The sequence below is a fragment of the Novosphingobium hassiacum genome (assembly GCF_014196055.1).
GTDB lineage: Bacteria > Pseudomonadota > Alphaproteobacteria > Sphingomonadales > Sphingomonadaceae > Novosphingobium > Novosphingobium hassiacum.
Genome location: NZ_JACICY010000001.1, coordinates 1 through 57,671, shown reverse-complemented (window position 1 = coordinate 57,671; position 57,671 = coordinate 1). Strand labels below are relative to the sequence as shown.

Annotated in this window: 45 protein-coding genes and 1 tRNA gene (1 of these 46 running past the window's edge); 33 read left to right on the top strand and 13 right to left on the bottom strand. The window is 63.7% G+C overall.

Going from position 1 to position 57,671, the window contains the following annotated elements:
- Nucleotides 1-760, bottom strand: the 5' portion of a protein-coding gene (locus GGQ88_RS00235) for an AraC family transcriptional regulator (RefSeq protein WP_183611025.1). Its footprint begins 179 nt before the window's first position; 760 of the gene's 939 nt are visible here — the first part of the coding sequence; it begins with the start codon at nt 758-760; its stop codon lies beyond the left edge, outside the window.
- Nucleotides 761-939: 179 nt separating this feature from the next.
- On the opposite strand from GGQ88_RS00235, the gene GGQ88_RS00230 reads away from it, so the two are divergent.
- Both GGQ88_RS00230 and GGQ88_RS00225 read left to right on the top strand, forming a co-directional pair.
- Nucleotides 940-3,489, top strand: coding sequence for a TonB-dependent receptor (locus GGQ88_RS00230; RefSeq protein ID WP_183611024.1), 2,550 nt, complete (start codon nt 940-942; stop codon nt 3,487-3,489).
- An 87-nt stretch (nt 3,490-3,576) separates the two neighbouring features.
- Nucleotides 3,577-4,665: an aromatic ring-hydroxylating dioxygenase subunit alpha gene (locus GGQ88_RS00225; RefSeq protein WP_183611023.1), complete on the top strand. Its 1,089-nt coding sequence runs from the start codon at nt 3,577-3,579 to the stop codon at nt 4,663-4,665.
- A gap of 99 nt (nt 4,666-4,764) precedes the next feature.
- Here the strand turns inward: GGQ88_RS00225 and GGQ88_RS00220 are convergent, their stop codons facing one another.
- Nucleotides 4,765-4,935, bottom strand: coding sequence for a hypothetical protein (locus tag GGQ88_RS00220; protein WP_183611022.1), 171 nt, complete (start codon nt 4,933-4,935; stop codon nt 4,765-4,767).
- Nucleotides 4,936-4,957: 22 nt separating this feature from the next.
- Nucleotides 4,958-5,872 (bottom strand): Rossmann-like and DUF2520 domain-containing protein, encoded by a 915-nt coding sequence (locus tag GGQ88_RS00215; RefSeq protein WP_183611021.1) that lies wholly within the window; start codon nt 5,870-5,872, stop codon nt 4,958-4,960.
- Between the two features lie 141 nt (nt 5,873-6,013).
- Between GGQ88_RS00215 and GGQ88_RS00210 the strand changes: the two genes are divergently transcribed.
- The 3 genes from GGQ88_RS00210 to GGQ88_RS00200 are packed head-to-tail and all read left to right on the top strand — an operon-like array spanning nt 6,014 to nt 8,599.
- Entirely contained in the window at nt 6,014-6,814 is an 801-nt protein-coding gene (locus tag GGQ88_RS00210; RefSeq protein WP_183611020.1) for an enoyl-CoA hydratase/isomerase family protein, read from the top strand.
- A gap of 55 nt (nt 6,815-6,869) precedes the next feature.
- On the top strand, nt 6,870-7,652 hold the full coding sequence (locus GGQ88_RS00205) for an SDR family NAD(P)-dependent oxidoreductase (RefSeq protein WP_183611019.1): 783 nt from the start codon (nt 6,870-6,872) through the stop codon (nt 7,650-7,652).
- The gene (locus GGQ88_RS00200) at nt 7,649-8,599 is read left to right on the top strand and encodes a glycoside hydrolase family protein (protein WP_183611018.1); all 951 of its coding nucleotides are present in this window, start codon (nt 7,649-7,651) and stop codon (nt 8,597-8,599) included. The genes GGQ88_RS00205 and GGQ88_RS00200 overlap by 4 nt, the downstream gene beginning before the upstream one ends.
- Here the strand turns inward: GGQ88_RS00200 and GGQ88_RS00195 are convergent.
- The 4 genes from GGQ88_RS00195 to GGQ88_RS00180 are packed head-to-tail and all read right to left on the bottom strand — an operon-like array spanning nt 8,583 to nt 15,623.
- A complete protein-coding gene (locus tag GGQ88_RS00195; protein WP_183611017.1) occupies nt 8,583-11,897 on the bottom strand; it encodes a glycosyltransferase in 3,315 nt (1,104 codons plus the stop codon). The genes GGQ88_RS00200 and GGQ88_RS00195 overlap by 17 nt on opposite strands.
- Nucleotides 11,894-12,607 carry an AcvB/VirJ family lysyl-phosphatidylglycerol hydrolase gene (locus tag GGQ88_RS00190; RefSeq protein ID WP_183611016.1) on the bottom strand — a complete coding sequence of 238 codons (714 nt, stop codon included), beginning with the start codon at nt 12,605-12,607 and terminating at the stop codon, nt 11,894-11,896. Before GGQ88_RS00190 ends, GGQ88_RS00195 begins: the two co-directional genes overlap by 4 nt.
- Nucleotides 12,604-15,141, bottom strand: a complete 2,538-nt coding sequence (gene mprF, locus GGQ88_RS00185; RefSeq protein WP_183611899.1) for a bifunctional lysylphosphatidylglycerol flippase/synthetase MprF — start codon at nt 15,139-15,141, stop codon at nt 12,604-12,606. Before mprF ends, GGQ88_RS00190 begins: the two co-directional genes overlap by 4 nt.
- A gap of 53 nt (nt 15,142-15,194) precedes the next feature.
- Complete coding sequence (locus GGQ88_RS00180) at nt 15,195-15,623, bottom strand: DUF2147 domain-containing protein (RefSeq protein ID WP_183611015.1); 429 nt, start codon at nt 15,621-15,623, stop codon at nt 15,195-15,197.
- Between the two features lie 151 nt (nt 15,624-15,774).
- Between GGQ88_RS00180 and GGQ88_RS00175 the strand changes: the two genes are divergently transcribed.
- The 3 genes from GGQ88_RS00175 to GGQ88_RS00165 all read left to right on the top strand — a co-directional run bounded on the left by GGQ88_RS00175 (nt 15,775) and on the right by GGQ88_RS00165 (nt 19,871).
- Nucleotides 15,775-16,461 carry a response regulator transcription factor gene (locus GGQ88_RS00175; protein WP_183611898.1) on the top strand — a complete coding sequence of 229 codons (687 nt, stop codon included), beginning with the start codon at nt 15,775-15,777 and terminating at the stop codon, nt 16,459-16,461.
- Nucleotides 16,458-17,801, top strand: coding sequence for a sensor histidine kinase (locus tag GGQ88_RS00170; RefSeq protein ID WP_183611014.1), 1,344 nt, complete (start codon nt 16,458-16,460; stop codon nt 17,799-17,801). Before GGQ88_RS00175 ends, GGQ88_RS00170 begins: the two co-directional genes overlap by 4 nt.
- A 159-nt stretch (nt 17,802-17,960) precedes the next feature.
- Nucleotides 17,961-19,871, top strand: a complete 1,911-nt coding sequence (locus tag GGQ88_RS00165; protein WP_221214440.1) for a phytase — start codon at nt 17,961-17,963, stop codon at nt 19,869-19,871.
- Between the two features lie 112 nt (nt 19,872-19,983).
- Here GGQ88_RS00165 and GGQ88_RS00160 read toward each other — a convergent pair whose 3' ends face one another.
- Nucleotides 19,984-22,152, bottom strand: a complete 2,169-nt coding sequence (locus GGQ88_RS00160) for a family 1 glycosylhydrolase (protein WP_183611012.1) — start codon at nt 22,150-22,152, stop codon at nt 19,984-19,986.
- 260 nt (nt 22,153-22,412) lie between these two features.
- Here GGQ88_RS00160 and glf point away from each other — a divergent pair, with 260 nt between their 5' ends.
- From glf to GGQ88_RS00115, 9 genes are all read left to right on the top strand, one after another.
- A complete protein-coding gene (glf, locus tag GGQ88_RS00155) occupies nt 22,413-24,662 on the top strand; it encodes a UDP-galactopyranose mutase (RefSeq protein ID WP_183611011.1) in 2,250 nt (749 codons plus the stop codon).
- 107 nt (nt 24,663-24,769) lie between these two features.
- Nucleotides 24,770-25,489, top strand: coding sequence for a Crp/Fnr family transcriptional regulator (locus GGQ88_RS00150; RefSeq protein ID WP_183611010.1), 720 nt, complete (start codon nt 24,770-24,772; stop codon nt 25,487-25,489).
- A gap of 171 nt (nt 25,490-25,660) precedes the next feature.
- A complete protein-coding gene (locus tag GGQ88_RS00145; protein ID WP_183611009.1) occupies nt 25,661-26,863 on the top strand; it encodes a CoA transferase in 1,203 nt (400 codons plus the stop codon).
- Nucleotides 26,860-28,074 carry an acetyl-CoA C-acetyltransferase gene (locus tag GGQ88_RS00140; protein ID WP_183611008.1) on the top strand — a complete coding sequence of 405 codons (1,215 nt, stop codon included), beginning with the start codon at nt 26,860-26,862 and terminating at the stop codon, nt 28,072-28,074. Before GGQ88_RS00145 ends, GGQ88_RS00140 begins: the two co-directional genes overlap by 4 nt.
- 4 nt (nt 28,075-28,078) lie before the next feature.
- Nucleotides 28,079-29,236, top strand: a complete 1,158-nt coding sequence (locus tag GGQ88_RS00135; RefSeq protein WP_183611007.1) for an acyl-CoA dehydrogenase family protein — start codon at nt 28,079-28,081, stop codon at nt 29,234-29,236.
- 39 nt (nt 29,237-29,275) lie between these two features.
- The gene (locus tag GGQ88_RS00130) at nt 29,276-29,782 is read left to right on the top strand and encodes a hypothetical protein (protein ID WP_183611006.1); all 507 of its coding nucleotides are present in this window, start codon (nt 29,276-29,278) and stop codon (nt 29,780-29,782) included.
- Nucleotides 29,783-29,894: 112 nt separating this feature from the next.
- The gene (locus tag GGQ88_RS00125; RefSeq protein ID WP_183611897.1) at nt 29,895-31,490 is read left to right on the top strand and encodes an alpha-amylase family glycosyl hydrolase; all 1,596 of its coding nucleotides are present in this window, start codon (nt 29,895-29,897) and stop codon (nt 31,488-31,490) included.
- A complete protein-coding gene (locus tag GGQ88_RS00120) occupies nt 31,490-32,500 on the top strand; it encodes a glycosyltransferase family 4 protein (protein ID WP_183611005.1) in 1,011 nt (336 codons plus the stop codon). Before GGQ88_RS00125 ends, GGQ88_RS00120 begins: the two co-directional genes overlap by 1 nt.
- Nucleotides 32,501-32,600: 100 nt before the next feature.
- Nucleotides 32,601-33,095 (top strand): ferritin-like domain-containing protein, encoded by a 495-nt coding sequence (locus GGQ88_RS00115; protein WP_183611004.1) that lies wholly within the window; start codon nt 32,601-32,603, stop codon nt 33,093-33,095.
- A gap of 53 nt (nt 33,096-33,148) precedes the next feature.
- On the opposite strand, the gene GGQ88_RS00110 is transcribed toward GGQ88_RS00115, so the two are convergent.
- Together GGQ88_RS00110 and GGQ88_RS00105 are read right to left on the bottom strand one after the other, a co-directional pair.
- Entirely contained in the window at nt 33,149-34,066 is a 918-nt protein-coding gene (locus GGQ88_RS00110; RefSeq protein ID WP_183611003.1) for a ketopantoate reductase family protein, read from the bottom strand.
- Nucleotides 34,067-34,126: 60 nt separating this feature from the next.
- On the bottom strand, nt 34,127-35,017 hold the full coding sequence (locus GGQ88_RS00105; RefSeq protein ID WP_183611002.1) for a LysR family transcriptional regulator: 891 nt from the start codon (nt 35,015-35,017) through the stop codon (nt 34,127-34,129).
- A gap of 92 nt (nt 35,018-35,109) precedes the next feature.
- On the opposite strand from GGQ88_RS00105, the gene mdlC reads away from it, so the two are divergent.
- From mdlC to GGQ88_RS00090, 3 genes are read left to right on the top strand one after another with little or no spacing between them, the layout of a single operon-like run.
- A complete protein-coding gene (mdlC, locus tag GGQ88_RS00100; RefSeq protein ID WP_183611001.1) occupies nt 35,110-36,666 on the top strand; it encodes a benzoylformate decarboxylase in 1,557 nt (518 codons plus the stop codon).
- Complete coding sequence (locus tag GGQ88_RS00095; protein ID WP_183611000.1) at nt 36,663-38,006, top strand: SRPBCC family protein; 1,344 nt, start codon at nt 36,663-36,665, stop codon at nt 38,004-38,006. Before mdlC ends, GGQ88_RS00095 begins: the two co-directional genes overlap by 4 nt.
- Entirely contained in the window at nt 38,003-38,503 is a 501-nt protein-coding gene (locus GGQ88_RS00090; RefSeq protein ID WP_183610999.1) for an aromatic-ring-hydroxylating dioxygenase subunit beta, read from the top strand. The genes GGQ88_RS00095 and GGQ88_RS00090 overlap by 4 nt, the downstream gene beginning before the upstream one ends.
- Here the strand turns inward: GGQ88_RS00090 and GGQ88_RS00085 are convergent.
- Complete coding sequence (locus tag GGQ88_RS00085; protein WP_343057036.1) at nt 38,490-39,782, bottom strand: MFS transporter; 1,293 nt, start codon at nt 39,780-39,782, stop codon at nt 38,490-38,492. The two genes, GGQ88_RS00090 and GGQ88_RS00085, sit on opposite strands and share 14 nt — an antisense overlap.
- 112 nt (nt 39,783-39,894) lie before the next feature.
- Between GGQ88_RS00085 and GGQ88_RS00080 the strand changes: the two genes are divergently transcribed.
- From GGQ88_RS00080 to GGQ88_RS00025, 12 genes are all read left to right on the top strand, one after another.
- A complete protein-coding gene (locus tag GGQ88_RS00080) occupies nt 39,895-40,512 on the top strand; it encodes a flavodoxin family protein (RefSeq protein WP_183610998.1) in 618 nt (205 codons plus the stop codon).
- Nucleotides 40,509-41,489 (top strand): L-histidine N(alpha)-methyltransferase, encoded by a 981-nt coding sequence (gene egtD / locus GGQ88_RS00075; RefSeq protein ID WP_246385369.1) that lies wholly within the window; start codon nt 40,509-40,511, stop codon nt 41,487-41,489. Before GGQ88_RS00080 ends, egtD begins: the two co-directional genes overlap by 4 nt.
- On the top strand, nt 41,486-42,679 hold the full coding sequence (egtB, locus tag GGQ88_RS00070; protein ID WP_183610997.1) for an ergothioneine biosynthesis protein EgtB: 1,194 nt from the start codon (nt 41,486-41,488) through the stop codon (nt 42,677-42,679). Before egtD ends, egtB begins: the two co-directional genes overlap by 4 nt.
- Nucleotides 42,604-43,767, top strand: coding sequence for an FAD-dependent oxidoreductase (locus GGQ88_RS00065; protein ID WP_343057086.1), 1,164 nt, complete (start codon nt 42,604-42,606; stop codon nt 43,765-43,767). Before egtB ends, GGQ88_RS00065 begins: the two co-directional genes overlap by 76 nt.
- A gap of 18 nt (nt 43,768-43,785) precedes the next feature.
- The gene (locus tag GGQ88_RS00060; protein ID WP_183610995.1) at nt 43,786-45,063 is read left to right on the top strand and encodes a NupC/NupG family nucleoside CNT transporter; all 1,278 of its coding nucleotides are present in this window, start codon (nt 43,786-43,788) and stop codon (nt 45,061-45,063) included.
- A gap of 3 nt (nt 45,064-45,066) precedes the next feature.
- Nucleotides 45,067-45,672, top strand: coding sequence for a CDP-alcohol phosphatidyltransferase family protein (locus GGQ88_RS00055; RefSeq protein WP_183610994.1), 606 nt, complete (start codon nt 45,067-45,069; stop codon nt 45,670-45,672).
- Between the two features lie 141 nt (nt 45,673-45,813).
- Nucleotides 45,814-47,292: an ATPase domain-containing protein gene (locus GGQ88_RS00050; RefSeq protein ID WP_425490397.1), complete on the top strand. Its 1,479-nt coding sequence runs from the start codon at nt 45,814-45,816 to the stop codon at nt 47,290-47,292.
- A complete protein-coding gene (locus tag GGQ88_RS00045) occupies nt 47,252-50,158 on the top strand; it encodes a PAS domain-containing protein (RefSeq protein WP_343057034.1) in 2,907 nt (968 codons plus the stop codon). Before GGQ88_RS00050 ends, GGQ88_RS00045 begins: the two co-directional genes overlap by 41 nt.
- A gap of 95 nt (nt 50,159-50,253) precedes the next feature.
- Nucleotides 50,254-50,330: transfer RNA gene (locus GGQ88_RS00040), tRNA-Met, on the top strand.
- A gap of 292 nt (nt 50,331-50,622) precedes the next feature.
- Nucleotides 50,623-51,138 carry a tyrosine-type recombinase/integrase gene (locus GGQ88_RS00035; protein ID WP_246385367.1) on the top strand — a complete coding sequence of 172 codons (516 nt, stop codon included), beginning with the start codon at nt 50,623-50,625 and terminating at the stop codon, nt 51,136-51,138.
- 201 nt (nt 51,139-51,339) lie between these two features.
- Entirely contained in the window at nt 51,340-53,391 is a 2,052-nt protein-coding gene (locus tag GGQ88_RS00030; protein WP_246385365.1) for a PA5441 family protein, read from the top strand.
- A complete protein-coding gene (locus tag GGQ88_RS00025) occupies nt 53,388-54,110 on the top strand; it encodes a DUF3142 domain-containing protein (RefSeq protein ID WP_343057033.1) in 723 nt (240 codons plus the stop codon). The genes GGQ88_RS00030 and GGQ88_RS00025 overlap by 4 nt, the downstream gene beginning before the upstream one ends.
- 318 nt (nt 54,111-54,428) lie before the next feature.
- Here the strand turns inward: GGQ88_RS00025 and GGQ88_RS00020 are convergent, their stop codons facing one another.
- The gene (locus GGQ88_RS00020; protein WP_183610991.1) at nt 54,429-55,328 is read right to left on the bottom strand and encodes a helix-turn-helix transcriptional regulator; all 900 of its coding nucleotides are present in this window, start codon (nt 55,326-55,328) and stop codon (nt 54,429-54,431) included.
- A gap of 96 nt (nt 55,329-55,424) precedes the next feature.
- Between GGQ88_RS00020 and GGQ88_RS00015 the strand changes: the two genes are divergently transcribed.
- Nucleotides 55,425-56,234: an SDR family oxidoreductase gene (locus GGQ88_RS00015; protein WP_183610990.1), complete on the top strand. Its 810-nt coding sequence runs from the start codon at nt 55,425-55,427 to the stop codon at nt 56,232-56,234.
- 413 nt (nt 56,235-56,647) lie between these two features.
- Here GGQ88_RS00015 and GGQ88_RS00010 read toward each other — a convergent pair whose 3' ends face one another.
- A complete protein-coding gene (locus GGQ88_RS00010) occupies nt 56,648-57,199 on the bottom strand; it encodes an ANTAR domain-containing protein (RefSeq protein ID WP_183610989.1) in 552 nt (183 codons plus the stop codon).
- Nucleotides 57,200-57,671: the final 472 nt, after the last annotated feature.

Here is a 57,671-nt window from a genome sequence, read left to right as displayed (position 1 = left end):
GTTCATGGCCGAATGTGGTTCCGGCCGATGCGAAGAGTTTGTGCAGATATCGCACCGATATCTTGTTCAGATAAGCAATCTGAGATGCGCCAAGATGTGGCTCATTGTGGCGCTCGAGCATCGACCGGCGAATGGCTCGCAACAAGGCGCCACGCTGACGGCCATCTACCTTGATGGCATGAGGCGACATCGCAAGCGCGAGTAGGTTTCCAAGTTGTTCAGCAAGCATGTCGTCGTCCATGACCGGGCTCGAAGCCTGGTGTGAGCCGACTGCCCGCAAACCCAGGGCCAGTGCTCTCTGCCAATGCGGGTCGCAACTGGTGCCCGCAATCACCGATCCGCCCGGATCTGGCATGAGCCGACGCGCCCATGGACCGGGCATCTGCATGACGATGCAGGCACAGCGCGGCGAGGTCACGAACGAGTAGCTTTCGCGCTCATCAAGAAGGCACCAATCCCCTTGCGACAGGGTGAGCGTCTGCCCGAAACGCCGCACTTCCATCCCGCCTTGATCCACAAGCGAGAGCTGCAGCCGATCGTCCCGCCCATCCGCTCGATGGGTGACCGATTGGTATTCCGCATCGACCAACGCGATCCGCGCAGCACCAAGCGGACGAAGCGCGATGCTGCCCTGAAAGTCGATCTTGCGCCGGACGTCGATCTCCATCGTCGACAGGTATGCCGCCACTTGGTCTGTCCAGAAGCGATGCCTCTGACCCACCGGCGCATTCATCGTGCTGATGTGAAGCACCTCTTTCATGAGCCTCTCCCGAGCCGATACGCAGGCTAGCATGAAACGAGCGCGGCGCGAGCATGCGCGAGTGCACGTTTCACAGGGTACTTTGTGCACTTGGTGCGCTGTTTGCCGATAGTGGACTTCCGTATCTCTGAGCACGCACACCGACACTGGGAAAACCAGGGCGGGAGGGGAGAAGAGTTATGCGTTTTGCGACAGCAGCAAGTGTTTTGGCGCTCGCGATGCCGGCAACGGTCAATGCACAGGAAAGCAGTGAAACTGCAAACGAAGGCGGCATCGCGCAGATTGTCGTGACGGCGCAAAAGCGCGCCGAGAACGTTCAGGACGTGCCGATCGCAATTTCGGCCTTCTCTGCTGATACACTCAGGGAGCGCGCCGTGAGCGACGTGGCGCAGATATCGAATTCGGCACCCAATGTCTCGCTCGACGCGGGCACGCCCTTCTCGGGTTCATCGGCTGTCCTTTCAGCCTTTATCCGCGGCATCGGCGCAAATGACTTCGCGATGAACATCGACCCAGGCGTCGGCATCTACCTTGACGGAGTGTATCTCGCCCGAACCGTCGGTGCCAACCTCGATCTGCCCGACGTCGAGAGGATCGAAGTGCTCAAGGGGCCCCAGGGCACACTCTTCGGCCGCAACACCATTGGCGGCGCGATCAGCGTCGTTACGCGCAAGCCCGGCGACACGCCCGCCTTCGAAGGGGATATTACCACTGGCCGCTACAATCGCCTCGACGCCCGAGGCTATGCTGACCTTCCGCTGTCGGAGACGCTGAAGAGCTCGATCACGTTCTCGATAAAGAACCGCGATGGCTACCAGAAGCGCCTGCCATATCAGTCCGCTACGCCCTTCGTCACGGAAAGACCCGGCTCATTGCCGCAGACCGGGTATGAAACGGCGAGCCGCGAGGGCAGCCAGCATGAATGGACCTTGCGCGGAAAGCTGCTGTGGGAGGCCTCGCCTTCGTTGCGCGTTACGCTGGGCGGCGATTACATGAAGATCGACCAGTCCTCGATGTCGAGTTCGGTTCTTGCGGTGACTACCGGCGTCGGTGGCCCATTTGCCGGCCTGGCGCAGAACAACATTCCCGGCACCGCGCTCGACGTTGTCACCGGATCGTCAGGTTTCTTCTTCGGCGGTCTCTACAACTTCTGTATCGGCGCGACCCCGACGCAGATCGCGGCGCGCAATGCCGGAGCGCTCTGCGGCGTGCGCGGGACACCGGTCAATCCCGCCACGAACCTGTCGGCCCTGGCTGGCGTCAACGTCGACGGGGACCCGAACAACAACCGTTTGCCCTATGACAACCGCTGGGTCTCCACTGACAAGGACGTCAGCTATGCAACAGGCAACAGCTTCTCGAACATGCAGGTCTATGGTTTCACGGGGACGCTGGATTTCGACGTCAGCGACACGATCGCGCTGAAGTCGATCACCGGCTACCGCAACTTGCGCTGGTCATCGGGGCTCGATCTCGACAATTCGCCCGTGGCACTGCTCGAACCCTCGTTCTCGCTTTCGCAAAACCAGTTTAGCCAGGAAGTCCAGCTGATCGGCAACGCTCTGGACGAGAAACTCAATTTCGTCCTTGGTGGATACTACTTCCGCGAAACCGGCAAGATGCGCGACTTCGTGACCTTCGCGGACGGCTTGCTCCAGATTATCGGCCCTAACGACCTCAAGACGAAGAACTATGCGATTTTCGGCCAGGTCGACTGGCGGCTGAGCGATCTTATCGGTGTGACGTTGGGGGGGCGCTACACCCATGAAGACAAGGACTTCACCGGCGGGCAATCGGACGCCAACGGCTTCAACTACAAGCTGTTCAACTGCCCGGTCTATGGAGAGCCCTGCCAGTCGATCCTCGGATTTCCCGTGCCCGGCCAGCCGCTAAGGTACTATGTCGCTGGGGTTCAGAAGAAGAAGTTCAGCAACTTTGCCCCCAAAGTCGGCATACAACTCCACCCGAACGAAGATGTGATGGTCTATGGTTCGTGGTCACGCGGATACAAGACCGGTGGCTGGACGACCCGCCTGTCAAACCCGCTGCCGACCGCGCCGGACTTCGACGAGGAAGAGGCCGAAAGCTTCGAGGCAGGCATCAAGTCGACCCTGCTGGACCGGCGGTTGCAGCTCAATCTTGCTGCGTTCACGACCCGCTACACCGGCATCCAGCTGAACTTCCAGCAAGGGGTAAGCCCAACCGTCCAAAATGCAGGCACGGCCAGGATCAAGGGCTTCGAAGCTGAAGCGATCATCGCCCCGGCTGATGGCCTGACGATCAACGCATCACTCGGCTATACCGATGCCTACTTCACCAGCGTTCTTGCGCAGGCCGTGGTAGCGCCCAATCCTTTCCAAGCCGGAACCATGGCAGGTTCACAACTGCCCAAGGCACCGAAGTGGAAGTTCAACGTCACGCCGCGTTACCGGCTTGATCTCGGTGAGCGGGGCGTAATCGTGCTGCTGGCGGATTACACGCGCACGTCGTCGCTGTGGAACGATACCGAGCGTACCTACCTGCTGCGCCGCCCGGGCCTCGACATCCTCAACGCCAGCATCACTTATCGGTCACCATCGGATAACTGGGAGCTTACCGTGGGCGGGACCAATCTCACCAACACGCGCTACATCGTCACCGGGCAATCCCAGGCGTTCGGGGCGGGCTTGATCTATGGCACCTGGAGCCGCCCGGCCGAATGGTACGCCAGAGTGGGCGTGAAATTCTGACCCGACAAAATGCATGTCGCAGCCTCCCTGTTGCGGCACGCAGGCCCGGATCCGGCACCACTGGGTCCGGGCCATGCGATCAAGAAAATGGCGAGAAAAGACATGCTGATCCGCAACTGCTGGTACGTCGCTGGATGGAGCTACCAGTTCTCGACCGACAAGCCGGTCCAGCGTATGCTGTTGGGCGAACCGGTGGCGATCTGGCGTAGCGGCGATGGCGCGATCGTTGTCATGGAGGATCGCTGCGTACACCGCCTGGCCCCGCTTTCGCTGGGCCGGATCGAAGGCAATCAGATCCGCTGCATGTACCACGGGTTGCGCTTCAATGCGGCTGGACGCTGCACGCAAATACCAGGTCAGGAAATCATTCCAGCGACAGCCTGCGTTCGAACCTATCCGGTCGTTGAGCGCAACGACTGGGTCTGGGTGTGGATGGGCGATCCTGAAAGGGCCGATCCTTCGCGCATCGCGCAATCAAAGGCGCTCGACGATCCGCGCTGGGTCCTCAAGACCGGCGAACTGCACTACCAAGCCAACTACGAACTGATAAACGACAACCTGCTCGATCTAACCCACCTGGCCTATGTCCATGCGACGAGCTTTGGTGCCGGGCCTGCCTGGGCGGAAAGCCGCCCGAAGGTGGAAGCGATCGCCGAAGGGGTGCGTTCCTCGCGCTGGATCATCCGAACACCGCCTGTGCCGCCTCTCGGCAAGGCTGCCGACCACCAGCTTGTCGATATCTGGACCAGTTACGACTTCGTGCTGCCGGGTGTATTCCTGCTGTACACCGGGATATTCCCCGCAGGCACGGCAGAACGGTGCAGAAACGCTGCGCCTCCCGACGACCTGCCCACGCTGTTTGCGAATTTCACCAGCCAAGCGGTAACTCCGACAAGCGCGACGACGACCTCTTACTACTATTCTTGGGGGCCTGCGGCGGAACACGGCGACGAACAGATGGCGCAGGCGATGATCGATGTCGCCACCGGCGCCTTTCTTGAAGACAAGCTCATGATCGAAGCACAACAGCGCATCATCGACTGCGCGCCCGACGCCCGCCCGATGCCAACCTCGGCCGACAAGGCCATCACGATTTTCTCGCGATTGATGCGCAGTCAAGATAGTGAGGCTGTGTGGATCACGAAGCAGCGCACAGAAACGACCCTGACAGACTAAGATAAGCTTGGTGAGCTTGCCCTTGCAGCGTCATGTTCCCACGCTGGGAACGGCACATACAAATAGACTACTGCCGCCGCAAAAGTGGCTATTCGCGCTTCAGATTGCCGTGAACGATACCAGCCCTTCGGCTTCCGAAGGGTGCGATGGTCGGCCGATGGGGACGCCACCAAGCGATTGCATGATCATCTGCTTGCCCTGCTCCACTGAGACGCCGTGTTCGCTCGCCAGGCGTCGTGCGAGGTCCACCGCCTTGAGCCTTGCAGACACGATGGATGCGGGTGACCGCGAATCATTCGCCAATCAGGCGATGTAGTCCCGATCTCGCAGGTTTTGGATCCCTGCGGTCCTGTTCCATAAGGGTGGCCAGCGCCATGGCGCGATAGGCGGGCAGGGTTTCGGGACAACTATCCTCAAGTGCTGCAAGATGGCTTTGAATCGTATCGGTATCCCCGCGCAGGATGGGGCCGGACAGGGCATCGAACCCGCGCGCAATGCTGTTCTCGAGCGCGGCTGACGCCAGCGGCGCAACGACGCGGGCGGGATCCTCGACACCTGCACACTCCAGCATTCGCAAGGCGCCGGCGAACAGGGTCACCAGGTGGTTTGCCGCGTGACACAGGGCCGCGTGATAGAGGGGGCGATCATGCTCTGTGATCTCGATCGCGATCCCGCCCAGCGCGCCAACAACCGCACGTGCCGCACTGATGGTGGTATCCGAAGCGGTAATGGCAAAGCAGGCGCCGCTCATCCGGCGCACCTCGATTTCGGGGAACCCTGTAAAGGTCATGGCAGGATGGATGGCCGCGACCCGCGCCCCGTTCGCCCGCAACGGTTCAAGAACCGCGCTGCCCTTGCTGCCGCTGATATGGAAAATGAGCGGGGCATGGGCGAGCGGTGTCGACGCCATGGCCTCGACAATTTCGGCAATCGCTTCGTCGGCCACGGCAATGGCAATGATATCGCATGCGCCGACAAGCGCCTTGATCGACGGAGCCTGACGGCACTGACCAACGCGATGGACCGTTGCGGCACAGTTCGACGAAGAGCGGCCCCACATGAGCGGCAGAGCAGCCGATTGCGCGCCAAGCCCGAGGGCCAGTGCCTGCGCCGCCCGGCCAGTCCCGATAATGCCAACCTGTCTGAACGCGGAGTTTTCGGTCACGACCTGATGGTAGCCCGATATGGGCAGGAGCGCCAACGCCATCACCTTGCGCCCCTTGCTACTTCTGCACGGACCGGGCTGCCGTCCTCGTCAAAACCGCAGCCAGCAGTGATCGAAGCGACGACTGAACTTGCCAACGCGCATGCGATCTGATCTCGGATTCCTTTTTGCTACGGACGAACCATGACGCTCACCGACGGCACGACGAATGGCTTGGAACTGACGCTTGACGACGGTGTTGCCACGATCGTCATCGATCGCCCGCACGCGCGCAACGCGATGTTGCTGAAGATGTGGTGCGACCTTGCCGGTCTGGTGACTGCCGCCGACGGCGATGGCCGCGTCGGCGTCATCGTCTTGCGCGGGCGGGGCGGCCATTTTGGCGCCGGAAACGATATCGCCGAGTTCGGCCAGTTGCGCAGCGATCCGGACGGCGCGCGCCAGTTCGGCTGGGCAATGGCCAACGCCATGCGCGCGGTCGAGACCGCGACGAAGCCGGTGATAGCCGCCGTCGAAGGGTCGTGCTTCGGCGCATCGGTGGCGCTTGCGCTTGCCGCAGACTTGCGCATCGCCGCGCGGAGCGCACGCTTCGCCATCACCCCGGCAAAGCTCGGCGCGCTCTACCTGCGGAGCGATCACCACCGGCTGGCTGCGGCCGTCGGAACGGGGCAGGCGCGGCGGATGATCTACACCGCATGCGCGCTCGACGCCGCGCAGGCCGAGGCGATCGGCCTGATCGACGTCCACATCGCGGCGGACGATTTCGACGCGGAATTGAGCGCGCTTACGGGCGCCATACTCGCCGGATCGCCTTATACCCTGCGCCACAGCAAGCGTATCCTGCGCGATGTCGGCTTGGGCGACGCGCCGGTCGAAACCGATGAGACGATCGGCTGGTTCGCTGATGCAATTCTGGCTGCCGACTTCGCCGAAGGTGTGGAGGCTTTCCTCGCCAAGCGCCCTCCAAACTTCGCGCGCGGCTGACTCAAATCTTTCCGAAATGTAATGAAACCAGCCTCTTGCTGTCCCGTTGAGCAGCATGACCGACCCAATCACACTCGCAGCGATCGTCACCGGCGGTGAATCCGGCATCGGCAGGGCCTGCGCGCTCGCACTCGGCCGAAGTCACGTTCCGGTTGTGCTCACGTACTACGCTGACAAGACCGCCGCCGACGCGGTCGTAGCCGCCATCGCGCAGGCCGGCGGCCAGGCTCTCGCCTGCCAGTGCGATGTCGGACACGAAGCCGCCGTCGATGCCCTGTTTGCCAGTGCCGAGGCGCGCTTCGGCCCGGTTCATATGCTCGTCAATTCCGCCGGTCTCAACATGAGCGATACGCCCGTCGAATCGATGGAGCTGGGGCAATTCGACCGTGTGCTGAAAGCCGACCTGTACGGCCCGTTCCTGACCTGCCGCCGCTTCGTGCGCGGCCTTGACCGGAGGAGGGGCGATGCCCCTGCACGGATCGTCAACGTCTCCTCGATCCACGAACGTGCGCCGCGTGCCGGCGGGCTCGATTACGATGCGGCCAAGGGTGGTCTGGCGCAGCTGACGGCAACGCTCGCGCTCGAACTTGCGCCGCGTCAGATTGCGGTCAACGCGGTCGCGCCCGGCATGATCCTGACGCCCATGAACCAGTCCGCGCTCGATGACCCGCAAGTGCTTGCGACCAAGCAGGCGGCCATACCGTGGGGGCGGGCCGGCACAGCGAACGAAGTCGCCGACCTCGTCCTGTTCCTGCTCTCGGACAAGGCCACCTACATCACCGGCACCACCGTCACCATCGACGGCGCGCTCTCGCTGACCGTGGCGCAAGGCGCATGAGCGGCACCGTGCCCCGCCGGGTGAGCCTTGATTTCGCGGTCGAAGCGATCGACGTGGTCAAGCTGGACGCTGCGCGCAAGGACGGCCTCCTCGAAGGCTATGACCTGATGAGCCCGTTCGTGTGGGAGCGCGAAGGAAAATTCGACCTGCTCGTCCGGGTGCTGCCCAATCCGCTTGCACCCAGCGATCCCACCGGGGTGATCTATGCCGGTAAGTCGGACGACGGGCTCTCGTTCGCGATGCAGGACAGCCCCGCGATCCTGCCCGGCCCCGAAGACAAGGATGCGGGCGGCGTCGAAGATCCCACCGTCGTCCTGTCCGGGCAAGACGTGCTGGTATTCTACACCGGCGTCGACCGCGCCCGCTCGCAGGGTGCAATGCTCGTCGCGCAAGGCCCCGACCTGACGCAGCTTGCCAAGAAGGAAGTGCTGCTCGAAGCGCCCGAGGGCGAAGGCAACATCAAGGAAGCCACCGTCGCACAGGGCGCGGACGGGACGTACCGCCTGTTCTACGAATATGCGCGCGACATCCGTCCAGGCGTCGGTGCCTCGCGCATCGGCATGGCCGTGGCGACTACGCTCGACGGACCGTGGAGCGTGGTCGAAGATCCCTTCACCGTGCGCGAGAAAGCGTGGGACAATTGGCACCTTTCGACCGGCCCGATCATCTCGCGTCCGGGCAAACCCCACGTCATGTTCTACAATGGCGCGACCCTCGACGCGCGGTGGCGCATTGGCTGGATCGCGTTCGACGAAAACTTCACGCATGTCGTCGACCGCTGCATCGAGCCGCTGATCGTCCCGCCGCCGCCCGAACTGCGCTCGGGGATAGACATCGCCTTTGCGGCATCGTGCGTCGATCATGGCAAGAAGATCCACCTCTACTATTCGCTCGAAGACCGGGTGCTGCGGCGCTCCACGCTGGTCTGGCTCACGCCGGAATTGTAGCCGGCCCTCCTGCGACCACGCTGCCGGTGCGGTCGAGCTTGCCCCAGCCGACGACCCAGCCACCGATCGCCGATGCCAGCGCGCGGATCACCACCCAGTACATGATCTGGCGATAGACCAGCCGCTGCGCCACCAGCAGCCCGGCGGGGTAGGGCGGACGCCGGTCGTCGAGCCGATAGGCCACCCAACCGCAGGCCACGTCGATCGCGGTGAACACGCTCCAGTACAGCGCCATCCGCCCCAGATCCCCCTGCGTCTGCGCCCAGCCGTGCTGGACCACGCGCGTGATCGTCGAAACGATCGACAGCAACAGCGCGGCATCGATCAGCGGGGATATCGCCGCAAACGCGATCTGGAACAGCCACGCCTGCGGTAGTCCGACCAGCCCAAGCCCCGCAGGTTTGCGCGTCGCGATCACGCGCCGATGCTTCCACAGGCATTGCAGGGTGCCGAACGCCCAGCGGTAGCGCTGCTTGGCAAGCGACCGGAATGTCTCGGGCGCTTCGGTCCAGGCCACCGCGCGGGGATCGTACGTCACGCGCCAGCCCTTGCGCTGGATCGCGATGGTCAGGTCCTGATCCTCGGCCAGCGTGTCTTCGGGATAGCCGCCCGCATCATCGAGCGCAGCCCGGCGCCACGCCCCAACCGCGCCCGGAACAACCGTGATCGCCTCGAAGCCCGATAGCGCGCGGCGCTCAAGGTTCTGCGCGGTGATGTACTCCACGGCCTGCCAGCGCGTGACCAGATTGACGCGGTTGCCCACCCGCGCATCGCCCGCCACCGCACCGATCTGCGGATCGGCAAACCACCGCGCCAGCCGCCGGATCGTCAGCGGCTCGAACTGGGTGTCGGCGTCCAGCGCGATCACCACTTCGCCGGTTGCCTGAAGCAGCGCGCGGTTGAGCGCCGAAGCCTTGCCGCCGTTCTGCAAAGTCAGCAGCGTGACACGCGGATCGCCGCCGAACCGCTCCGCCACGACCCGGCTGGTGCCGTCCTTCGAGCCGTCGTCCACCACGATCACCTGCAGCGCCGGATAGTCGCTGGCAAGCACGCGCTCGACCGAACTCGCGATCACCCGCTCCTCGTTGAACGCGGGGATGATTACCGAAACCGTCGGTTCGTACTCGGGCACTGCGGCGCGCGGCGAGCGGCTCTGCCACCACGCCAGCCCGGTCATCACCAGCGCCCGTGCGATCCCCAGAGCAATCGCCACAAAGAACAGCCAGGTCACGAAAGCGCCCAGCGCATGCAGCACCACGAATGCCGCGACGTCGACGCGCACCGCAGTCAGGTCCGATGGAGACAGCGCGGGCATCGCAACCGCAGGCGCAACGCCGACAAGCTGCGAGGCTGTCACGAACCGATAGCCCTCGGCCCGCAATGCCGCGATAATCTGCGGCAGCGCCGCCACCGTCTGCGACCGGTCACCGCCGCCATCGTGGAGCAAAACCACGTTGCGGCTCGAATCCGCACTTGCGCCGTGCACCTGATCCAGCACCTGCCGCACGATCGCATCGGTGCCCGGGTTCTGCCAGTCGTTGGGATCGATGTGCAGCCCGACGATCGTATAGCCCGCCCGCTGCGCCTTCAATGCCGGGCCAAGCTCATCGGCGGTGGTCGGCTCGGCATCGCCGAAATAGGGCGCGCGGAACAGGGTCATGCTGCGCCCGGTAAACGCCTCGACCAGCCGCTGGGTCGCGTTCAGCTCAAGGCTCGCCTCGCCGTCGGAACTGCCTGCCAGATTGGGATGGGTGTAAGTATGATTGCCAATCTCGTCCCCATCGGCAACCATCCGCCGCAACAGGTCGGGCCGCACCAGCGCATTTTCGCCGATCACGAAGAATGTTGCAGGCACATGGGCCTTCTCCAGCGTCGTCAGCACTTTGGGCGTCCATTGCGGATCGGGGCCGTCGTCGAAGGTCAGTGCCAGCAGCTTGGGATCGGCCGCGCCCGATCGCCGCACCACGAACGGTGTCGGCAGCGCGTCGTAGCGCTCGTCGCGGATCAGGTGCTGGTCGTCGAAGCGCACGCTGCGGCTCCCCGAAACCGGCGTCGCGGTGATCCGCAGGATTTCGCCATTGCCCTCGACATCGTTGCCGCTTTCGGACGTCAGCCGCGAAAGATCGGGCGATTTGCCATTGCGGAATGCCGCCAGATCGTTCCAGAAGCCAGGGTCCTCGGTGCCCAGCCGCCACAGCGCGACACTGCCGAGCCCCAGCCGGCTCATCGCCAGCATCTCGTTCCAGTTGGTTGCCGCATCCAACATCCACACCGCGTGCGCGTCGCCGTCCTCGTCATAGGCGAACCCCGCATTGCCGCTGGCCTTGTCGAAGCCGACCGCCGACCCGCTATCATGCGCCGCAAGCCACGCCTCGCTGATCGACAGAGCGTCGGCGCTGCCATCGTGCCAGTCGTAAGCATAGCTGCCCAGCGCCACGATCAGCTTGTCGGCACCCACGCGCCGCGCCGCTTTCTGGACCTCGGTCAGATACCACGATTGCGACGCGATCGGCCCGGCCTCGCCGCCCTGCCAATGTTCGTCATAGGCCATCAGGATGACCCTGTCCGAAGCCTTCGCCAGCGCCTCCAGCGGCCACGCGTCATCGCCTGCGGGCGCAGTGACGGCAAGTTGCGCGCCATCGGGCATCGCCGCGTTCATCTCGCGCAGAAACGCTATATACGCTGGCATGGCGGACGCGGGCAGGCTCTCGAAGTCCATCACCAGTCCGGCACCACCATGCTGCGCAACATAACCGGCAAGCTGGTGCTCCAGCGCCTTGCGCGCGCCGGGGTTTGCCAGCAGCCGCGCGGTGCCTGCGCCGTCCCAGCCGTCGTTCGCAACATTCTGCACCATCGGCAGCACCTTGAACTTGTGCGGCTGGCTCCCGACCCATGAATCGAAGCGCGGATCTTCGGCGATCTGCGGAAGATTACCCGGCCCAGCGATATTGATCGACGCAGGCACAACCCAGTCGAGCTGCGCGGCGTTGCGGGCCAGCGACTGGAACGAGGCATCGTTGCGCGGCTGGTAGAATGCGATCGTCAGCGCTTCCTTGCGCGGATGCGACCCCAGCTTGGGCAGCCATGCCTTGAGGCTTGCGAGGCCACGTGCATGGTGCAGCTTGGCCGATCCATAGTGCGGCGTCGGCAGGTCGAGCCCGCGCCGCTGCGGCATCGCTACCAGCGTCGTCGCGAATGCGATTGCGCCCAGAATTACCGCCAGGATCGCCAGCGCCAGCGCCCGCTTGGCGAACAGCCCGCGTTTGCCGGTGGGATCGAAGAAGACGGGACGGGTCATTTGTGCATGTCCGATATTGCCGAAACTATTGCGTTCACCACGCGCGGCGCGTCATGGTGCAGATAATGGTCGCCGGGCAGGGGGACGTCGCGCGCGGTGCCGTGTCCCAGCATCCCGCACAGGCTGGCCGCTTCGTCCGCACCGTGGACGCAGGTGAGCCTGGTCCATTCCATCCGGGCCAAAGCACGCGCAGGCCGCGCGTCGGGCGTGCCGAGGTACGCGATTCCGCTCGGGTCGGCGCGGAAGTGGACGTTGTTCGACGGCACCACCAGCACGACCCCGGCCACCTGCGATCGCAAGCGCAGCGGCAGGCCGGGCACGACTGTCGCAAGGATGTCCGCGCCGAACGACTGGCCGATCAGCACCACCTTGCGCGCACCGCGTGCCAAAGCGTCCTCGATCGCATCGGTCACCACGGCGTCGGTCTGGGCGCGGTCCAGATGCTTCGAAAACGCGACCGGCGAGCTGATGCCCGTGACCGGATATCCCCGCGCAGCAAGACCGCGCGCGATGTCCTTGCTCATGCCCAGCCGCAGCCCCATGTCGCCCGACAGGAACACGGCCGCGATATCCCGTTTGCCCGCACTGGCCGGATACTCGGTGCGTTCATTCCACCCGAGCAGATGAAGCGCGGGAGCATTAAGCGCGGCAAACAGGGCAAATGCCGCCACGACTGCGCCACGCAGCTTCCACGAGCGTAAAACGGTCATGCCGCGCGCTCCGTGATCGGCTTGACCGGAGGCGGAACGCGCGCGGCAACCGGATGCCGCCCGATCAGCCGCGAGACATCGCGCAGCGATTGCAGCAGCGCCACGCCCTGCGGCCCCGCCAGATAGCGCGGGCGCCAACGCGGAGCGAACTTGTCCTTATACGCCCGCAGCCCCCGAAATCCGTAGAAGCGCTCGCCATGGCGGAACACCAGCGCCGCCGCGCGCGCCCAGGCCGGCGCCAGCCGCCGATCCTCGATGCCCGACAGCGGCACCATGCCCAGCGTGAACCGCTGGTAGCCCTGTTCGCGCGCCCACAGCAGCAGGTTGGCGAACAGAAAATCCATCGTCCCGCGCGGCGCATCGTCGCTGTGCCGCATCAGATCGACCGAGGCTTCCTCCTTGCCCGTGGTCAGCCACAGGTTTGCAAACGCCACCGGCCGCCCGTCGAACATCACCAGCGCCACGTCGAAGCGTTGCACATAGGTGCGGTCGAAGAAGCCCAGACTGAAGCCTTTTTCGCGCCCGTCGCGCGAAGCCAGCCATTCGTCAGAGATTGCCTCCAACTGGTCCATGACCACCGGCACCGCCGCTGCCGGAACGATGCGGAAACTGGCACCCGCCCGCGCCGCCGCCCGCTCGGACTTGCGCACCGAACGCAGATCCGGCGTATCGAGCGTGAAGTCGGGCAGGTCGATCACTGCCTCCTCGCCGTACTTCACGATCTGCAGGCCCAACCCGATGGCGATGTCGAGCACCGCCGACGACGCCTCGTACAGCAGCAGCCGCCCCTGCTGGCGGTGCGACATATCGCGAATCCGCCACAGCAGTTCTTCCCATGCTTCGGGCGTGCCGATGGGGTCGCCCATGACGACCCACGTCGCGCCCTCCACCTGATACATCAGCAGCGCATCTTTCTGGCTCGAGATCAGGAAGCGCTTGTCCCCGGTCAGCGCCAGCATCGCCTCGGTCCGGTCGGCGCGGGACAGGATCGCGCGGATCGTCTGCCATTCTTCGGCCTCCGGCAGCGGGCTCGCCAACGCGCGCGCGGGAGCCAGCATCCGCCACGCGGCGAAGCCCAGCAGCAGGACCGCGCAGCCCAGCATCGCCCGCAAATAGCGCGGTGCCTGCGCCCCCAGCGCAAACCGCCACCACAGCGCATCGCTATAGGGAACGTGGCGATAGGCGAACAATCCGGCCCATCCCGCCAGCATCGCGGCCATCGCGATCGCAATGATCCAGCCCGCGCCGATCGGCTGCGCGGTCAACGCGGTGCGCCGGTTGAACTTGGCGCGCCCGACCTGCAGCAGTGCCGCGACCGCAAGGCACACCGTCGCCTCCTCGTAATCGATACCCTTGCCCAGCGAAAACAGCGCGCCCGCCAGCAGCAGAACGCGCGCCAGCACGCTCGCGCCGTCGAGCCGTCGATACAGCCCCGGCGCAATCAGCATCAACGCCGTTCCCGCCATGCTCGCCGCAACATGGCTTGCCTCGATCAGACCCAGCGGCAGCACATCGCCCAGCGCGTCGATCCGCCAGCCGACCGGCGGCAGCGCGCCCGACAGCAGCAGCATCGCACCGGCCAGAAATGTGCCGCAACCCAGCAGCAGCGGCAGGATATCGGCAACGACGCTGCGGATGCCGCCAAAGATCAGCGCCAGCCGCCGGTTGCGCGTCACCTCGTGCCACGCCAGCAGCACGATGCCGAGCGCGAGCGGCAACAGGTAGTAGATCAGCCGGTATGCGATCAACGCCGCGAACACGCCCGTCCGGTCGCTCGTTGGCAGCACCGCCAGCACGGTCGCTTCGAACACGCCGACGCCACCGGGAACATGGCTCACCAGTGCCACCACGATACCCAGCGCCCACGCCAGCATGAATAGCGGGAACGCATCGGGTTGGGCACCGGGTATCAGCACGAACAGGGCCGCACTCGCACATAGAAGGTCTGCCAGGCTGGTCGCGAACTGCGCCCCCAGCGCCCGCACACCGGGCAGCGGGATCGTCGCGCCGAACACGCTCAACGGACGCGTCCGGCGCGCAACGGCAAACGCACCGCCAGCAATGGCCGCGATCAGGCAAGCACCGACCGCGTGCATCGACCCCACCGAAAGCGTCAGCCAGCCCAGATCGATCGGCGCAGCGCCCAGAACCAGCGCGCATCCGCCCACGCTCGCCACACCGATCCAGAACATCGCGCCTGCCAGTGCGATCACCCGCGCCACATCGGGACCATCCAGCCCCGCGGCAACATAGATCCGGTAGCGCGCCGACCCGCCCGTCAGCAGGCCGAATCCCAGATTGTGGCTCAATGTATAGTTCGTGAACGATGCCAGCGCGGCGGTCCGCCAGGGCAGGGGCCGCCCGATCACCCGCAGCGCGATATGATCATAGAACGTCAGCGCGAGATAGCTTGCCGCCGTGAACCCGAGCGCAAGCAGCAGCCGCACCGGCGTCAGCGCATGAAGCGCCCCCTGAACATCGGCATAGCGCATCTCGTTGGTCAGATGATCGAGCGCGACGAATGCCAGCGCCATCAGCGCCAGCACCGCACCGGTTGCCGCGATCCGCTTTTGGCGCACGGAAATCCTCACTTCGGCAGCTCCGCGATGCGCGTCCAGATCTGCGACTTGCACAGCAACCCGTGCAGGATGCAGCCGCTGATCTTGATGCGATCCGGTCCCAGCACATCCAGCTCCGAGCTGAACTTGTGGCCCATGTCGGGCACGAACACCGTACCCTGCCACTCGCCCGGGCGGCGCGAGCGATAGTCCTGCAGCAGGTCGACTCCGATCAGGTTCGGCACGCCGCTGTCGCGCGCGTCCTCCTTTGCGCCGCTACTGGCCCACACGACCCTGCCGCACAGCGCGTTTCCACATAGCTCGTTCTGCAGCGCGACCGAATGGTGCGGATTGATCCACAGGCCCGTGACCGGATCGCCGGGGCGTCCGCTCGGCACCGCACCTGCGGGGCTCGCCAACAGGCTCATCACGATCAACGCCACACCGGTCTTGCGCATCTTCGGCTCCTTTCGAAGATGCACACTTGCCCTTGCGCGAATTGCCGCGTGGTGGCGCCAACATGAAAAGTCGGCAATGTTGCGCACCGCCCCTCGCTCGCCGCCCTTGCGCGTGCCATGCTCGCGGGGCCGCGACATTCTAGAGGACACGATGACCCAGAAGATCCTGCTGGTCGAAGACGATCCCGCCACCGCCGATTTCATCGCGGGCGGCCTTGCAGAGGAAGGCTACACCGTCGATCGCGCCACCAACGGGCGCGACGGCCTGTTCCTCGGCACCGACGCCGCCTACGCCTGCATCGTCCTCGATCGCATGCTCCCCGGGCTCGATGGCATGGCGGTCCTGGCTGCCTTGCGCGGGGCAGGGGTCCACACCCCGGTCATCATCCTATCGGCACTGGGCGGGGCAGAGGACCGCATCGCCGGGCTGACCGGCGGGTCGGACGATTACCTGACCAAACCCTTCGCCTTTGCCGAACTGCTCGCCCGCATCTGCCTGCTGATCCGCCGCAACCAGCCCGCGCCTGTCCAGCAGACGGTGCTTTCGTGCGGCGATCTTGAGATGGACCTGCTCGCCCGCCGGGTGCGCCGCGCCGGACAGACCATCGAACTCCAGCCGCGCGAGTTCCGCCTGCTCGAGTTCCTGCTGCGCCATGCCGATCAGGTCGTCACCCGCACGATGCTGCTCGAAGGCGTGTGGGACTACCATTTCGATCCCGGCACAAACGTGATCGACGTCCACGTCAGCCGCCTGCGCAAGAAGATCGACGAGGGCTTCGACCGGCCTTTGCTTCACACCGTGCGCGGCGCGGGCTACCGCATCGGTGCGGACAAATGAACCCGCGCTCGACGACCCTGCGCATCGCCGCGCTGGTATTTCTGCTCCAGGTCGTCTCGGCGGCGGTGCTGCTGTTCGGCCTCGGCGCGATCATCCGCCAGCAGTCGCGCGCGCAGGCGCTCGACTTTGCCGAGACGCTGCGCGACGATCTGCTGGCGCTCCCGGAGCAGGGCGGCACTCCGGCACTGGCCCGCGCGATAGAACAGCGGCTGACGCGCGAGGCTACCCGCGGCGAGGTCATCGCGCTGGTTGATCCATCGGGCCGGGTGATCGTCGGCAACGTCGCGGTCATGCCGCCAAAGCGGTCCGCACAACAAATAAGCGACATCCGCCGCACCGGCCACGCCGAGCCCGAAGCCGCGCTGCTCTTGCCCACGTCGCTGCCCAATGGCGACACCCTGTTCGCCGGAACCGTCGTCGAGAGTGACCGCCAGTTCATCGCGCTCGTGGAACGCGCCACCCTTGCGACACTGGCGATGTCGCTGCTGCTTGCCGCACTCGCTGCTTTCGTGTCGACGCGCCAGATCGTCCACCGCCTGCAATCCACGATCACCACGCTGGGCGGAGTGGGCGAGGGCGACCTCACGCGCCGCGTGCCCCCCGATGCTTCGGGCGACGCTTTCGCCCGGCTCGGCGACGAGGTGAACCACGCGCTCGACCGGGTCGCCACGCTCAACGCCGAACTCAAGATCGCGACCGATCTGCTCGCCCACGATCTCAAGTCCCCGCTCACGCGCCTGACCTCCGCGCTCGATCGCGCCGCCGCGCAAGTCGAAGAGCCCGCCGCGCTCGCCGCCATCGACACAGCCCATGCCGAAGGCGCGCGTGTCCTGGCGATCATCGATACCGCGCTCGGCATTTCACGCGCACAGGCAGGCTTCGGCCGCGACAGTTTCGCGCCCGCAGACCTCGCCGCGATGCTCGAAACCATTGCCGAGATCTACGCTCCGCTGATCGAGGACGAGGATCGCAGCCTCGTCGTCGAAGCGCCCGCATCGCTGATCGCCCCGATCCACCGCCAGTTGATGGATCAGGCCATCGGCAACCTGCTCGACAACACGATCAAGTACGGCAGCGGCACGATCTCGCTGGCCCTCGAAAAGAGCGACGGCGAAGTACGCATAAGTGTGGCCGACGAAGGACCCGGCATTCCGCTCGACCAGCGTGAAAAAGCGCTCAGTCGTTTCGGCCGGCTCGACGACGCCCGCGGCGGCTGGGGCGCAGGCCTCGGTCTTGCGCTGGTCCAGGCCGTCGCGCACCTCCATGGCGGCACCGTCGACCTCGCCGAGGGCGCAGACGGTCGCGGTCTGAAAGTGACGCTGCGGCTGATACTGCCCTGATCGAGAGCACGGCGCGCGTCTGGGGGCACACTGCAACATGCATGTAGCAAAAGTCTGGTCGGAAACCCGCTAACGCTGCATCCTGCAGGATCCGATCGGGGTAAGATGAAGATAAGCTTGTTCGCCATGGCCTTAGCCTTGGCCTCGGGAAGCACCGTCTTGGCTCAGGCCGCAGCACCAGCGGTCCAAGCCACTGCCGAATCCGCCGCAACGCTGGGTTCGGGCGCAGACGGCGCAGTCGTAGTCGGCGACCGAATCTACGCCGGGGCCGAATCGGGCGGCATCGAAGTGTACGACATGACCGGCAAGCGCCTCGCCAGCCACGCCGTCGGCAACATCCGCGCGCTCGATGCCCGCAAGCAAGCTGACGGCACAACCCTGATCGCCGCGCTCGACGGTTCGTCGAACGCGGCCAACCTGCTTCGCCTCGATCCCGCAGGCGTGCCGCAGCCCGTCGCGCTCGAAGGCCCGACACCCGCGATGACGCTTACCGGCCTGTGCCTCGCCCGCGATTACCGCGACGATGCCCTCTACCTGTTCCTGCTCGGCGAGGGCGGAGAGATCGAACAGTGGTCGCTCGTCTCCACGTCAACCGGCACCAAGGCGCGGCTCGCCCGCCGCATGGCACTGGGATCAGAGACCGGCTACTGCGCCGCTGACGATCGCGGCTCGGTCTTCGTCTCGCAGGAAGCCGTCGGCGTCTGGCGTCTGGCGATCAACCCCGACGCCGAACTGAAGCCCGAGATCGTCGACATCGTCCGCCTCGGCAACATCACCGACGAAGCCAAGGGCGTCGCCATCAGCCCAGACCGCCGCCTCGTCGTATCCGACGCCAGCGCCAACCGCCTCAACCTCTACGACCTCGACGATGGTTACAAATACCTCGGCTCGGTCCCTATGCGCTTCGCCGCCGACGCGGTCGAGGATCCGGGCAGCGTCACCGTCGCAGGCGGCATGATTGTTGTCGCCGATGATGACAACGCGCCCGAAAGGCCCAACTTCAAGATCACCACCTGGCCCGCAGTGCTCGCCGCCGCGGGCCTCGCCGCCCGGCCGGAGCCCGCCGCGCCCAAGCGCATGCCCATCGCGCTACCGACGGTCGAGACGACCCCGGTCGAAACCGGTGGCGACGCTGCGGACGATCCCGCAATCTGGATCGACCCCGCCGATCCCTCGCGCTCGGTCATCATCGGCACGCAGAAGCAATCAGGCCTCTACGTCTACGACCTCTCGGGCAAGGTGCTCCAGTTCCTCCCCGATGGCCGGATGAACAACGTCGATCTGCGGACCGGTTTCAGGCTCGGCGGCAAGACCGTCACGCTGGTCACCGCGAGCAACCGCACGACCAAGGGCATCTCGATCTACACGCTCGACCCCGGCACGCGCCTGCTCACCAGCGTCGCCGACGGCCTCCAGACCACCGGTCTCGACGATCCATACGGCCTGTGCATGTATCGCAGCGCCCGCAGCAGGAAGACCTTCGTCTTCGTCAACCAGACCGACGGCAAGATGCGCCAGTGGGAACTGATCGCCACGCCCGCAGGCACGGTTCGCATCAAGCTCGTCCGCGACATGCCGTTCGCCAGCCAGGTCGAGGGCTGCGTTGCCGACGATGAAATGGCTACGCTCTACGTCGGCGAGGAAGACGTCGGGATCTGGCGGCAGGGTGCCGAGCCCCGGGGCGGCGCACCGCGTAGCGCTGTCGCCAAGGTCGAAGGCCACCCGGCGCTAAAGGACGATGTCGAAGGCATGGGCCTCTACAAAACGGGCGCCAAGACCGGCTATCTCGTCGTCTCCAGTCAGGGCAACGACAGCTACGCCGTGTTCCGTCGCGAAGGCGCCAACGAATACGTCGGCTCGTTCACAGTTGGCGCAGACCCTGCTAGCGGCATCGACGGCGTCTCCGAAACCGACGGCCTCGAAGTTACCAGCATGTCCGCAGGCCCCGGCTTTGCCAGAGGGCTGATGGTCGCGCAGGACGGCCGCAACGTCTCCCCGCCCGAACCCCAGAACTTCAAGCTCGTGCCATGGGAAGCCATCGCCAAGGCACTTAGCCTGCCAACAAAGTGATCTCGACTTCATCACCTGACCCAAAATCCGTTCGTGCCGAGCCCCTCGTCAAGCTCAGGATAAACTTCGGGCAAAGCCCGAAGTCGAGACACAGCGCAAGACTAACCCGACTTCACGCCGCGTACCGATGCGCCATCGCTTGCGCGAAGCGGTCGATCGCCGATTGCAACGACGGCAGCAAAGCGCCGCGCTCGCTGGCAAGGCCGCATGATCTCGGGCGTGCGGCGCGCAGTCCTTGCTGCTCACGCGTGATCGGCAGGATCAGTCCCGTATTCAGCCCGCAGGCCTGTGCGATCCGCACCGCAAATGCGTGCCAGCTGAGCAATTCGTTGCTGCTCAGATGCCAGACCCCGGTCTCGCCATCGATCAGCAGGTCGAGCACCGCGTCGCATAGATCCGGCACGTAAGTCGGCGTCACCGCCTCATCGGGCTCGGCGTGAAACGGCTCGCCGCGCGACAGCGTACGCACCGCGTGAAACGCAAAGTTGGCCTGATCGAACGGTGAGAAGAATGCCGCAGTCCGCACGATCAGATGCGCACCGGGCAGCGCACACACTTCCGCCTCCATCGCGGCCTTGCTGCGCCCATAGACGTTCAGCGGTTCAACGGCGGCGCTTTCCACATACGAGCTGGCGGTATCGCCGAACACCAGATCGCTTGAAAACTGGACGCAAGGCAGGCCGCGCTCTGCGCATGCAGCGGCGAGCGCCACCGCCCCCGTTGCATTGGCCGCCATGCAGACCTCGCGCTCGTGCTCGGCATCGTCCACGCGCACCCACCCGGCGGCATTGATCACCGCCCACGGCGCAAACTTGTCGAGCGCAGCTTTCAAGCCAGACGCATTCCCGAGCTCCAACTGCGCGCGGTCCGTCAGCACCACCGCCAGATTGCGCGCACGACAGGCCGCAGCCAGCGCGCGGCCCAGCGTACCTGTCGCACCGGTTATCAGGATCGGCGCACGATCCCGGTCATCCAGCCCAGAACGATGCAGGCCCGCAACACGCGCGGTCGCGCCATGGCTGAGGCGACCCGGGCGCCGCCACCAGCCTGCTCCGTGTGTCTGCGTCCGCACGCGCGCTTCGCCGGCGGATCCGCGCAGCTCCGCGATCATGCCGGCCAGCGCCGTCGCCCGTGGCTCAGCCCCTCGCGCATCGAATACACCCGGCTCGTAATGACCGTCGCCGGTCAACAACGTGTTCCAGCCCCGATTGCCAAACAGGGCCCAGCAGGTCACGGCGCAGACCTCCACACCGGCGGCCCGCGCCGCAAGCGCCGTGTCCCACGCCTCGCTCAGCCAGCGCGCCTGCTCCTCGCGCGTGCAGCCGTTGTGGACCTCCGTCACCGCAACCGGAATGCCATAACGCGCCCACGCTTCGCTGATTGCGCCGCCAAGTCCGGGTGGTCCCGGCTCCAGCGCGCGCACTGCGGCAATATCGGCAAAGTCGCGCAAGCCGTTGCTGCCAGCCGCATCCATCGGATACTTCTGCAGCCGGTGATCGAGGAACCGGTCGCTCGTCAGGTAGTGATTGATGCCGATAATCTGTGGGGGGCAGGGGTCGTCCGCGATCACGCGCAAGCGCTCGCCCAATCCAACGCCGCACAGTCGTTGCCACAGGTCGTGACCCGGCACGACCACCCCGCACAGCAGATCCCATGTCATCCACCGCCGCGCATTGTCAAACGCGGCCTGGTCCTCAAGCGCGGCGGTCGCATACGTTCGGCCAAGGTCATCGGTCTGGATCAGCCGCGCTGCCGGGTTGACCTCGCGCACTGCCCGCATCGCCAGCCGCACGCCATCGATCTGGTTGAGCAGCGCCGTCCAGAACGCACGCTCGTCGCGCGCATGGGGATACCAGATCCCGTACAATGCCGAGAACCGCGCCGTCGTCAGCGGCTCGTTGACCGGCGTCCAGTCCTCGATCCACGGATAACGCGTCGCCACCGCGCGTGCGTAGCGCCCCAATCCTGCGGCAAAACCGTCGTCTAGAAGCGACGTGCGGGCAGGGCCGCTGCCATGGTGGACCAGCCCGGCGATCGGCCGGATACCGGCCTCGCGCAAGCGCGCCAGGCGCGGGTCGCTCCAGTCCCAGCGCGGCGCTCCGTCATCGGGCACGACCCGCTCCCACAGTATCGGAAAGCGCAGCGCGTCGAAGCCCAGCCCGGCGATCAGGTCCATATCCGAGAGGCGCTCGTCGTGCCCGGTCGCCAGAAGCTGATCGCGATGCCGGTCACCGACACGGTTCACCGTGCACTCGGCGCCACCCCACAATTCAAGTTCCATTCCAGCCCTGCCAGTCTTCAAACGAAAAAAATCGTCTTATCATATGTTAAGCGCGCGATTTTCGCGGCTATTTTCAGGAACAACCGAGTGCCCTTTGTGTTCCAGAAACATTCTATTACAATGGGATGTATACAATGCCGCCTGAAAGCCCGGTGCAGACTGAAGCGTTCGCCAATGTTGAAGTAAATGCACCGAGCAATACTATAGTATGTTTCAGTCATTTGCGCTGGGACTTCGTATTTCAGCGGCCGCAGCATCTTATGACGCGGCTGGCGGTCCACAACACCGTCATCTTTTGGGAAGAGCCTCAGGTCATCGAAGGTCTGGTCGAGCCGCGCCTTAACCAGCGCCCGTGCACCCAGAGCGGCGTCCTTGTCGCGACGCCGGAACTTTCCGCAGGGCTCTCGCCCGACGATGAACGCGCGATCCTTGCCCAACTGCTCGACCGCACCCTGGCGCAAGCCTCGGGCGGGCTCGTGCTGTGGTATTACACCCCGATGATGCTGCCGTTCTCGCAGCACCTGACCGCCGATTGCGTCGTCTACGATTGCATGGACGAACTCGCCAACTTCCGCTTCGCCCCGCCCGACCTGCTCGCCTTGGAAACGCAGTTGATCGAGCGCGCCGATCTCGTCTTCACCGGCGGCTACAGCCTTTACGAAGCCAAGCGTAGCCGCCACCCGCGCATCTATCCGTTCCCCTCGAGCGTCGACGTCGCGCACTTCGCGCAAGCCCGCGCCGACATCGCGCAACCTGCCGATCAACAGGCCATCCCCGGCCCGCGCCTCGGCTTCTACGGCGTGATCGACGAACGCATGGATCTCGACCTGCTTTCCGCCGTCGCCGATGCGCGGCCCGACTGGTCGCTGGTCATGGTCGGCCCCGTCGTCAAGATCGCGCCCGAAGACCTGCCGCGCCGCGCCAACCTCCACTACCTCGGCGGCAAGACCTACGACGAACTCCCCGCCTATCTGGCCGGCTGGGACGTCGCGCTGATGCCGTTTGCGATCAACGAGGCCACCCGCTTCATCAGCCCGACCAAGACCCCCGAATATCTCGCCGCCGGACGCCCGGTCGTCTCCACCCCGATCACCGACGTGATCCGCCATTACGGCGAAGTCTCCGGCGTCCACATCGCAGGCACCGCCGATGAATTCGTCGAGGCCTGCACGTCCGCACTCGATCTCGCCCGCCGCACCGACTGGCTGGCAGACGTCGACGCGCTCCTCGCCGAAACCAGCTGGGACGAGACCGTACAGCGCATGTGGACGCTGGTCGAAGCGCACCTGCTCACCGATAACCGCGTCCACCCGATCGTCTCGCCCACCCGCTGGCCCGCCGAGCCTGCAAAGTCCTACGACGTCATGGTCGTCGGCGCAGGCTTTGCCGGAGCGGTCATGGCCGAACGCCTCGCCACGCAGTCGGGCCTCAAGGTCCTCGTGGTGGACAAGCGCCCGCACATCGCCGGCAATGCCTACGATCGCCTCGACGACGCCGGCATCCTCATGCACCAGTACGGCCCGCATATCTTCCACACCAACAGCGCCGATATCGTCGACTACCTGTCCAACTTCACCGACTGGCACCCCTACGAACACCGCGTTCTAGCACAGGTCGACGACCGTCTCGTCCCCATCCCGATCAACCGCACCACGCTCAACGCGCTCTACGACGCAGGCCTGTCCACCGATGAGGAAGCAGATGCCTTCCTCGCCACCCGTGCCGAACCGGTGCCGATCGTCCGCACCTCCGAAGACGTCGTCGTCTCCGCTGTCGGTCGCGAACTCTACGAGAAGTTCTTCCGCGGCTACACCCGCAAGCAGTGGGGCGTCGATCCATCCGATCTCGACAAGTCGGTTACCGCGCGCGTCCCCACCCGTACCAACACCGATGACCGCTACTTCGGTGACAAGTTCCAGATCATGCCGGCGCAGGGCTACACGGCGATGTTCGAGAACATGCTCGATCATCCCAACATCGATCTGCTGCTCGGCGTCGATTACAAGGACGTGCGCGACGCCTATCCGCACGACCATCTCGTGTTCACCGGCCCGATCGACGAATACTACGGCTACCGTTTCGGCAAGCTGCCCTACCGCTCGCTGCGCTTCGAACACGAAACGCTCGATCAGGAGTGGCTGCAGGAAGTTGCCGTGGTCAACTACCCGCACGAAAGCGTGCCTTACACCCGCATCACCGAATATAAGCACCTGACCGGTCAGGCCTCGCCCCGCACCAGCATCACCCGCGAGTACCCCTCCGCAGTCGGCGACCCCTACTATCCGATCCCGCGCGATGAAAACCAGGAACTCTACAAACGCTACGAAGCGCTCGCCCGCGCCGAGACCGACACCACCTTCGTCGGACGCCTCGCCACCTATCGTTATTACAACATGGACCAGATCGTCGGACAGGCGCTCGCAGCCTACCGCCGCTTTGCAGGTTCGAACAGCGAACGTCGCGCGGTGCAGATGCCGCAGGTCCAGATCCGCTCGGCCACCGCGGCCTGACCTTACGCCCTTCTCGGGAACACGCGCCCCCATTCGACGTTCGTTAGGCGAATTGGGGCGCCCATGCAGTTTTTCACGATTACCATCGACCATACGTGGCTTTTGCCATGATCGAAACGCTGCTCCTGCGCCTGCGGCTGCGCGACGACGTGTCGGAAGAAGAGGAAGCCGCCCTGCGCGGCGTCCTAACCAGTACGCAGGACTACCCTGCGCGCGTCAGGATCGTCCGTCGCGGCGAGCCGCTCGAACGCTCGATCCTCCTGCTCAACGGGATGATGTGCCGTTGCAAGAACTTGCGCAACGGTCAGCGCCAGATCACCGCGCTGCACGTACCCGGCGATTTCCTCGACCTTCACGGCTTCACACTCAAGCGGCTCGATCACGACGTCATGTCGCTCGGCGCGTCCCGTGTCGCCTTTGCGCCTCACGATCGCCTGATCAAGCTGACCGAAGACCACCCGCACCTGATGCGTCTGCTGTGGATGACCACCAATATGGACGCCGCGATGCACCGCGAGTGGGAACTGTCGCTCGGCCAGCGCAGCGGAGCGGTCCGCGCCGCGCACCTGTTCTGCGAGCTCCATGCGCGTGAGGAAGTCGTCCACAAGAACATCGGCCACACGCTCAAGCTGCCGATGACCCAGGCCGAACTCGGCGAATGCCTCGGCCTGACCGTGGTCCACACCAACCGCGTGCTCAAGGAACTGCGCGAGGCGGGCCTCGCCAGCTTTACCCGCGGCGATCTGGTAATCCACGACATCCAGCGCCTCCGCGATTTCGCAGACTTCGACCCCGCCTACCTCTACCTCGACAAACGCCCGCGTTAGATCTGGCGCCCGAGCCATAATTCGTCATTGCGAGGAGCACAGCGACGAAGCAACCCAGAGCCAAACGCGCGACCCTCTGGATTGCTTCGCTGCGCTCGCAACGACGAGCGGCGCGAACGAAACGCCGCCACGAGACTTGATTCGCGCGATTAAGCCCCGCATCACTATGGCATGTACTCCATGCTCTCCGGCCTCGCTGTGATCGAAGCCTCGTCGTTCGTCGCCTCGCCGTCCGCCGGGCTTTACTGCGCGCAGTTCGGCGCCGAGGTCATCCGCGTCGATCAGATCGGCGGCGGCCCGGATTACCGCCGCTGGCCGGTCACCGCTGAGAACAACTCGCTCTACTGGGAAAACCTCAACCGCGCCAAAAAGTCTGTCGCGCTCGACCTGAGCCGGGGCGAGGGCCGAGAGATCCTTGTCGACCTCATCCGCGCCACCGGCCAGCTGATCACCAACTTCCCCGCCGAAGGATTCCTCTCGCACGAAACCCTTGCGCAGGGCCGCGCCGATCTGGTCACGGTCCGCGTCATGGGTTGGGCAGACGGCTCTCCCGCACTCGATTACACCGTCAACAACGCGGTCGGCTACCCGATGATGACGGGTGAGGGGCCTGAACCCGTCAATCATGTCCTGCCCGCATGGGACCTGTTGTCGGGCGCCTATGCCGCTTTCGCGCTGCTCGCAGCGATCCAGCGCCGCACCGCCACGGGAGAGGGTGCCGAAGTCCGCATACCCCTGTCAGATGTCGCGATCGGCACCGTCGCCAACCTCGGAGGCATCGCCGAAGTGCTCTACAACGGCGAAAATCGACCGCGCCTCGGCAACGCCATCTACGGGCTGTTCGGGCGTGATTTCGTCACCCGCGACGGCCAGCGTACGATGGTAGTCGTCGTCACCCCGCGCCAATGGGCCAAACTCGTCGCCACGCTGAACCTTTCCGATGCCATCGCAACCGTCGAGGCCCAGCGCGGCGTCTCCTTCGCCCGAGACGACGGCCTGCGCTTCACCCACCGCGACGCGCTCTACCCCCTGTTCGAAGCCGCCATCGCCGCGCGCGACCAAGCCGACCTTGCCGCAGCCTTCGACGCCGCCGGCATCGTCCACAGCGCCTACCGCACCATGCTCGACGCCGCACACGATCCGCGCCTCGTCAGCAACAATCCAATATTCAGCCCGTCGACTGCCAACCCCAGCGGCTTCGCATACCCCGCAGCAGGCGCGTTCGGGTCGATACCGCAACTGGATCGGCAGCCTTCGCAGCCGGCCCCTCGAAATGGACAGCATACCGAAGCGGTGCTGGCGGATTATCTCAACCTGTCGTCAGGCACCATCGCGCGCCTGATCGACGCCGGAATCGCAGGAACCAGCCCATGACTCTCCGCCGCGCCGCCATCGTCGCACCGATCCGCACTGCGGTGGGCAAGTTCGGCGGCAGCCTTGCACCCCTGACCGCAGGCCAGCTCGGAGGAACGATCCTCAAGGCGCTGATGGATCGCACAAAAATAGATCCGACCCGCGTCGATGACGTGATCTTCGCCCAAGGCTACGGCAGCGGCGAGGCACCGTGCATTGCGCACTGGTCGTGGTTGCTCGCAGGGCTTCCCGAAGGCGTCCCCGGTTATCAGCTCGATCGCCGCTGCGGCTCGGGCCTCCAGTCGGTCGTCAACGCCGCTATGATGGTTCAGACCGGCGTGTCCGACGTCGTCGTCGCAGGCGGCTGCGAATCCATGTCCAATGTCGAACACTACACCACCGATGTCCGCAAGGGCGTCCGCGCGGGTAGCCTGACCCTCCACGACCGCCTGACCCGTGGCCGCGAGATGAGCCAGCCGATCGAGCGCTACGGTGTGATCTCGGGCATGATCGAAACCGCTGAAAACCTCGCGAAGAACTGGAACATCAGCCGCGAAGCCTGCGATGCCTATGCTGCCCGCAGCCACCAGCGCGCTGCGGCCGCGTGGAACAGCGGCCTGTTCGACGATGAACTCGTGCCCGTCGCAATCCCTCAGAAAAAGGGTGACCCGCTCGTGTTCGCCCACGACGAAGGCTATCGCGCCGACGCTACGCCGGAATCGCTAGGCAAACTGCGCCCGCTCGAAGGCGGCGTCATCACCGCCGGCAACGCCAGCCAGCAGAACGACGCTGCCGCCGCCTGCCTCGTCGTCGCCGAAGACAAGCTCGATGAACTCGGCCTCGAACCGATCGCGTGGTTCCATTCTTGGGCGGCCGCTGGCTGCGATCCCAGCCGCATGGGCTTCGGCCCGGTCCCCGCGACCGAGCGCCTGTTTGCCCGCAACGGCCTTTCGTGGAACGATATCGGCCTGATCGAACTCAATGAAGCCTTCGCTCCGCAAGTCCTTGCCTGCCTCAAAGGCCTCGGCTGGTCGGACGATGACAGCCGCCACGAAATCCTCAACGTCAATGGCTCGGGCATCTCTCTCGGCCACCCGATCGGCGCGACAGGTGGCCGCATTCTCGCCAACCTGACGCGCGAAATGCAGCGCCGCGACGTCAAGTACGGCCTCGAAACGATGTGCATCGGCGGCGGACAGGGCATCGCCGCCGTGTTCGAAACGGCCAACTGACCGCATGGGCGAATCCGGCGAACTCCTCGAAATCCGCCGCGCGGTTCAGGCGCTCTGCGCTGAATTTCCCGGCGAATACTGGCGCGAGAAAGATCGCGAGCGGGCTTATCCCGGTGAATTCGTCGATGCCCTGACCAAGGCCGGCTTCCTCGCTGCGTTGATCCCCGAAGAATTCGGCGGCTCCGGCCTCTCGCTTGATGCCGCCGCCGTGATCATGGAGGAAATACAGTCCTCGGGCTGCAACGGCGCCAGCGCCCACGCGCAAATGTACATCATGAACACGCTACTGCGCTACGGTTCGCCCGAACAGAAGGCGCAGTATCTCCCCGGCATCGCCAACGGAACTTTGCGCCTCCAGGCGTTCGGCGTGTCCGAACCGACCAGCGGCACCGACACGCTCAGTTTGCGCACCGTGGCGGTCCGCGATGGCGATCATTACGTGGTCAACGGCCAGAAGATCTGGACCAGCCGCGTCGAACATTCCGACCTCATGCTGCTGCTCGCGCGCACCACTCCGCGCGACCAGGTCACAGCCAAGACCGAGGGCCTGTCGATCTTCCTGCTCGACCTGCGGCAGGCGCTTGGGCAGGGCCTCACCATCAAGCCGATCCGCACGATGATGAACCACTCGACCACCGAGGTATTCTTCGACGACTTGCGCATCCCCGCCTCCAGCCTGATCGGCGAGGAAGGGAAGGGCTTCCGCTACATCCTGTCGGGCATGAATGCCGAACGCATCCTGATCGCGGCCGAATGCATCGGCGATGCCAAGTGGTTCATCGAAAAGGCCAGCGCCTATGCCAGGGACCGCACCGTCTTCGCCCGCCCAATCGGCCAGAACCAGGGCGTGCAGTTCCCGATCGCGCGCTGCTATGCGCAGATGCGCGCCGCCGAACTGATGGTCCACCACGCCGCGCAAGTCTACGATCAGGGCGGCAATCCGGGTGAGGAGGCCAACATCGCCAAGTTGCTTGCCAGCGAAGCCAGTTGGGCCGCTGCCGACATGTGCGTCCAGACCTTCGGCGGCTTCGGTTTTGCCGAGGAGTACGACGTCGAGCGCAAGTTCCGCGAAGCCCGGCTCTATACCGTCGCCCCGATCAGCACCAACCTGATCCTCAGCTACGTCGCCGAACACGTGCTGGGGTTGCCCCGAAGCTACTGACGCGGAACTGGGGCGCACTGCCTCGCGTTCTTCGGCACCATGCCCCGCGCCCTCAAACTGTTCCGCACCGCCATCGGCTTCCACGACGCCTATGTCGCAGCGCCGAGCCGCAAGGCCGCGCTCGACGCGTGGGGCACAGACAAGGACCTTTTCGCCCGCGGCGTCGCCGAACAGGTCGATGATCGCGACCTGTTCAAGCGCCTTGCGGAAACACCCGGCGAAGTTTTTCGCCGCGCCCGGGGCAGCGCCAAGGATCACCTCGACGCGCTCCCCCCCGAGGAGCCAGCCCCAAAAAAACAACCTCGCGCGCCAAAGCCACCGCGGCCAAAGAATGACGCGGTACGCAAGGCACGCGCTGCGCTTGACGCGCTCGAAAGTGAGCAAGCCGACGAAGCCGCCGCGCTGCGTCGCAAGGAGGCAGAACTGGCCCGCGAACGCCGCGTCATGGAGCAGGCGCATGTCAGAGCGCTCGACGATGCACAGCGCCAATTGGAAGAATTGCAGGCCGAATACGACCGAGCCCTCGCAAAGTGGCACGATGCCTAGCCCGACATGCGTGCAGACCCCGGCAGTACCCCTACAGCACCCCTACAATACACCCACAGAACCCCCAGTAGCCTCGCGACAACCTTTTGGTGATCCGAGCGTTCTTGGAGCCATGGAATCCTCAACAAAAACAGCGAAAACCTGCACCTGGTGGGAAAGCGGGGTCATCTATCAGGTCTATCCGCGCTCGTTCCAGGACAGCAACGGTGACGGCGTCGGTGACCTCGAAGGTGTTCGTAAGCGCTTGGATTACATCGCTTCTCTCGGCGTCGATGCCGTCTGGCTCTCGCCAATATATCCCTCGCCCATGGCCGACTTCGGCTACGACGTAGCGGACTATTGCGACATCGACCCGATGTTCGGCGAGCTCGCGGCGTTCGATGCGCTTTTGGCTGATGCGCATGCCAAGGGTTTGAAAGTCCTGCTCGATTTCGTGCCGAACCACACATCGATCGAGCATCCCTGGTTCCGCGAAAGCCGCTCCTCGCGCGATAATCCCAAGCGCGACTGGTACATTTGGGCCAATGCCGCGCCCGATGGCGGACCGCCGAACAACTGGACTAGCGACATGGGCGGCTCATCCTGGGAGTTCGATCCGACCACCAACCAGTTCTATCTCCACGCTTTTTTAAAAGAGCAGGCCGACCTCAACTGGCGCAATCCGCAAGTGCGCGAAGCAATGACCAACGTCCTCAAATTCTGGTTCGATCGCGGCGTCGATGGCTTCCGCATCGACGTCCTATGGCATTGTTTCAAAGCGGAAAACTACCCCGATAACCCGCTCAATCCGGATTGGATTTCGACGCAGGGGGAGAAGCTCAAGGTTTTTCAAAAGCACTCCGCAGACCAGCCCGAAATCCATCAACTCAGCGCAGATTTCCGCGCTCTTGCAGATGGTTACGGGGAACGTCTGCTAGTCGGCGAGATCTGCCTTCCGGTCCCCCAACTGATGACCTACTACGGCACCGAAGCCAGCCCCGGCGTCCACCTCCCCTTCAACTTCCAGCTCCTTGACGCACCCTGGAATGCTGAGGCCTTGGGAAAAATGATCACCGAATATGAGGCCGCGCTACCGCCAAGTGGTTGGCCCAATTGGGTAATCGGCAGCCACGACGCCCCCCGTATCGCGGGACGTCTGGGCGAGACGCAGGCGCGTGTTGCGGCGATGCTCCTGCTGACTTTGCGTGGAACGCCAACACTTTACCAAGGCGATGAGCTGGGCATCGGCAAAGTCGATATCCCGCCAGACCGCGTTCGCGATCCGCAGGACCTGCGCCAGCCCGGCCTCGGCCTCGGCCGCGACCCTTCGCGCACCCCAATGGCTTGGGATTCCTGTAGATTTGCAGGCTTTAGCGCGGCCGAGCCATGGCTGCCGTTGCATGGAGATTGGGGAATGCGAAACGTCGCAGCGCAGCAAGGCGATCCGGCGTCGATGCTGGAATTGTATCGCGCCCTGCTCAAACTTCGACGCGAACACGAGGCGCTGTCGCTGGGCAGCTTCGCGTTGCTTCACGCGGCGGGCGATGTTCTGATCTACGAGCGATATCAAAAAGATAGACTGGTAATCGCGCTTAATTTGGGAGCCGAAGTGCAGAATATTCCGGATTACGGTGCAACAACCCTGCTCCTCGCCACAACGGGAGCTTCCATGTTCAGCAATACGCTCGCACCCAACGAAGGTGTCATTCTGCAAAGGCTAAATTATTGATGCGCATAGCGATGTTAGCGCCGATCGCCTGGCGCACGCCGCCGCGCCATTATGGACCGTGGGAGCTCGTCACCAGCATGCTGACCGAAGCCCTTGTCGCAAAGGGTATCGACGTGACCCTGTTCGCCACGCTTGACAGCGAGACCACTGCCAAGCTCGATGGGGTCGTGCCCGCAGGCTATGCGGAAGACCCGTTCATAGACGCAAAAGTATGGGAATACAGGCATTTGGCACACATCTTTGAGCAGGCTTCGAGCTTTGATCTGATCCACAATCAAGCCGATTTCCCTGCCCATGCCTTTGCGCCACTGATCGATACTGCGATGGTGACCACAATCCACGGCTTTTCGTCCGAACGCATCCTGCCGATGTACAAGCCCTTCGAAAACCGCGTGAATTTCGTGTCGATCAGTGACGCCGACCGTCACCCCGCGCTCAAATATGCTGCCACCATCCATCACGGTATCCCGCTCGACGATTTTCCATGCGATCCCGTTGGCAGCGAAGACCTGCTCTACTTCGGCCGCATCCACCCGGACAAGGGCACGGCAGAAGCGATAGCCTGCGCCAAGGCCGCCGGGCGACGGCTCCATATCTACGGTATCGTGCAGGATGAGGAGTATCACGCGCGAGCAGTTTTGCCCCACTGCGATGGGGACCGCGTCATCTATCACGGTCCCGTCGGCGGTGCCGAGCGGGTGGCGGCGTTGCAGCAGGCCAAGGCTTTGCTTCACCTCATCAATTTTGACGAACCGTTCGGGCTTTCGGTTGTCGAGGCGATGGCTTGCGGTACCCCTGTGATCGCAACCCGGCGCGGTTCGATGCCCGAGATCATCGAGCACGGTCGGACCGGATTTCTGGTCGAGAACGGCGATGAGGCGCGCGACGCCGTCGCACGGGCTGGCAGTCTCGATCGTCGCAGCATCACTTCCAGAGTGGCCGATCGCTTCAGCGTCGACCGTATGGCGGATGACTACCTTGCATTGTACCAGCGGATTATCGCGCGATAGTCTCAGACCAGCGGCGGACAGTGACAAATGTCAGTTAGCGCGGGACCCGCACGTGTTTCGCCTCGTTCTCCAGGCGAGTGCCTATTTGGAGAATGAGCCGATGGAATCAAACAGCCCCTACGCCGGAACGACGGCGAATTCCGACAATTCCGATGGTGACGTCACCGTTCTCAACACGCTGGTTGCCACGCTGCTCGACAGCATCGAAGGGTACCAGAAGTCAGCGGAAGACGTCGATAATGAAGAATACCGCCGCCTTTTTCTCGAACGCGCGCGTGAACGCCAACAGGCCGTGACCAAGCTGCAGGCGGCAGTCGGCCAACTTGGCGGGAAGCCTGAGGATGAGTCCTCTGTGATGGGCTCCATCCACCGTGTTTTCGTGGATTTGAAGGCCGCAGTAACAGGCCGCGACGACAAGGCGATCATCAACGAGATCGAGCGCGGCGAGGACTACCTCAAGGGCAAGTTTGAAACCGCCATCAAGAATGCCGATCTGTCGGTCACCGCGCGTACCGCGGTCGGCGAAGCGTGGATTTCGGTCAAAGAGGGCCACGACCAGATGAGTGCGCTCAAGCACGGCCTCGAAGGTCGCTGAGTTGGGGTGACAACCGAGCCGCTGTACGACGACAAGTGTTTTCGTGCAGCGGCTTAGCGGCCTTTTTCTCCAAGTCGCACGAGGTCTGTCAGGATCTGCAGGGCCGGTGTCGCAACAGCACCCCGCCCGGCCGCGTTCAGCACTGCCCCATTGATGGACTCGATCTCAGTCGGGCGCCCGGCAATTCGGTCCTGCAACATCGACGGCTTGTGCGACGTGTGATTGGCGAGGGCGAAATCGACTTTCGCGGCAAGTCGCGCCCGATCGACCGACACGCCTTCGGCATTTGCAACCTGCGCAATTTCGTCGATGACGGCATCCGCGCACCGGCGACCCGCGACGCAATCGAGCCCACCAACCGGCAGGCCACTTACGGTGCAGAGCGCATTAAGCGCAGCGTTGAACGCAACCTTCTCCCACACCGCTATGCTGACATCGGGATCGGCTTCTGAGTCCAGACCTGCCGAACTGAGCAGCGCCGCGATCGCCATGGCTTTGTCGCCCGCTCCCTTGGGAAAATCACCAAGGAAAATATGGCCTTGCCCGTGTGACTTCACCTGATTTGCGTCGTGCAGATCGGCGGGAAAATCGGTTACGCCCCACAATATACGGTCCAATGGGAAAACTTCGGCAATGCACTCAACGTTGCCCAGCCCGTTCTGCAAGGTCAGTACCGGACAGCCGGTTGCGACCAGATGGTCGACCGACCGGATCGCGGCGGCGCTGTGCATGCCCTTGGTGAATAGCATCAGCAGGTCGACAGGTCCGGCGACCTCCGCGGCAAGCTGCGCTTCGACTTTGGCATGGTGGCGGCCATGGTCATCCTCAAGAATGATGCCCTCGAGTCCGATCGCGGCAAGGCGCTTCCGGTCGACATCGACGACGGTCACGCGCTTGCCCGCCAGCGCGAGTCGCGCCGCAAACAGGCAGCCCATCGCCCCCGCACCGACAATCACGATCCGCTCCATCATCCGATCCCTTCCGCACACCCACGTGCATGCGTACGAGGGTGCGGAGCGTGTGGCGGGTGGTCAACCCTCCAGCGGGAACAGTTCGACAAAGCGGCGCGCGGCGTCGGGCAGGAGGCCTGATCGGCGGCGGTGCAGCAGGAACGCGCGTTCGGTCGTGAGTTCCGGGACGCCGAATTTACGCATGGATCCACTGGCGACATGCGCCGCCAGCAGGGGCTCCGGCAGCCAGCAGAGCAGACGGCTGTGTGCGGAGACGGCAATCATCGACTCCACCGAAGCCGTCTCCACCGCAACCCGGGGCGCGCGAAAGCCTTGCGCTGCGAGTAGCCGCTCGAACGTTACTCGCGGGGTGAAGGCGGTACCGGGCATGACCCAGTTCTGCGCCAGTACGTCGTGAATAGACGCGGACGGCGGCAGGCAATGATCGGTTGCGCCGAATACGGCAAATCCGTCGCGATACGCGCCAACACCAATCTGCTGAACTTCGGGATGATCCAGCGGGCTTGCCGCCACGACCAGATCGACCCGCCGGGTAACCAGCGCATCGAGCAATTCGTCGTCCACCGCTTCGACCAGTTCCACGCCGAGATCGGGCGCTGAAGCGAGCAGATTTCCGACCGTTTCCGCGACCAGGGTTCGCATCACCGCCGCCACCGCGCCGATCCGCACTACACCGCGCTTGAGGCCGCTCAACGCCGCCAATTCGTCGCGCACGCTTTGCATTTCCGAGACGATGTGGCGCGCGTGAAGTGTGAGCAGTTGCCCGGCCGTGGTGACTGACATGCCCTTGCTGCCACGCTCGAACAGAGGGTGGCCGAGGCGATCTTCCATGCTCTTGATCAACCGGCTGAGCGAGGGCTGGGTGAGGTTGGCTATCCTTGCCGCGCGGCCCAGGCTGCCGGTCTCGGCAACGGCGAGAAAGGCGCGTAACTGGCGTTCGTCAAAATCCATGCAGTGAGCGTATGGGTTTGGTCTGGATTTGCAATTGTTTTGAATGGCCCGGTGGTTCATCTTCTCATCTGAAAACAACACCGGGAGAAATCATGCCAACCGTCCGCGAAGTCTCGATCGGTCTGCTGCGCGAGCTTGGCATGACGACGGTGTTCGGCAATCCCGGGTCGACCGAACTGCCGATGTTTCGCGATTTTCCAAGCGATTTCCGCTATGTCATGGGGCTGCAGGAATCCGTCGTGCTGGGCATAGCCGATGGTTTTGCGCAAGGGACGCGGCGCGCGGCGTTGGTCAATCTGCACAGTTCGGCAGGCGTGGGGCATGCGCTCGGCAACCTGTTTACCGCCTTCAAGAACCAGACGCCGCTGGTAGTTACGGCCGGTCAGCAGGCGCGTTCGATCCTGTCCTACGAGCCGTTCCTGTTCGCCGAACGGGCAGCCGAATTTCCGAGGCCGTTCGTGAAGTGGGCGTGCGAGCCGGCGCGTGCCGAGGATGTGCCAGCTGCGCTTCACCGTGCCTGGCTCGTCGCGATGGAACCGCCTTGCGGCCCGACGTTCGTCTCGATCCCGATCGACGATTGGGACCGCGAATGCGCTCCGTTCGAGCCGCGCGTTGTCCATGCCGGTCGTGCGCCCGAAGGCGGGGCTATTGCAACTTGCGGCGAGGCGCTGGTAAGCGCGCGTGCTCCGGCGATCGTCGTCGGTGCCGGGGCGGCGCGTGACGGCGCATGGGACCAGGTGATCGCGCTGGCCGAGCGGCACAATGCTCCGGTATTCGTCGCGCCGATGTCGGCGCGGTGCAGCTTTCCCGAAGATCACCGGCTATTCGCGGGCTTTCTGACTGCGGGACGCGAGGCGATCGTGGCCACTCTACAGCCACACGATTTCGTGCTCGCGCTGGGCGGGCCGATGAGCCTGTATCACGTCGAGGGCCATGGACCACATGTGCCGCCGGGCTGTGATATGTGGTTGATCGGCGACAATCACGTGCATGCCGCGTGGGCACCTGCAGGGACGGCGATTGTCGCGCGTTGTGACATTGCGCTCGACCTGTTGCTGCAAGGTCCGCCGCCGGTTTCGCGAGATGCGCCTGCCGCGCGCGCTCCGCTACCGCGGCTCGACGGCGGGGCGATGACCGATGCTTATGTCCTGCAGCAGATTGCCGCCTTGCGCTCGCCTGACTCGATCATCGTGGAGGAGGCGCCGTCCAGCCGTGGGCCGATGCACGATCGGCTGCCGATCCTGCGCAAAGACACGTTCTACACAACCGCGAGCGGGGGCCTCGGTCATGGCCTGCCTGCAGCGGTGGGTATGGCGCTGGCGCGCCGAGGCGAGAAAGTCATCGCGATCCTTGGCGATGGCTCGTCCATGTATGCGATCCAGGGGTTGCACGCGGCGGTCCAGCACGGGCTGGCGGTCAGTTTCATCATCATCAAGAACAACCGCTACGAGGCGCTGCACCACTTCGGTCAGCATTTCGGGATGCAGCAGCTGGTTGGCACGCAGTTCCCCGAGCTGGACTTCTGCAAGCTGGCGGAAGGTCACGGGATGAGCGCACGGCGCGCGGATGACGCAGCGAACCTCGACGCGGCCCTGCGATGGTCGCTGGCCGCTGACGGTCCGACGCTGGTCGAGGCGAACGTGCTGTGACGTTGCGCTTGTCCGATCTGATCGACGACCGCCCAACAGACGGCGCGTTCCGGGTCAACCGTGCGATTTTCACCGATCCGGGCGTGTTCGATGCGGAAATCCGTCGGTTGTTCGAGGGCGGCTGGGTGTTCCTGGGGATTGAATCGCAGGCGGCTGGCCCTCACGACTTCTTCACGACGTTCGCCGGCCGGGTGCCGGTCCTCGTTCAGCGCGACGGGGAGGGGACATTGCGGGCGTTCGTCAACACCTGCCCCCACAAGGGCGCGCGGCTGGCACAAGTCCGGCAGGGTAATGCCCGGCTGCATGTCTGCCCCTACCACAGCTGGACGTTCGACAGTGCAGGCCGGAACAAGGCGATCAAGTGGCAGAAGGCGGGCTGTTATGCCGAAGCGTTCGACCGCGACGACCATGGGCTCAAGCCCCTGCCGCAGTTTGCCAATTATCGCGGATTCCTGTTCGGGAGCGTAGCGGGCGAGGTAACGCCGCTGGGCGAATATCTTGGCGAGGCGACAAAGTTGCTCGATCTCGTTGCGGACCAGAGCGAGGACGGGCTCGAACTTGTGCCGGGACAGGTGACCTTCACCTACGAGGCGAACTGGAAGCTGCAGCTGGAAAACTGCTCGGACGCCTATCACTTCACCTCGGCGCATCCTTCGTACATCCGCGTGCTCGAACGGCGGCAAAAGGAGATGAGCGGCGATGTCGTCGCCTCGGTGTGGGAGAACAGCGATTACTGGAAGGAGGAGGCCGAGGGCGTTGGCGGCGGTAGCTACTCGTTCGCCAATGGCCATGTGCTCAACTGGGGGGTGTTCGGGATAACCCCCGCAATTCCGCTGTACGAGCGCGCAGGCGAACTTGCCGAGCGCCATGGCGAAGGCAAGCGCGACTGGATGTTCAACATGCGCAACGTGACGATCTTCCCCAACCTGCAGATCGCCGAAAACGCGTCGAGTCAGTTGCGCGTGATCCGACCGATTGCCCCGGGTCTGACCGAGATGCGCACCTGGTGCATCGCGCCCAAGGGTGAGAGCGCAGGGGCAAGGCGTCAGCGGATCCGGCAGTACGAGGACTTCTTCAACCCCACCGGTATGGCAACGCCGGACGACACGGTATCCTATGAGAATTGCCAGATCGGCTTTGCGGGTACGGTCGAGCCTTGGCTACAGGGCTATGCGCGCGGGATGACCGCAAGCGTGGCGGGCGGCAATCGCTTCTCGGACCGCATCGACCTGCAGCCTGAACGCAGCGTGCTGGCGGATTCGCAGCTGTGCGACGAGACGCTTTATCATGCATACTACCGCGCGTGGGCCGCGCGTATGGCTGGCGAGTTCGAGGCATGAGCATGGAACTGACGCAGTCGCAGGCCGAGCAGTTGCTCTACCGCGAGGCGCTGCTGATCGACACGGGACGCTTTGCCGATTGGCTCGAACTGTTCACCCCGGACGTCGAGTTCTGGATGCCGGCTTGGCGGGACGAGACGACGACGACGCAGGACCCGGATCGGGAACTGTCGCTCATCTACTACAAGGGCCGACGCAATCTTGAGGACCGGGTGATGCGGCTTACTTCGGGGTTATCAACTGCCTCGACGCCGCTCCCGCGCGCGGTGCATCAGGTGACCAATGTGATGGTGACCGCTCAGGACGGCGAGGGTGCGGACGTTTCGGCGGCATTTACGTGCCACCGTTTCGATGTGCGGATGAATCGCGCCGACTGCTTTTTCGGTCGCTACGAATATCGGCTGGTGCGGGCCGGGCAAGACTGGAAGATCGCGCGCAAGAAGATCATTCTGCTCAACGATACGATCCCGACCGTGGTGGACATCAACGCGATTTGAACTCCCGTTGGCGGCGGGGCAGGGTCTCGGGCATCTTCAGCAGTACCGGAAGCACCGCCAGCGCGACGACCGTGATCATCAGACCCGGGATGGGCCGCCACCCCGTCCCTTCCAGCAGCAGTTGGGCTACATAGGGCGTCAGGCCCCCGAAGATCGCCGTGGCAGTCGTTACCCCGAATGCCAGGCCTGTCAGCCGCCCGATCGTCGGGAATTGCTCCGCCGTGGCGGCTGCGGCCACTGCACTGACCCCGCCTGCCATGGCGGCCAGGATGATTGCGCCGACTAGCGCGCTGGGGCCGGTGGCACGCGTCATCAGGTGGAACATGACGATCGGCAGCGCGGCGCTAAGCAGTGCGAACCCAACCAGGACTGGCTTGCGTCCAACGCGATCCGAAAGCAGCCCAACCAGCGGCGTCACCGCGATTACGACGAACGCGGCGATCGTCGCCAGCCACAGCGCTCCCGCTTCGTCCAGCGACCCGACCGACGTGAGGAAAACGGGAACATAGGTGATCCCGACGTAATAGGTGATCGATCCCAATGCGGAGATCGCAAAGCCGCGCATGATCCCGGCGCGGTGGTGGCGCAGGCTGTAGGCGAGCGGGTTGGGATGCGGATCGGCCTGCAGGCGTACCAGCTCGAATTCGGGCGATTCATGCATTCGCGACCGCGCGAGCAGGATGGCTCCGGCCAGCAATGCGCCGACCAGGAACGGGATGCGCCAGCCCCATTCCATCAGCGCTGCATCGGACATAGCGCCGACGGTGAGGGCCGCGACACCCGCCGCGAGCAGCGCGCCGACTTCACTCGACGCCGCTGCGAGCGAGGCAATCAGGCCGCGCCGATGGGGTGGGGACCCCTCAAGCAGGTACGCCACGACGCCGGTGTACTCGCCACCCACCGAGAAGCCCATCACGCAGCGGATCAGCAGCAGAAGAAGACCGGCAACCGGCCCGATCTGGCTTTGTGTAGGCAACAGCGCAGTGATCAGCATCGCGACGGTCATCAACGCCATCGAGAGCAGCATCGTGCGCCGCCGACCGTGGCGATCACCGATGTGGCCGAAGACCACCGCGCCAATGGGCCGCATCAGATAGGCGATGGCAAACCCGCCCAGCGTGATCAGAACCGAATTTTCGCCTGCGAAGAACACGCGAGAGATCACTGTCGTCATGTAGAGATAGACGGTGAAATCGTACCATTCGACCACGGTCGAAAACGCCGCGATCGCGATCGAACTGCCCGGAAGCCGCGGGAGCTGGTCGGACGGAGCGTTCACGCGATGTCATTGCCGCACAGGCTGCAGGCCCACCTGCACTCCCGGGCAGGTCCGGGAACAAACCCCTGCAACAGCTTGTTCATCTTCAAACTCCGCGACAAGGAATAGCAGCATGGCGCTGAAGGCGATCGCCCTCAATTGTACCCTGAAACCCTCGGGTGGAAAAACCTCGTCAACCGACAGGATGATCGACCTGATCGCCGACGGCTTGTGCGAACACAACGTGAAAATCACCAAGACGATCCGGATCGCCGATTTCAATGTGAAGCCGGGGGTGACTTCGGATGAGGGCGAGGGTGACGATTGGCCGGAGTTGCGGAAGCAGATCCTGGACCACGACATATTGATTCTGGGTACGCCGGTGTGGCTGGGCCAGATGTCGAGCGTAGCCAAGCGCGTGCTGGAGCGGATGGACGCTTTCCTGGGTGAAACAGACGATCAGGGGCGGATGCCGAGTTTTTCGAAAGTCGCGGTGCTGGCGGTTGTCGGAAACGAGGACGGCGCACATTCGATCTGCGCCAGCGCGTTTCAGGCGCTGAACGATACCGGCTGGACGATCCCGGCTTCGGCGGTGGCCTATTGGGTCGGCGAAGCGATGGGCAGCACCGATTTCGTGGACCTTGAGGACGTTCCCGAGAACGTATCCCAGGCGGCGGTCATGGCAGCCTCAAACGCAGCGCACCTGGCAGGCTTGCTGAAGCAGGACGCATATCCCGGCTCGCCACAATGAGTGAAACGTGGCACGAAGCGGGCATGACGGCATCCACCGTAGCCCTTGAAAGCGACTTCGCCAAAGCGGTGCTCGCTGGCCTGTCGCAGACCCGAAAGGTCATCCCCGCCCGCTACTTCTATGACATGCGGGGATCGGAACTCTTCGAGGAGATCACGGAGCTTCCGGAGTATTATCCGACCCGGACGGAAATCGGTCTTTTGCGCGCCCACGCCGACGATCTGGGGAGGCTGGCGGGGCATAACCGCCCGGTGATCGAATTCGGCGCAGGTTCAGCCACTAAGACTCCACTGCTGCTCGACGCCTTGCGCACCACGACATACGTGCCGATCGATATTTCGGGCGATTTCCTGGAGGAGGCGATGGCCGGGCTGGCTGCCGAGCGGCCTGCTTTACGCATCGTGCCTGTCGCGGGTGACTTCACGCAAGCTCTTGAACTTCCGCACCTCGATGGTCCGCTGGTGGGTTTCTTCCCCGGATCGACGATCGGCAATTTCGATCACGCTTCTGCGGTCGATCTGCTGCGCTCTTTCGGGCAGACGCTGGGTGAGGGCGCGCGGTTGGTCATCGGCATCGACCGCAAGAAAGACGCGCGGCTGCTCGAGACGGCTTATGATGATGCGGCGGGCGTTACGGCGGAGTTCAACCTGAACCTGCTGCACCGGATCAATCGCGAATTGGACGGGACAATCCCGATCGACGTGTTCTCGCATTGTGCGGTGTGGCAGGACAGCATCGGCCGGATCGAAATGCATCTCGTTGCCGGCCGCGAGGTCTCCTTTAGCGTGCTCGGCCAGCGGTTTACGATGAATGCGGGTGAGACGATCCACACTGAAAACAGCCATAAATACAGTTTGGAGGAGGCACGTTTGCTGGCCCGCGCATCAGGCTGGGAGCCGCTTGCATTTTGGACCGATCCCGACGATCTGTTCGGGCTGCACGTCTGGGGTGCAGCGTCCGGACAAGACCAACCATGAGTTCGCAACCCAGTACCAGTCTCGAAAGCGACGCGTTCGAAGCGTTTTGCGCGGTCAGGTCGGCGACGGAAGCGCTGACTGCCGGGCTTTCAGCCGAGGATTGTCAGATACAATCCATGCCTGATGCCAGCCCGGCAAAGTGGCATCTGGCCCACACCAGCTGGTTTTTCGAAACCTTCCTACTTTTACCCTTAATGCCTGAATATCAGGCGTTTGACCCCGCCTATACGGTGTTGTTCAACTCCTATTACGTCGGCGTGGGCGAGCGTTTTGCGCGGCCACAGCGGGGATTGCTGACGCGGCCCTCGCTTGATCAGGTGATCGCTTACCGTCACCATGTCGATGCGGCGATGGCGAAGTTGATCGCCAGCGTTTCACCGGGAAAGTGGCGCGATCTGGTGGAGCTTGGGCTGCATCATGAGCAGCAGCATCAGGAATTGATTCTGATGGACATCCAGCACGCGTTTTCGCTGAACCCGCTTCAGCCTGCCTATCGCGACAACACCCCTGACCGCGTGGCGTCGGACGCAGTAACGTGGGTGCAAGTCCCTGGAGGGCTAGGAGAAATCGGCCACGATGGCAGCGGATTTTCGTTCGACAATGAGGGTCCGCGTCACCGGGTGTGGACCGAGCCTTTCGAGATTGCCGACAGGTTGGTGACGGCGGGCGCGTATCTCGAGTTCATCGCAGCGGGCGGGTACGCAACTGCGGAATTGTGGCTTTCGGACGGCTGGGCGACTGTCGAGGCAGAGAGTTGGACCGCGCCGCTGTATTGGCAGGACACCGCCGATGGCTGGACGCGCTTTTCGCTGGACGGCCGCGTGGCGGTCGACCCATCGGAGCCGGTAATGCACCTAAGTTATTATGAAGCCGATGCTTTTGCGCGCTGGGCAGGTGCTCGCCTGCCGACCGAGGCGGAGTGGGAGATTGCTGCGAGGCACGCATTGCTGCGCGAAGTCGATGATCTGGCGTGGCAGTGGACGGCGTCGCCTTATGTCGGATATCCCGGCTTTGCGGCGGCGGCGGGGGCGGTCGGAGAATATAACGGCAAGTTCATGGTCAACCAGTTCGTGTTGCGCGGCGGGTCTTTGGCGACGCCTGCGGGGCATACACGATTAACGTATCGGAATTTCTTCCCCCCTGCCGCGCGCTGGGCGTTCAGTGGCATACGTTTGGCGCGCTGTTCCTGACACAGCGCGTAATCCTGGCGGGCGGAGGCCACGCGCATCTGGCAGTGCTGGCCGATTGGGCGCGGCAGCCGCTTGCCGATACGACCCGGGTTCTGGTGACTTCTTCGCGACATAGCGTCTATTCGGGGATGGTGCCGGGGTGGCTTGCGGGCATCTATGACCGAAAGCAATTGCTGATCGACCTTGCGCCGCTGGCCGAGCGCGCGGGTGCGGAACTGGTGATCGCCGAGGTCACCGGCGTCGATCCCGTGCGCCAGTCCCTGCAACTTTCGACGGGCGTGGAGATGGGCTTCGACCTGCTGTCGCTGGCGATCGGCGGGGAGATCGAAAGCGTTTGTTTTTCGTCACTTGGCAAAGACGTTCTGCCGATCAGGCCGATGGATGAATTCATCCATCGCTGGCAGGAATTGCGGCAAAGCGGGTTGAGATTGCATGTTGGGGGAATAGGCGGGGGAGCCGCCGGGGTAGAACTGATTCTGGGGGTGGATGCGGCGTTGCGCACCGCCGGAAGGCGGGGGAAAGTCGCGTTGATCGCTCCAGCCGATGGATTTCTCGCCGGTCATGCCACGAAAGTGCGAAATCTGGCTTTGGCAGAACTCGCGCGACGTGAAATCGAAGTCCATTTTGCGAGCGCCGAAGCGACCGGGGACGCGTTGGTCCTTTCCAACGGCGAGCACCTGAGCTTCGATGTCGTGATCGTCGCCACGGGCAGTCGCGCGCCCGGTTGGATCAAGGCATCGGGCCTTGCCTGCAGCGACGACGGCTTTGTTTCGGTGGGAGCGGAGATGCGCAGCGTCTCGCACCCGGCGATCTTTGCCGCGGGCGACATCATCGAGCGGGTCGACCGCAAGCTGGCGCGGTCGGGCGTTCATGCGGTCAAGGCGGGGCCGGTGCTGGCGGCGAACCTGCGGGCGGTGGTTTGTGGAGGAAAGCTTCGACAGTATCAGCCATCCGGGCGCACACTGTACCTGCTTGCGACGGGCGACCGGCGCGCCATCCTGTCGTGGGGCGGCTTTGCCACGGTGGGGCGGCTGGCGTGGTGGTTGAAGGATCAGATAGACCGGCGCTTCGTCCGGCGATACTCCTGACCCGGATTGGCTTGGGGGATGACGTTGCTAGCCGTTTTTCAACAGGCGCAGGGATTGATCGGCGTCGCGCTGATCCTGGCGCTGGCGTGGGGCATATCGGAAAACCGCCGGGCGATGCCGGGGTGGAAGTGGGTGGCAGGCGCGGTTGCCATGCAGATTGCCATCGCACTGGCGTTCGTGCGCGTGCCGGCGGTGTGGCGCGCGGTCGGCGTGATCAATCACGGGGTCGAAGCGATCGAGCGGGCGACGCTGGCGGGATCGTCGTACATGTTCGGGTATCTCGGCGGAGCGGAGCTGCCGTTCGTGCTCAAGCCCGGCGCGACGCCGCCGATGGTGATCGCGTTTCAGATCCTGCCGCTGATCATCGTGTTCTCGGCACTGACCGCGCTGTTCTGGCACTGGGGCGTGCTGCGCTGGCTGGTTAACGGCCTTTCGTGGATCCTGCGGCGCACACTGGGCGTAACCGGAGTGGTCGGGCTGAATGCCGGGGCGAACATATTCCTCGGCGTGGTCGAGGCGCCGCTGATCGTGCGGACCTATTGCGCGACAATGTCACGCGCGGAGTTGTTCGCGGTGATGGTGCTCTCAATGGCAAACATCTCGGGCGCGCTGCTGGTGCTTTACGCGACGACGCTAGCGCCGAGCCTGCCCGATGCGGTTGGGCACATGATCGTCGCCTCGTTCCTGTCGCTACCCGCCGCGATCCTGATCGCGCGGATGATGGTGCCGGGCGATCCCGCTGATGCCGCGAGCGAGGAGGTTCAACCTGAAGTCCACTACGACGGAACGATGGACGCGATCCTGCGCGGGACGATGGAGGGCGTTCAGCTGGTGCTGGCGGTGATCGGGATCATCATCGTGATCTTCGCGCTGGTGAACCTGAGCGACCAGATTTTGGCGAACCTGCCGCTGGTCGATGGCCAGCCGATCACGCTGAAGCGCACGTTCGGTTGGTTGTTTGCGCCGGTGATGTGGAGCATCGGGGTGCCGTGGGACCAGTCGCCTGCGGCAGGCGCGCTGATGGGCACAAAGACGATCCTGAACGAATACGTGGCCTATCTGGAATTCGCCGCCGTTCCGCAGGGTACGTTCAGCGTGCGCAGCCAGCTTATCGTGACTTATGCGCTGTGCAGCGTCGCCAATCTGGCAAGCGTCGGCCTGCTGGTGACGACGATCAGCACGCTGGCACCCAACCGGCGGAGCGAGGCGGCGCAGCTTGGCATGAAAAGCTGGATCGCGGGCAATCTGGCGTCGTTGATGTGCGGGGCGGTAATCGGCCTCGTGACGCCGGTCTGAGCGATGTTCGACGCGAAGCTGCGCCCTTATATAGACCCCGTGCTGAACCGGATGGGAGGCGCGCTGGCGTCTGTCGGGATCGGCGCGAACGTGATCACGGTGATCGGGATGGTGACCGGCCTGGTCGGTGCGCTGGCGATTGCGGAAGGCCACACGCTGGCAGGGCTGGCGCTGGTAATCGCCAACCGCTTGCTCGACGGGCTCGATGGCGCCGTCGCGCGCGCAACCAAGCTGACCGATTTTGGCGGCTACCTCGATATCGTGGCGGACTTCGTGTTCTATATCGCGATCCCGGTCGGCTTTGCTTTTGCCGCGCCCCAGAACCTTCTCCCCGCCGTACTGCTGCTGGCGAGTTTTGCCCTCACAGGCATCAGTTTTCTGGCGTTCGCGACGATCGCTGCCAAACGGGGACTGGAAACCACGGCGCATGGGGCGAAGAGCTTTTTCTACAACACCGGAATCGCAGAAGGTGTCGAAACCATAGCGGTCTTCATCGCGATGTGCCTGATCCCGCAGCACTTCGGAGCGATTGCTTATGGCTATGCCATGATCTGCTGCCTCACGGTGATCCAGCGCAGCGCAATGGCGGCGCGGACCTTTTCAGAGTGATTTCAATCGACTGAGCAAGGGCGTCGCAGCGACCGACCGGTTCGCTGACCGGATGGAACGATTGTCGCGAAAATCGGTTGTTTTGCTCAAGGCGCGCATCCTTCGCGCATGCCAACGGCAAACAGATCGGAGCTTGCCACAGTGAATTGCGCTACGGGTGTTGCTGGTCTCGATGAAATTCTGGCTGGCGGATTGGCGCGGGGACGATTGTTCCTGCTCGAAGGCAGCCCCGGTACCGGTAAGACGACGATTGCGTCCCAGTTCCTCATGGCGGGGGCTGAGGCGGGAGAGCGGGTGCTGTATATCACCCTGTCCGAAACAGAGATCGAGTTGCGCGAAGGTGCCGCATCGCACGGCTGGGACTTCCCTGAATCGCTCGAGATATTCGAACTGGTTCCGCCCGAGAGCCTGCTCGACGAGGATCAGCAGCAAAGCCTGCTCTATTCGTCCGACCTTGAATTGGGCGAGACCACGAAGCGCATCTTCGAAGCTTTCGAGCGGGTAAAGCCGTCGCGGATCGTCCTCGACAGCCTGTCTGAAATTCGCCTGCTGGCGCAAAGTTCGCTGCGCTACCGACGGCAGATCCTGGCGCTGAAGCATTATTTCTCGCGCCATGAGTCGACTGTCCTGATGCTCGACGATCTGACCGCGGACGTGATGGACAAGACCGTGCACAGCGTGGCGCATGCGGTAATCCGGCTCGAGGAACTCTCGCCGACATATGGCGCCGAGCGACGACGCCTGCGCGTGCTGAAGTATCGTGGTCGCCGCTATCGTGGCGGCTACCATGACTTCGTGATCGACACCGGGGGTATCCGCGTGTTCCCGCGCCTTGTTTCTGCCGAGCATCGCAAGAGCTTCAGCCGCGAGCGCATTCCGATCGACAACGTCGAGCTGAATGGGCTGCTTGGCGGCGGGTTCGAGCGTGGTGCGAGCACCCTGATCCTGGGGCCTTCGGGCACAGGCAAGTCGTTGCTGGCGCTGAACTTCGTCAAGGCGGCGGTCCATCGCGGCGAGCGGGCTGCCATGTTCGTGTTCGATGAAGAGCTGGGCCTGTTGTTCGAGCGTGCCAGGGGACTGGGAGTCGATCTTCAGGAACTGGTCGCCAGCAAGAAGCTGATCATCGAACAGATCGATGCGGCTGAACTGACGCCTGGCGAGTTTTCGGAGCGCGTGCGTCGCTGCGTCGAGGATCACGAAGTCCAGACGGTGGTGATCGACAGCCTGAACGGATTTCAGGCCGCGATGCCCGAAGAGCAGGCTCTGATCCTGCATATGCATGAGCTGCTGCAGTATCTGAACCGGCATGGCATCATGACCTTCCTGACGGTCGCTCAGCATGGACTTGTCGGCGACATGAAGTCTCCGGTCGATGTGACCTATCTTGCAGATACGGTGATCTTGCTGCGCTACTTCGAAGCGCGAGGGCGCGTTCGCCGGGCGATCTCGGTCGTCAAGAAGCGGACCGGCCACCATGAGGACACGATCCGCGAGTTCATGATCGGTGCCAACGGGATTACCCTGGGCGAGCCGTTGGTCGCGTTTCAGGGTGTCTTGCGCGGCGTGCCGACGCTGGTCGGTGAAGACGAAGGTCTCCTCGATATCGCGCAAGCGCGGTAATCCGTTGGATCGCACGCTCCCCCAAGGCGCAGTCATTCTGGCACCGCGCGGTCGTGATGCCGCAATCGCCTATTCCGTTCTGCAACAAGGCGGAATCGAAGCTGTTGTCGTTCCGAGCCTGCCTGCGCTGTGTGGCGCGGTACGCATAGGCGTCGGCATGGCGGTCATCACCGAGGAAACGCTGCGCGGCGCCGACTTGCGTGAGCTCGCGCGGCTTCTGGAGGAGCAAGGGGAATGGTCCGATTTGCCGTTCATCCTGCTGACCGAGCGCGGTGGGGGGCTGGAGCGCAATCCTGCCGCGGTGCGACTGCTTGAAACGCTCGGTAACGTCACTTTCCTTGAACGACCGTTTCATCCCACGACCCTGCTCAGCCTTGCGCGATCGGCGCGGCGGGCACGGCGACGGCAATATGAAGCGCGCGCACGGCTTGAGGACATTCGCGAGGGCGAGGCGCGGCTGAAGCTGGCGATTGCTGCAGGCGGGCTGGGTGCCTGGTCGTTCGATATAGCGACGCAACGATTGGAATGTTCCGACGAATGCAGGGCGCAATTCGGGCGGAGTCCCGGACAGCGCTTCGATTATGACGACCTGGTCGCCGCAATCCATGATGACGACCGCGAGGCGATGCAAGATGCGGTAGCCCGGTCGATCCGACACGGCGATGATTACGGCATCGAGTACCGGACGGTATGGCCCGATGGCTCGCTCCACTGGCTGCGGCTCGATGGGCGCGTGGAGTATGCCGCCAGCGGCCGGCCCGCGCGCATGGTCGGCGTGTCGGAGGAGATTACCGCGCAGCGCCGCATCGAAGTGCGCCGCAATGCCCTGCTCACGCTCGGCGATCAAATCCGCGCGATGTCCGACCCTGACGACATGGCGCTGTGTGCGGCGGAAATCCTCGGCACGACGCTCGAGGTCAGTCGCGCAGGCTATGGCGTGGTCGACCGAGCGGCCGAGACAATCAAGATTGCGCGCGACTGGTGTGCGCCGGGTACGCAGACACTGGGAGGCACGCTGCAATTTCGCGATTACGGATCGTATATCGAGAACATCAAGCGTGGCGAACTCGTAGCCATCGCGGATTCGAGACTGGATGAGCGTACGCGCGAAACCACGCATGCGCTTGAGGCGTTGCATGCCCGTGCAGTGTTGAACATGCCGATTGTCGAGACCGAGGGGCTGGTCGCGCTGCTGTACCTCAGCCACAACGAGGCACGCGAGTGGCCCAGCGACGATCTCGCATTCGTGCAGGACGTCGCCGATCGGACGCAAGCCGCAATCGAGCGCCGGATCGCGGAAATCGCGTTGGCAGAGCTCGCCGCGACGCTTGAGCGGCAGGTGGAAGAACGTACCCGCGAGCGCGACCGGACCTGGCAGAACTCCCAGGACCTGCTGACGATCGTGGGATCGGGTGGACGGATCCTGGCCGTCAACCCGGCGTGGACAACGATCCTGGGCTGGTCTGCACTCGACGTCGTCGGCAAGTCGGCCGCTGCGTTCGCGGCCGTGGATGATACAGGTGACGACTTCGGAACGTTTCTGCACCCGTCGACGGTGCGCCCGGCACAATACAAGAACCGTATGCGGCACAAGGACGGGACGTTCCGCTGGGTCTCATGGATCGCGTCGTCCGAGGGCGAGCATGTCTATGCCAGCGGCCGTCACATCACGGCCGAACAGGAAGCGCAAGACGCGCTGGAAGGGGCGCAGGAACAGTTGCGCCAGTCGCAGAAGATGGAAGCCGTCGGGCAGCTGACCGGCGGACTGGCGCATGATTTCAACAACCTGCTGGCGGCGATCTCGGGCAGTCTCGAGCTGATGACCGTTCGGATCGCGCAGGGGCGCGCGCTGGAGATCGACCGCTACATCAGCATGGCGCAACAGGCGACCAAACGAGCGTCTGCACTGACGCACCGGCTGCTGGCGTTTTCGCGCCGCCAGACGCTCGATCCGCGGCCGACCGACGTCAACCGCCTGATCGCAAGCCTCGACGACCTGCTGCGGCGTTCGGTCGGGCCTACCGTGGATATCGAGATCGTGGGCGCCGGCGGGTTGTGGACGACGCTGATCGATCCGAACCAGCTCGAGAATGCGATCCTCAATCTGTGTCTCAACGCGCGCGATGCGATGCCCGACGGCGGGACGATCACTATCGAGACGTCGAACAAGTGGCTCGACCGGATCGAGGCGCACGAGCGCGATCTGTCTCCTGGCCAGTACGTCTCGCTGTGCGTGACCGACACCGGCACCGGCATGTCGGCCGAGACGATCGAGCGGGCGTTCGACCCGTTCTTCACGACCAAGCCGCTGGGCGAGGGGACGGGCCTCGGCCTCTCGATGATCTACGGCTTTGCGCGTCAGTCGGGCGGGCAGGTGCGGATATATTCCGAGGTCGGGCATGGCACGACGATTTGCCTTTACCTGCCACGCTCGGACAAGTCGGTCGAAGCCGAACCGGAGCACCGGCTGGCATCGCTCAACGACGTTTCCACCGCGGGGGGGCGGGTGCTGATCGTGGACGACGAACCAGCGGTGCGCGCCGTCGTCGCCGATGTTTTGGTGGACCTTGGCTACGAATGCATCGAGGCAGGCGACGGTCCTGCCGGCTTGTCGATCCTCGAGAGCGACATGAGGATCGACCTGCTGGTCAGCGATGTTGGGCTGCCAAAGGGCATGAACGGGCGACAACTGGCCGACGCAGCGCGCGTGACGCGACCCGATCTGAAGATCCTGTTCATCACCGGCTATGCCGAGAACGCGGTCATCGGAAACGGGCTGCTCGATCGTGGCATGCACGTACTGACGAAGCCGTTTTCGGTTGACGCGCTGGCATCGCGCATCCGTGAGATGATCGAACGGGTGTGAGCGCAAAAAACGAAAGCTAGGCGGTTGACCCCGCAGCGCCGCCCGGTTAGGAGCGCGCCCTGCGATGCGCACTCCCGAGGAGCAGCGCAAGCCGTGGCGGAGTAGCTCAGCTGGTTAGAGCAGCGGAATCATAATCCGCGTGTCGGGGGTTCGAGTCCCTCCTCCGCTACCATTCCCCTATCCGGGCGCTTCCGACAGCTTCCGCATTTTTCCAAAAATCGAAAGAAAAGCAGAGGGTTGCGGGTGATTCGCGTCCGCATGCGCCCATGGCCTTCCACATGCAGCCAGATTTGGTGTGGGGGTATTTTGGGGTAGTTTTGCGGAGTATCGGAAAGGAGTGATACCCCCATGCCTCTGACTGAGCTTCAGGCCAAGAAATCCAAGCCCCGCGATAAGGCGTACAAGCTGGCTGACGGGAAGGACTATTTCTGCTCGTCCAACCCAACGGATCGAAACTATGGCGGATGAACTACCGCTTTGGGGGCAAGGAGAAGCTGCTTTCGTTCGGTGGTTACCCGGCCCTTGGCCTCGCAGCCGCCCGCGACAAGCGCACTGCGGCAAAAGCTCTGTTGAGGGAAGGCAGAGACCCGATCGGTAACAGCCTAGACTCCAGCGCGAGTGATCCGAACACCTTTTTGAAGGTCGCAGAGCGTTGGCATGAGAACCGCAAGTCTGCTCTCGATGCCGCGCACGCAGACCGTGTTTGGTCGCGCCTCCAACGAGACGTTTTTCCCGAGATCGGCGAAAGGCTCATTTCCGAGATCACGGCACCCGATGTTCTAGATATGGTCCGCAAAATCGAGGCTCACGGAGCGCTCGATATCAGTCGGCGTGCCAAACAGGGCGTTGGCCAGGTCTTCCAATTTGCAATTGCGTGCGGCGACTTCACTCAGATCCCGTCATTCGCGCATGTGGTGCGGCAAGACTCGCCAGTGATCGCGCTGCAGAAATCAAGCGCGGTTGAGGGCGTGATAATCTAGGAATTCCCTTGAATGTAGCATGATGCGCTGCTCATGTCCGTGCGGACAAGGATCGGTTGCCTTCCAGCGTGGCCTCTCAGGCGATCCGCACGGGAAGGCCAAGGGAGCGGAACGACGATGCAGGAACGATGCTCCTTTTCCTTTCGCCTGAAGCGCAGAGCCTTGGAGCTGCTGGCCTTGTCTGGCGCATGCGCAGCGGGCATGGCCTGGGCATGTGCAGACGTTTCGTGCCAGCCCACATGGCAACTTGGCTCAGCCTCCTCCTTGGAATGCGGCGGGCGGGCGACACTGAGTCCCGGCAATGACACGCGCATCAACATCATCCTGCTGATGCGCAGCCTGAAGGAGGCAGCGACAAGTGCCCCCGCCGCTAAATCCGCAGACGAACAGCAATATGGCAGCACCTTTTTCAGCTGGCTCGGACTGCGTCAGGCGCTGTGGCCCCAGCCTGAGGCGGCCCCTGCCGCCGCGTCCTCGGAACCATCCTGCACCCCGCCTAGCGATTTTCTTGCCGCATTGAAGACTGACACCGGCATCCCGGCAGATGAGCGCGCGGACCTTGCCCGCCTGCGCGCGGCTGTCGGTTGCGACAGGCCCGTTGTCTGGGACGCCAAGATCAACAGCGCGCACGGGCTCGAATTTCTCGCCTATCTCAAGGCCGCCGATGCCTTCTATGCCGGGAACTGGCACGATGCGGACGCTGGCTTTCTGGCCTTGCGCAAGGCGCGTAACCCGTGGGTCGCGGAAACTGCGCGCTATATGCCGATCCGCATCGGCCTGCGCAGCGCGGTGGCCGCAATGAGCGACGAGTATGGCAATCTGGATCGTGCCAAGGTCGACAAAGACGGCTTGGCTCAAGCCCGCGATGCCATTGCCGACTATCTGAAAGCCTATCCTCACGGGCTTTATGCGGATTCGGCCCGAGGGCTAGTCCGCCGCGTGCTGTGGCTGGATGGCAACGACGCCGAACTTCTCCCGATCTACGAGCGGATGCTGGCCAACACGCCGGCTGACAGCGAAGCCGCGGCCGATCTGGCCGAGGAAATCGACAACCGCGCGCTGGGTGCGGGCTGGGACGATGCGGCCGAGAATTCGCTTAAAACCATCCGCACGGGCGGCAAGACGCCGCTGCTTCTGGCGATTGTCGATCTCTATGACATGCGCGGCGACGCCAAAGATCTTAAGCTCTCGCAAGGTGATCTGGCGATCCAGGCGGGGCAGTTTTCATCCCATCCCGAGTTGCACTCCTATCTCGTCGCCCTGCGCGCACTTCAGGCGGGCGAAAGCCCCCGCACGATCATGAAGATGATCCCCGATGCGGCGCGGGCAGGCAGCTACACGCCTTTGGCCTTTAGCCGGCAGATGCTGCGGGGAAAGGCGCTCGCCAAGGCACAGGACCCTAATGAGGCCGGCTTCTGGAGCGAATTGATCAAGGGGGCTGACCCGCTCTATCAGCGTCCTCTCGTGGAGTTGGGTCTTGCCATCAAATGGCAGCGCACGGGGCAAGTGGCCAGGGCATTCGCCCCCAACTCACCCATTCAGGATGCCACCACGCGCGAAATCCTGCTGCAAACCGTGGCAAGCCCCGCCATCGTTCGCGCCAATGCGCGCGATGCCAGCCGCTCGGCGCATGAGCGTGATGTGGCGCGCTTCGCCTTGATCTATAAAGGCCTGACGCATAGCGCCTATCGCGACGTCGTCGATGATCTGTCGCTGGTGCCTGCTGATGCCAGGGCGGACGGGTGGCTTGCCCCCCTGATCCAGCAAGAGACGGTATCTTTGGGAGTTTTTACCAAGGGTAAATGGTCCGATGGCTTTGAATGCCCGGCGCTGAGGCAAACCGCTGCCACGCTGGCGCGCGACCCGCACGACATCCACGCCCAACTGTGCCTTGGTGATTTCTGGCGGCTTAACGGGTTTGATAACTTCGCGCTGTTCGCGCCCGAAAAGGCACCCGATGCGCTGGGCAGCGGGCCTGATGGCTTTGCAGGCAAGCCCTTGGCCCGCGGCGCCATTTACAGCGCGATCATCGCCGATGCAAAGGCCGGGCCGGAGGAGCGCGCTTATGCGCTCTATCGCGCGGTGATGTGCTATGCGCCCAGCGGCTATAATGGTTGTGCAGGGCCAATCGACACGGCGAACGAGATGGAGGCTGCGCAAGTGCCCAAAGCGCAGCGGCAGGCTTGGTTCAACCAGTTGAAGACCCGCTATCCCAACAGTGTCTGGGCCAAGCGCCTGCGCTATTTCTGGTGACGCGAACTGGCTTGGTTCTGGCCGCGTTGGCCTTGCTGGCGGGGTGCCAGCAACAGGCCGAACAGCCGCGCGTCGATCCGCTGGCCTATGATGCCTATTACCTGTGGCCAGGGATAGCCCCGCCACCTGGCAGCCATCCGCGCGTGCTCTATCTTCTCGACGGCGAGGTGCGCCGCGATGGGCCTTCACGCTTAACGCGCCTGCGCGGCGGCGTTCCGCGTCTGCCGGATCAGGACGTATGGCTGGTGGTGCGCATAGACCGGCTCGATCTGAACGAGGCAACCTATGACGCTATTCTGGCCGATCTTGGCCGCTGGCAGGCCGCAGGCAGCCGCGTCGCGGGACTTCAAATAGATTTCGACGCCGCCGCCAAAGGCATCAGGGGCTATGTCGCGTTCCTGCGCGGGCTGCGCGCCCGCCTGCCCGCACGCTGGAAGCTGTCGATCACTGGTCTGATGGACTGGAGCGCGCATGGCGATCCACAGGTGCTGGTCGATCTGCGCGGGGTGGTAGACGAAGTGGTGGTGCAGACATACCAAGGCCGCAACACGATTCCGGGCTACGAAGCCTATTTCGCGCGCATGGATCACTTCCCGATCCCCTTTCGCGTGGCGCTCGCGCAGGGCGGGCAATGGGTGCCGCCGAACAATCTTGCGCATCACCCGATGTTTCGCGGCTATGTGGTGTTCCTTTTGCGGCCGCTCCACATTCGGCAATAGCTGAGTCCAGCGAGTTCCACTGCCCTTGGCCTTGATGCCATCGAACAAGACCGCGTCGCCCGATATCGCAGCATGATGCTGGTGATGGTTCCGGGAAGTGCGGTTTTTCAAGAGGCGATCTGACACTGGCGAGAATTGGCCGGCGTTGGCAGTCTGCGCCTCGAACCCAGACATTCACGCTTCAGTCTGATGTTATCGGTCCCTACCCTTCGATCGGCACGCTCTTGGGAAGAGCGGAAAGACTTAGTCTGGGACTACCCGCCATCCGCAGAGACTTCGCAGAACGGCAAGCTCGATCGAGACCTGTCATTCGGCAATTTATGCCACCCCTCGCGCAAATTGACCCGGGGGAAGGCCGATACGCTTGCGAAACGCCGTGCTGAACGCGCTGGCAGACTCGTAGCCGATCTCATCTGCAATACGATCGAGCGATTTCATCCCGCGAGCGAGGGCCGCCTTGGCGATCGCCATGCGCCATCGCGCCAGATACTCGATAGGAGCGCAGCCCACCAACTCGCCGAACCGCGCCGAGAAACTGGAGCGGGACATACCTGCTACACCGGCAAGGCGAGCGACGGTCCAATTCACTCGCACGTCGCCGTGCATGGCGTGGAGAGCGCGCGCGATCGCAGGTTCCTGCAGACCGCCAAACAGGCCTGGTGGCATGGTAGATGTGCCGTTCCTGCGCCAGCGTAGCGCCTCGACGAGCAGGGCTTCGAGCAGACGTTCGATGATCAGTTCTCTGCCCGGGAAATCGGTGACGCATTCTTCGGAGAGAAGGTCGATGAAGCGACCAAGCCGCGTCGACCTGCCTTGGGAGGCGGGGATGTGGATCAGACGGGGTAGCAGCTGGAGCAAGAGCGGGGCGTTAATGCGGTCGATCGCGAAGCTGCCGCCCAGCGCGACGAAGTCAGCGTCCCCTTCCTGATCGCCGTGTCGGACCGCCTCGTTGCTTGGTGCGACAGGGATGCATTCTACTCCTGGTCTACTGCCCAAGGTGAGGGCCGGCGTGGTGGGAAGGAGGATGAAATCGCCTTCGCCAATCTGAATGGGCGCTTCGCCCTCAAGCGTCAGCCAGGCTAGCCCCGCCAACACGATCGTGAACCCCGGAGCATCATGTGCTTGGTATCGCACACCCCATTGGCCTCGACCCGAGATAGGCTTCGAGATGGCCGCCTGGGGGCGGAGTAAAGCCACGGTTTCACTCAAAGGATCCATATTCTGGACGATTCATAATCTTCTCTGGATCAGGCATTATAGATCATATCACCGCTACCGTCTATCGACCTTTCATCGAACATAAGGAGTAAGGCAATGAGCAAGACGATCCTGATCACCGGCACCTCGTCGGGCTATGGCAAGGCGACAGCGGAGCATTTCCTTCGGAGCGGGTGGAATGTCATTGCGACAATGCGTCGCCCCGACCCGGATGTCTTCGACGCACCGATCAGCCGCCTGCGGGTGTTGCCGCTGGATGTTACTAGCGAACAGAATATCGCCGTACTGATCGAAGCGGCCGGCCCGATCGACGTTCTGGTCAACAATGCCGGGATCGGCGGGGTTGGTGCCTTTGAAGCAATGCCGATGTCGCTCATTCGCCAGCTCTTTGCAACAAACACCATCGGCGTCATGGCGATGTGTCAGGCAGTTATCCCGCAGATGCGCGAGCGGCGATCAGGCATGATCGTCAACGTGACGTCAAGCGTCACGCTGGGTGAATTTCCACTTGCCGCTGCCTACACTGCGTCCAAACAAGCAGTCGAAGGCTTCACGGCTTCCCTTGCCCATGAGCTTCGCTATTTCGGTGTCGGCGCCAGGCTCGTAGAACCCGGCTATGCTCCGACGACGAAATTTGGCGCGAATGCCGTTGTTCCGGTCCAAGATCTGTTGCTGGGCGAATACGCCGAGTTCGCCCTGCCAATCCTTGAAGCCTTTGCGAGGCCGACGTTGATGACGCGCGAAACCGATGTCGCGGAGGCGATCTGGGCTGCCGTCCACGATACGACGGAACAGCTCCGCTTTCCGGCGGGCGCGGATGCCGTCGCGCTTGCCGAAGCCCATTCACAGGCCGATTGCGCGAGTCTCTTTGGGAGCAAGGGGGTTAATTCTGAAGCTGGCGCCTAACACATAATGGTAGGCGAACGGCGGGTTCCGGCGCCAGGTCGTTCATGCTTTGGTCGGCTGCTGCCGCTGCGTCACGTACAAACGGGCTGGCAGATGCCGCCGTAATAGCAGATGGGGTGGATGGTTCCCGCTCACGGCATCAAGGTGCCAAGATGTGATTGCCGTCAGGCGATCACGAGCAAATAGGAGCCAGCCACATGGAGATTACCGCCATCGGCCTCGATTTGGCCAAGAGCATTTTTCAGGTTCATGGAGTAGCGCTGCGGCCTTGCAGTGCCCACTCCTACGGGGCCGCTCCTTTCACCACTTACGATTGCGGCGCGGCGGGTCGACGGGGGCGGTGCATCTCGCAGTGGGCTCGACCATTCGTCCCGGCGCGGTTCTGGGTCGGCCGTATCCTGTGCGATCCCGGCCTACACGTCAGGCTCGGTATAGATCGGTTCGGACATTACATACGGTGCTTCAAGCGGAGCGAGCGGTTCGATGCGGCTCGGCGGCACCGAAGGTTGGGTTGCCATGGCTTCGCGGCTATCGCCTAGTGGCTTGATTGGGCGCGCGCCAGTGCGATGGGTTGGCACGTGAGCAAGCCGAGGACGCGCATCGCGCGAATGTGTGCCGGGAGCGGCGATAGCGATGTTAACCGCTTCCTCGATCTGGCTGAGTAGAAAGGGACCCTCGAAGGCCGCGACTTTTGCGAGGTGCCTCTCTGCCCGCACGGGGTCGCCTGAAACCATCAAGAACGGCACGGTCATTTCGCTTGAAATACGCCGGATGGCACTGAGTACCGATCCGGATGCGACCTCGTCGCCGACGATCACCAGATTTGGCGTGCAGCGACGAGCCGCCGTCACAGCCTGTTCCTCGGTCCAGGTATGGTCAAATGATGTGAACCCAAGACCTTCGAGCCGGCTCTGGATACCGCGACTGATGATCATGTTGTCGTCGATGATGAGCGCGTGGTTCATGCCGATTCCTTTTTTTGCGAGAGAGCTATCTTGACCGTCCGGCCGCGGTGCGCGCTTCGTAATTGACCGGAAAAGACTGCGCATTGGGACAGAAACTGGGCAGAACGCGGTCTGCCAAATGTCAGGCGCTGCGGGGATTGCCGTGGTCATTGCAACCCGCCGCGCGAGCAGCAGTATGGGTCGACCAAGCCGCCAGCAACCGTACCTGGCGGTTCAACACGTTTCTTTGGCGATTCCACTCCCGCCAAGAAGAACAGAAACTGATTATGGATATCAGGCCAGATGCCGACCGAATACCCGCAGGTTGAAATATCAGATCGGCTACTTTCAATCTGGATGGTCGGCCGAGATCGGGTGGCTACGACGCGAGTTGCCTGTGCGGGCACGGTTCCAGCGGTCGACGTTCGCTTCGGCGCAGACGCGGTCGGCCAGATCGTCGACGCGAGCGAGCAGATTGGATGCGCGCGTACGG

Bases quoted from the DNA above. Each gene is read 5' to 3' on its own strand.
- GGQ88_RS00010 (WP_183610989.1), bottom strand. From the start codon at position 57,199: ATGAACCACGCGCTCATCATCGACGACAACATGATCATCAGTCGCGGT.
- GGQ88_RS00035 (WP_246385367.1), top strand. From the start codon at position 50,623: ATGAACTACCGCTTTGGGGGCAAGGAGAAGCTGCTTTCGTTCGGTGGT.
- egtD (WP_246385369.1), top strand. From the start codon at position 40,509: ATGAGTGAAACGTGGCACGAAGCGGGCATGACGGCATCCACCGTAGCC.
- GGQ88_RS00195 (WP_183611017.1), bottom strand. From the start codon at position 11,897: ATGACCCGTCCCGTCTTCTTCGATCCCACCGGCAAACGCGGGCTGTTC.
- GGQ88_RS00205 (WP_183611019.1), top strand. From the start codon at position 6,870: ATGACCGACCCAATCACACTCGCAGCGATCGTCACCGGCGGTGAATCC.
- GGQ88_RS00180 (WP_183611015.1), bottom strand. From the start codon at position 15,623: ATGCGCAAGACCGGTGTGGCGTTGATCGTGATGAGCCTGTTGGCGAGC.
- GGQ88_RS00150 (WP_183611010.1), top strand. From the start codon at position 24,770: ATGATCGAAACGCTGCTCCTGCGCCTGCGGCTGCGCGACGACGTGTCG.
- GGQ88_RS00090 (WP_183610999.1), top strand. From the start codon at position 38,003: ATGAGCATGGAACTGACGCAGTCGCAGGCCGAGCAGTTGCTCTACCGC.
- GGQ88_RS00110 (WP_183611003.1), bottom strand. From the start codon at position 34,066: ATGATGGAGCGGATCGTGATTGTCGGTGCGGGGGCGATGGGCTGCCTG.
- GGQ88_RS00160 (WP_183611012.1), bottom strand. From the start codon at position 22,152: ATGGAACTTGAATTGTGGGGTGGCGCCGAGTGCACGGTGAACCGTGTC.
- GGQ88_RS00105 (WP_183611002.1), bottom strand. From the start codon at position 35,017: ATGGATTTTGACGAACGCCAGTTACGCGCCTTTCTCGCCGTTGCCGAG.
- glf (WP_183611011.1), top strand. From the start codon at position 22,413: ATGACGCGGCTGGCGGTCCACAACACCGTCATCTTTTGGGAAGAGCCT.
- GGQ88_RS00055 (WP_183610994.1), top strand. From the start codon at position 45,067: ATGTTCGACGCGAAGCTGCGCCCTTATATAGACCCCGTGCTGAACCGG.
- egtB (WP_183610997.1), top strand. From the start codon at position 41,486: ATGAGTTCGCAACCCAGTACCAGTCTCGAAAGCGACGCGTTCGAAGCG.
- GGQ88_RS00170 (WP_183611014.1), top strand. From the start codon at position 16,458: ATGAACCCGCGCTCGACGACCCTGCGCATCGCCGCGCTGGTATTTCTG.
- GGQ88_RS00060 (WP_183610995.1), top strand. From the start codon at position 43,786: ATGACGTTGCTAGCCGTTTTTCAACAGGCGCAGGGATTGATCGGCGTC.
- GGQ88_RS00225 (WP_183611023.1), top strand. From the start codon at position 3,577: ATGGCGAGAAAAGACATGCTGATCCGCAACTGCTGGTACGTCGCTGGA.
- GGQ88_RS00140 (WP_183611008.1), top strand. From the start codon at position 26,860: ATGACTCTCCGCCGCGCCGCCATCGTCGCACCGATCCGCACTGCGGTG.
- GGQ88_RS00175 (WP_183611898.1), top strand. From the start codon at position 15,775: ATGACCCAGAAGATCCTGCTGGTCGAAGACGATCCCGCCACCGCCGAT.
- GGQ88_RS00130 (WP_183611006.1), top strand. From the start codon at position 29,276: ATGCCCCGCGCCCTCAAACTGTTCCGCACCGCCATCGGCTTCCACGAC.
- GGQ88_RS00080 (WP_183610998.1), top strand. From the start codon at position 39,895: ATGGCGCTGAAGGCGATCGCCCTCAATTGTACCCTGAAACCCTCGGGT.
- GGQ88_RS00015 (WP_183610990.1), top strand. From the start codon at position 55,425: ATGAGCAAGACGATCCTGATCACCGGCACCTCGTCGGGCTATGGCAAG.
- mprF (WP_183611899.1), bottom strand. From the start codon at position 15,141: ATGGCGCTGGCATTCGTCGCGCTCGATCATCTGACCAACGAGATGCGC.
- mdlC (WP_183611001.1), top strand. From the start codon at position 35,110: ATGCCAACCGTCCGCGAAGTCTCGATCGGTCTGCTGCGCGAGCTTGGC.
- GGQ88_RS00145 (WP_183611009.1), top strand. From the start codon at position 25,661: ATGTACTCCATGCTCTCCGGCCTCGCTGTGATCGAAGCCTCGTCGTTC.
- GGQ88_RS00210 (WP_183611020.1), top strand. From the start codon at position 6,014: ATGACGCTCACCGACGGCACGACGAATGGCTTGGAACTGACGCTTGAC.
- GGQ88_RS00120 (WP_183611005.1), top strand. From the start codon at position 31,490: ATGCGCATAGCGATGTTAGCGCCGATCGCCTGGCGCACGCCGCCGCGC.
- GGQ88_RS00030 (WP_246385365.1), top strand. From the start codon at position 51,340: ATGGCCTGGGCATGTGCAGACGTTTCGTGCCAGCCCACATGGCAACTT.
- GGQ88_RS00215 (WP_183611021.1), bottom strand. From the start codon at position 5,872: ATGGCGTTGGCGCTCCTGCCCATATCGGGCTACCATCAGGTCGTGACC.
- GGQ88_RS00230 (WP_183611024.1), top strand. From the start codon at position 940: ATGCGTTTTGCGACAGCAGCAAGTGTTTTGGCGCTCGCGATGCCGGCA.
- GGQ88_RS00020 (WP_183610991.1), bottom strand. From the start codon at position 55,328: ATGGATCCTTTGAGTGAAACCGTGGCTTTACTCCGCCCCCAGGCGGCC.
- GGQ88_RS00125 (WP_183611897.1), top strand. From the start codon at position 29,895: ATGGAATCCTCAACAAAAACAGCGAAAACCTGCACCTGGTGGGAAAGC.
- GGQ88_RS00200 (WP_183611018.1), top strand. From the start codon at position 7,649: ATGAGCGGCACCGTGCCCCGCCGGGTGAGCCTTGATTTCGCGGTCGAA.
- GGQ88_RS00135 (WP_183611007.1), top strand. From the start codon at position 28,079: ATGGGCGAATCCGGCGAACTCCTCGAAATCCGCCGCGCGGTTCAGGCG.
- GGQ88_RS00190 (WP_183611016.1), bottom strand. From the start codon at position 12,607: ATGACCGTTTTACGCTCGTGGAAGCTGCGTGGCGCAGTCGTGGCGGCA.
- GGQ88_RS00115 (WP_183611004.1), top strand. From the start codon at position 32,601: ATGGAATCAAACAGCCCCTACGCCGGAACGACGGCGAATTCCGACAAT.